Raw genomic sequence first — 40,770 nt, forward strand, 5'->3', positions numbered from 1 at the left:
TCTTCCTGCCCGCGCCGGTCAAGGTGGCCGAAGCCTTCTGGGTGATGCTGACAAAGCAACAACTCGCCAACGACTTCATTTCGAGCGTGTCTATCGTCGGGCAGGCGCTCGTCTATGGCGCGACCGCGGCAATCGTGCTTGGGGTCGCCGCCGGGCTTTCGAAACGGGTCGAGCAGTTTTTCGGGCCGACATTCGACACGCTGCGCCATATACCGGGTATTGCGTGGTTGCCCCTCATCGTTCTTTGGCTCGGCATCGGCGCGCCCGCGAAGGTGCTCGTCATCGCAAAAGCCGTCTTCTTTCCCGTGTTTCTCAATACCCTTCAGGGCATCAGGAACGTCGAGAAAAGCCATATCGAGCTGGCGAACGTGCTGACGCTCAACCGCTGGCAGATGGTGCGAAAAGTCGTCCTGCCTTCGGCCTTCCCGTCGATCATGGTTTCACTGCGCTACGCGGCCGGTCTCGCCTGGGCGATGGTCGTGATCGCGGAAGGGCTGAGCGGCCTCGAAGGGCTCGGCTTCCTTATTTTCCGGGCACAAGGGCTGTTGCTCACCGACCAGCTCGTCGTCTGCATGATCATCATCGGCCTCGTCGGCTTCACCATCGACCGGATCATGTATCTGGCGCAGCGGAGGCTATTGCGCTGGAAGCAGGGCTTCGAAGGCTGATCGCACTCAAATCGGGAAACTGAGATGTCAAAACTGCACGTCAGGTCGGTCAGCAAAAGCTACCAGGGCCACGACGGAGGGCGACTGTCCGTCCTCTCCAATATCGAACTGAGTGTCGAATCCGGCCAGTTCCTCAGTATCGTCGGCCCGTCCGGCTGCGGAAAATCGACACTGCTTCGCCTTATCGCCGGTCTCGATCAGGACTACGAGGGAAGCATTCTTCTCAATGGAAACAAGATCTCGGCGCCAAGCCTCGCGCGGGGCATCGTCTTTCAGGATCACCGGCTGCTGCCCTGGCTGACGCTTGAGCAGAACGTCGCGTTGAGCCTCGAAAACGCTCCCGGATCGTCTAAGGAAAAGGCGAGGCTCGTCCGCGAGCATATCTCGCTCGTGGGGCTGAACGGTTTCGAGAACGCCTATCCCTACCAGTTGTCGGGAGGGATGGCACAACGCGGCGCGATTGCCCGCGCGCTCGTCAACAAGCCGGAAGTGCTCCTCCTCGACGAGCCGCTCGGCGCTCTCGACGCGCTCACCCGTCTTCGCCTTCAGGACGAACTGCTGCGCATCTGGCGCTACGAGAAGACCACCATGATTCTCGTGACGCACGATGTCGGCGAGGCACTCTTTCTCAGCAACGAGATTGCCGTGATGAGCGCCAAGCCCGGCCGCATATCGCGTCGCGTGACCGTGGATCTCGATTATCCGCGCAGTCGTACGAGCCGCGAATTCGTCGCCCTGCAAAGCGAAGTGCTCGCCGAAATGAATGTCTTCGAGGCCGGTCAGGAAGCAGCCTGACGCGCCTCCGCACCTCAAAAATCCAGTTTGCCACCCAGAATTTACCACCCAGAAGGAGTCCGCTTCATGTCCGTGCCGAACGCATTGCCATCGGAGGCACTGCTCGCGCCTTCAATTCCCGGCCTCAGCCCATTCCGCGAGAAAGGAAAGCTGACGAACGCCGCGCAGTCCGCGCGCTGTTCCGAAGCCGCATCGCGCGCGAAGGAATTCCTGCTCGACGCCCCGCAGAAGATCGACACCGAGCGGCTCACCCATCTACTCGACGTGTATCGTGAATATTCGCAGGAGCCGGTCATCGTTCTTCGCGCCCGCGTATTCGAGCGCGTGCTGCAAAAGAAGACGCTGTATATCGACGATAACCCGCTCGTCGGCACGGTGACCAGCAAGCCTGCTGGCGTGTATCCCTATCCCGAATGGGGCGCGGAGTGGATCCTTCGCGAGGCCGATCAGCCGATGGTCAGCCATCTTGGCGAGGTCGAGTTGAGCGACGAAGAACGCGCGACTCTGATCGAAACCGCGAAGTATTTCCAGACCCGCTCCGCCGAGGCGAAGGCGCGCGAGTTGTCGCGTGAGCTTCACGGCTTCGATCCTCGCGACAGTGTTGCCGCGGGCCTCATCACGGAAACGGCGCCATACACCATCGGCTCGGGCACGCTCGACTATGCGACGTTCATCCGGCGCGGGCTCGGCGACATCATCCGCGAAACGGAAGGACGGCTGAAGGCGCTTCCTCTCACTCAGGAAAATGCGTCGAAGGTCGACTTCTATCGCGCGGTGCTGATTTCACTCAACGCGCTGATCCATCTCGCGCACCGCTACGCCGAGCTCGCCGAACAGCTCGCTGGCGTGACGGGCGACGCCGTGCGCCGCGCGGAGCTTCTGGAAATCGCGGAAGTCTGCCGGCACGTGCCGGAGAACCCGCCGCGCAACTTCCGCGAGGCCATCCAGTCGTGGTGGTTCCTGCACCTCGGCAACCAGATCGAGCAGAGCGGTTGCGGCTCTTCGCCGGGACGCATTGGCCAGTATCTCGACCCGTGGTTCCAGGCCGACAAGCTTCAGAACGGGTTCACGCGGGAAGACGCGCAGGCGTGGTTCAAGTGCCTTTTCGTGAAGATCCTCGAATACGGCTACTATCAGGGCCTCATCTCAGCACGCACCAACTCCGGCCACACCGGGCACACGATCAACCTAGGCGGCTTGAACGCGGCCGGTCAGGACGCCACGACCGAGCTGGATTCCGTCCTTCTCGATACGCAGATCGAGCTGCAAAACATCCAGCCGACCATCACCATTCTCTACCACGACGGCCTGAAGGAAGACTTCCTGCTGAAGGCCGTCGAACTGGAGCGCACGGGCCTCGGCCAGCCGCAATGGATGAACACGCGCCTCATCATCGAGCGGACGCTGGCGCGGCATGCGAAGAACGGCATCACCATCGAAGACGCGCGCGCCAGCATCAACATGAGCTGCGTCGGTACGGGCGTTGAGGGGCGGACGGCGTTCGTTCACGAAGGCGGCACGTTCAACCTCGCCAAGTGCATCGAACTGGCGCTGCACGACGGCGTCGATCCGGGAACCGGCCTCGTTGTCGGCGCCCGCACCGGCGACCCGCGCGCATTCAAGAGCTTCGAGGACGTTTACGATGCGTGGCTCCGGCAGGTGGAGCACCTCTTCAAGGTGCAGCGTGCTTTCGGCTCCGTGTCGACAAAGGCGCTCGGCGAGACGATCGCCCCCGCGTTCCGCTCGGCGCTTTACGGCGGTTGCCTCGAACGCGGCAAGCATGTCTTCGACGGCGGCGTGGATTACTACCTCTACTTCGTCATCAGCAACGCGGGCGTGGATGCCGCGAACTCGCTCGCCGCGATCCGGCATCTCGTGTTCGAGACCGGGCGGCTGACGCTCGGGGAACTGCTCGATGCCGTCGATGCCAACTTCGAGGGGCACGACCGCATCCGCACGCTGTGCCTTAACGCGCCGAAGCACGGCAATGGCGATCCCGAGATCGATGCGCTCGTCCGCCGCGTCTATGACGACGCCTTCAAGACGTTCCACGCTGCGGGCTACAGTTACTTCGGCGACCACATCGCGAACATCGAGGCCTACTCGCTCTCAATCCACAACTACTACGGCCTCAAAACCGGCGCGCTGCCAAGCGGGCGGCAGAAGGGGCGCCCCCTTACGGACGGCAGCGTTTCCGCGACGCCCGGCACCGACAAGAAGGGGCCGCTCGCGCTGATCCAGTCCGCGGCTCAGGCAGTGGACGCGGTGAAGTACGGCTCGAACCACTTCAACATGAAGTTCCACCCGACCGCGCTTGCGGGCATCGGCGGCGCGCGGAAGCTGCTATCGCTCATCAAGACCTACATGGACGCGGGCGGCTCGCACATCCAGTTCAACGTGGTGACGTCGGAAACGCTGCGAAAGGCGCAGGCCAATCCGGACGCTTACAAGGGGCTGACGGTGCGCGTGGCGGGCTTCAGCGCTTACTTCACGCGCCTGCACAAGGGCGTGCAGGACGAGATCATCGAACGCACGGAACTGACCTTCGACTGCTGACGAAACATCAGGCGAGCCGCATGGCGGCTCGTCCCGCACCCGCATGGCGGGACCAGGACAGATCTAACATGAAACCGGCGGACAATCCGAGCGGCATCGTTTTCGATATCCAGCATTTCAGCGTGCATGACGGCCCCGGCGTTCGCTCGACGGTCTTCCTCAAGGGCTGCCCGCTGACATGCCGATGGTGCAGCAATCCCGAGTCGCAGAGGCATCAACCCGAACTTCTCCATTTCGGCGAGCTCTGCACCCTGTGCGGCATCTGCGTCGAGGAATGCCCGAACGACGCGCTTGCCATCGCGGGCGACGAATTGCGCCGCGACGAAGCAGCTTGCAAACTGTGCGGGCTCTGCGTTTCCGTCTGCCCGCAGGATGCGCGGCAACTGTCAGGCCACCGCATGACGGTAGAAGAAGTTTCGACCGAGGTGCGCCAGCATTGGCGGATCTTCATGCAAAGCGGCGGCGGCGTTACGTTGAGCGGTGGCGAGGTGTTGGCGCAGCCCGCATTTGCTGGCGCGCTCCTCTCCGCCCTGCATGACGACCTCGGCTTTCACACCTGCGTCGATACCACCGGCTTTTTACCTTGGGAAAACTTCGAGCGGCTTCTTCCCGCGATCGATCTCATCTTGCTCGATCTCAAGCATATGGACGATGCGCGCCATCGCGAGGCGACCGGTATTGGCAACGCCCGCATCCTCGAAAATGCGCGGCGGCTCGGCGAGCGTGGCTTCCCCGTCATCGTGCGTCTGCCACTCATTTCGGCCTACAACGATACGGACGAAAACCTTCATGCGTTGGGGGCTTTCATGAAGAAAGCCAACCTTGGGATGCTCGAAATCCTGCCTTACCATGAGTTCGGTGTGTCGAAATATTCTGCTCTCGGCAAAACTTACACCGTCCTTTCCCGCAAGGTGCCGAGATCCGACACCGCCGCCGATATTCTCGGCAGCTACGGCCTGGACGTCACAGTCGCCCGCCGGTAATGGTGTGAACTGGCGTTTACGCCAGACGTGGCCCGATCAATGGCAGACGCCATACGCGCCAGCCATCTCGGCAAGCGTAGGGGCGAAGTCGAGCTTTATCCTCGCCCCCACGGCGCGCGATGCGGCATCGATCGCGATCAACTCACGGGCGCTCTCGACCGGAAGATAAACCTTCGTCGTCTCCGGTGTCACGACGCCGGGCCCCGCCGTTCCGGAAATGGCGATCCGCCCCGAAGGCGCTAGTTTCTCCATGTCGTAAACGAAGATCGTCTTCGCGCCCGGCACAAAGGCGACCGTGTCGAAATATCCGCTATAGGCTCTGCTGATGGCGGGTTCGGCCTCAAGGTGAACCGCCTCTCCCGGTTCCTCAAGTGGCACAATTTCGATGGTGCCTGATGCTGGGTCGGGGAGCAGCAGCCGCGCGATCATAGGATAGATGGCCCCGCCTCTCGTGGGGGTCTCCTGATAACCGGCTGTTTCCAGGTTGAATCGCGTCAGGAACCGGTCCGGACCGGCAGATAATGCAAACCCGCTCTTCCCCAGCAGTGAGCGCGAAAGTGCTCTGGCGGGCCGGGTGCCGATAATCGACGTCAGCTTGCCCATCAATGCGTCGTAGACCGAGACGCCCTCAATAGAATCGGCGGCTATGAAGATGGTCGCCCCGTCCTTCGCGACCATGAGATCGCGGATATCAGACGGCCCCTTGATGCGGGCTTTTTCTCCCATCACAGACAGATCGATGAGAGCAATTTCGCCTGCCTTGTCATTCGCCGCAATGACGGTGCCCTCATCAGCGGTTATCAGCAGGCGTGTCGGCGCAAAATCGAACGGCAGAACCCTGACGGCACCTGATGCAATTTCGGCGATGGTGACGCCGAAGCTCTTGCCATCGATCGCGACGAGTTTGGCCTGCGCCCCCGACACCCGCAACTGAAGCGGCACGATGCCCAGTTCAATTGTGCCGACGACGCTATCTCGATCGACATCGACAGCCGTCACCGAAGACGCATCGCGCCCCGCCACGAAAACCAGGCGCTGAACATTTGAAGGCATATCCGACGCTCGGGCCAGCGACAAAGGCACGACCAGCAGAGCCAGAAAAACGTAGAAGCGGAAGATCGGATTCATATGTGAGGTGCCATCGATGCCTTACGTTGGTCAATGGGATGCGGCTGGCGATGCCCCGATTCCAAAATCAGCTCGGCACCTTTTTCAGCCGCCGTGCACATCCGTGGAATATGCCAAAGAAGTTTTCAGGCGCCAGGTATAAATGTCCGGCAGGAGGAGGAGCTACGTTCAGGCCACAGCAGCGCACACCGTCTGCAGATCGCCTTCGGCTTGCCGTCGTCTCGGGGTGTTCAGCATGTAAAGTGGATGCGCGAACCCGAGCCACTCGAATGAGTGCGGTGCGCCTGCGTACCGAAATACAGCCAGCACACTGTCTCTACGCCAACGCTAACGCGATGAACGCGTTGCCACAAAATCCCGAGGATCGAACCGATGTCCGAAGCTCCGTTTGTCCTGCGTTCCGATGATGAAGGCGTCGTCACGCTCACACTCAACCGGCCGCAGAATCGTAACGCCCTGTCGTTCGGTATGCTCGAAGCTCTGCGCGATACCCTCGCCCGGATCGAGGAAGACGAAAACGCCCGTGTCGTTATCCTGGCGGGGGCCGGTCCGGGCTTTTGTGCCGGTCACGATCTCAAGGAAATGCGCGCTACCGGTTTCGACGATGCCTTTGTGGAGCGGCTCTTCAGTCTTTGCTCCGAGGTCATGCAGGCAATCGTCCACTTGCCGAAGCCGGTCATTGCCCGCGTCCACGGCATCGCGACAGCCGCAGGTGCCCAACTCGTCGCCAGCGCGGATCTCGCCTTTGCGGCGAAGGATGCCCGGTTCGCGACGCCGGGCGTCAACATCGGCCTGTTCTGCCTCACGCCTGCCGTCGCCCTGTCGCGCAATCTGGCAAACAAGCACATGATGCAAATGCTGCTTTCCGGCGAACTGATCGACGCCGAAACGGCGCTGCGTTTTGGCCTTGTCAACGAGGTTGTCGCGGGCGACTCGCTGACCGAGGTTACAGCAGCATTCGCGCGGAAAGTTGCGTCGAGGTCTCCTCTCACGCTTGCTGTCGGCAAGCGCGCTTTTTCCCGGCTCACGGAATTGCCGCTATCGGAAGCTTATGCCCATGCCAGCAAGCTGATGGCGGACAACCTAAAGGCCCACGACGCCCGCGAAGGGATTGAGGCCTTTCTCGACAAACGCGACCCCGTTTGGCGCGGGCGCTGACGGCGGGACCGTGGCGACATTCGCACAGACCTGGCTCACCTCGATCTCATGGTCAGAACGGTGTCGGTGCAAGCGCCGCCACGACCGCCGCGGCGGTCAGCCTTTCCGGTCTTGCCTTGTGGCAGTCGCTCCACAACGTGTGTCAATCGGCGTTCAATCGTGTGAAGGCAGGCATCAAGCTATCGCGCTGATGGCATCGGTGATTGGTTGGCGCCGTCGCATGAAGAGCGCGACATTGGCTCAGCCATGATTTGAAGGTGGTTCTCCCGCTTATGGGGGGAGCTCAAGGTCTCGAACACTGGAATCGCGCGCCATCAGCTTGCGCCGATCAAACGCTCCGGCGCTCGCGTCGGCCCGATTCGGAGCAAGACGCGAAGCCACAGCGGCGCCAACAGATAGGCAGCGCCAGAAAACAGAAGCACCGGCAGATAGCCCGCACCGCTCGAAAGGATGCGTCCCGTTTGCCAGAGAAGCAGCATGCCGCCGAGATTGCCGCAAAGAGCCGCCACGGCAGTCACTCGTCCGATGCGATCGGGAGAAACGACATCCGTGATGGTCGCAAAGAGATTGACCGAGAAACACTGATGCGCGGCGAGCACGATACCAAGAACGAGCACCATGCCCCAGACGCTATCGAAGAGAAGCGCGAGCGGCATTGTCGCCGCCACGAGAGCAGAGATCGTCAGAAGCCGATTGCGGGCCGACACCAGACTTCCCTTTCCCGCGATAAGTGCGGGAAGCGCGCCGCCTGTGAGAGAGCCTATCGCCGCGGCGACATACACGAAGGCGAGCGGGAAGGCGAGTTCGGCGATTCCCAGCCCCGTGGTGCGATGCAGCAGATCCGGGCCCCAGAACAGGAGCAGCCACCACGCCTGATCCGAAAGCACCTTGGCTCCCGCAATGGCCCAGGTCGTTCTGTCGGCGAGGATCGCGCGCCATGAGAGCGCCTGTGCCGGCTCTGATGCCGCTTCGGGCGCACGCCAACTGACACGGTTCGCGACGAAATACCAGACGACGCACCAGGCTAGCCCCAGCGCACCCGCAAGAAGAAAGCAGGCGCGCCAGCCGAGCGCGAGCCCGAAAAACGGGATGAACAGAGGCGTCACGATAGCTCCCAGACAACTGGCGGCGTTCATTACGCCCAGCGCGACGGAAGGTGAGCGTTTTGATGGCGGTCGGGGTGCCCATCGCCTCGGTGCTGCCGAGCGCGAAGCGGGCTGCCATGAATTGGGGTATCGACCACGCAAGTGCGTGAACAGCCGCCGCGACGCTCCAGGCTCCGACGGCGACAGGATTCGCGAGCTTGGGGCCAAGTCGATCCACCAGCCAGCCTACAAAGGGAAACGCAGCCACCGCGCCAAACTGGAAAATGGCGGAGAGATTGCCATAGTCCGCGTCGGTCCAGCCAAGCTCCTTTTCGAGCAGCGGCTTCAGGATGGCGATCATCTGGCGGTCGACATAATTGAGAACGCCGCCTGTGATGACGAGCAGAAGCAGTAGATTTTGACCGGAGAAAAACACGGCGGATGCCTCGGAGGCTCAGCGCGCCGACCCTCGAGAAGAGCCGGCGCGCTGAGGGTAACTAGAATTCTTTCCGGATGTTGATGCCGAAATACCGGCTATCGTCACGCGGTACCCAGCGATAGATGTAGCCTGCCGTGCCCGGGGCTGCCGTCGCCGCCGAGCTTTGCAGGTAAGAGGCATAGGACTTGTCGAAGAGGTTCTTGCCGATGACAGCGAATTTCCAACCGTCATCTCTGTTGGTGAGCGTGATATCGGCGTCAACGATCCCGAAAGCCTTTTGGATAGTGTCGGGAGACTGCGCGAGGTCGTACTGCACATCGCTCTGCCAGCGCACGCGAGTGCCGAAATCGATGTCGTACTTGTCGTTCAGCGGCAGCAGATAATCCGCCCTGACATTTGCCTTCCATTTCGGCGTGAACGGCACCGTCTGCCCCTCGATTGGCCAGTTTCTGCCGACGATATCCGTGCTTGTTATGCGAGCATCTGTATAGGCGATGCCGCCGCTCAGCGTGACGCGTTCTGTCGGCTTCGCGGTGAAGTCGAGTTCGACGCCCTGGCTCGTCACGGTGCCCGCATTGACGAGGTTCGTCACGACCGTGCCGCCGATCAGGTTCGGAAAGTTGGCCTGGAAATTTTCGAAATCGGTATGGAACGCAGCGGCGTTCAGAACAAGACGGTCGTCGAATAGCTTGGTCTTCACGCCGACCTCGAAGGACTCCGAAGTCTCCGGATCGAGCACCTTGCCCTGCGTGGCTGGCACCATGTTGAAGAAGACGTTATAGGCTGGCCCCTTGTAGCCGTGAGAATAAGTAGCGTACGTTGTAGCCCAGGGCGTCACGTCATATTCGAGCCCCGCTCGTTCAGCATAGCCCCATTTGAACACCTCATCGGATGTATAGGGCGAGGAGACAGCTATTCCGGGAACGGCGGAGGCTGACGTGCTCGTGCGTGTGTGGTGATAGCTGAGATTATCGCCAATAACGCGCCAGCCCGCAACGGCGCGCAGAGACGAGGTCAAGTTTACGGTGTTCTCGTTGAACGCTGCGATGTTATCGCTTGTGATGCCATATGAAGCGAAGCCGCTGTTTACCACGGGGCCAACCTGGGTCGTCGTTCGCCTGTAGGTTTCGCTGTCTGCGGCGTGTAGATAGTAGAGGCCGCCCACATACTCGATGAACTGTCCCTTCTGGGACGCAAGTCTCAGTTCCTGTGAGAACTGATCGAAATTGACCTTGCCGACGTCCGATTGTTGCGGCGTAACGGCGGTCAGGACCGAAGTTCTATCTTGATCCTGATACTGATAGTTGTTCCAGAAGCGATATGCCGTGATCGATGTCACGGTGTGGTTGAGAACTTTCCAGTCGAGTTGAAGCGACGCGCCGCCGTTGTCGTCGTCCGCATGGGTGGGAGTATTTATGTTGACGGAGCGGTTATCGCTCGACGGCACGACCGGTGCGATGATACCTCCGAAGGCCGGATAAGGGGTCTTCACGCCACCGGGATAGGAGACGGTTGAACTAGTGATGACGCCGGTCGGGTTGGTTTCTCGGGAATGCAGATAATCGATCGCGATCAGCGCCTTGAGATTGCTGGAGGGCGTTATTTCGAGCTTCGTGCGGAAGCCCTCATGCGACGAGCCGTTCACCGTATCGCCGTTGAAAACGTTGGTGACGTTGCCGTCGTAGTTGCTGAGGATCACACCGAAAAGACCGTTGACCGTGCCGGGAACGATCGCGCCCGAGGCGGCTGTCTTCAGACGGGTTTCGTTCTTGTCATAATACGATAGGTCCACGTAGCCGTGCAGGTCGGCGGTCGGTTGCGCCGTTGTAACGCTGACCACACCTGCGGAGGAGTTCTTGCCGAAGAGGGTGCCCTGCGGACCGCGCAGCACCTCGATGCGGTCCACGTCGAGCAGGTTGAGAGTGGCCTGCCCCGGACGCGCGAGGACAACACCGTCTACGACCGTCGAAACGGAAGGTTCCGCGCCAGGTGAAGTCGTCACCGTGCCAACGCCGCGAATGAAAAGCCCCTGATCCTTGTTAGACGCGCCATCGCGGAAGTTCAAGCTCGGAACGATGGTCGAAATGTCGTTGATGTTATTGAGGTTTTCCTTCTCGTCCTGCTTCCCGTCAACGACCGTCACCGCGACCGGAACCTTCTGAAGAGACTCCTCGGTGAGCGTCGCCGTCACGACAACGTCCGCGATCGTGGCTGCAGCCTGCCCCTGCGTAGTCTGATTACCTGTCGCGGGCGTAGCGGTGGATGGCTGCGCCTCCTGCGCATTCGCTGTCATTGCGTAGACCAACGGGGAGCCAAATGCGACAGCGCCGACAAGCACCCTCACGCAAATACTCAAATTTCTATTGATTTAGTCAAATATCAATGCTGGGTCTGCATATTCGTCGATGCTATTTGATGTTTGATCGGCTTTCTCTCCAGACGACGTAAAATGCTCACCCTCGACCGGGAACGGGGCCATCGCTTAGCTGCAACTTGCATTAGCGGCAAAGCGTTCTCGCTCTCACCCATTTTGGTGCCGAAACGGGCTTCGCAAATGCGCGCCAGATCCTCGCGGATGAAGGCCGAGCGGCCATCGACCTCGGGATCGGGGCCTCCAGGACAATGCACATCCGCTCGGCCTGCTCGTGCGGCGCAAGGCGGGGTGGGCGCCCGTCGCTCCAGCAATCGTAAAGCCCGTCCGGGCCTTGCGCCTTATGGCGGATGACCCGTCCCTGAGCGTCTGGCGGTCCATCCCGGCCGCTTCCGCAGCCTCTTTTGGACCCATGCCCGAAAGCGCATTGGCGATCGCAAGCAACCGCCGCGCCACGCGCGGATTGACTTCAAGACCTGGCCAGTTTGCTAAGGATCGCCGGAGACCGATCCCTTCGAATCATAAGGGTTGGGAATTACCTTCGACGCAGTGAAATCGCGACACAGCAACACGAGTCAATTTCGATACGGCGGTATAGTTGCAGCGTCGAGAGAAGCTGCTCCGGCGGAACTTCTTCCGTCCCGACGAAGTACTGCCCCGCAGCGTTCACACTGACCGCAAGCGGCGGCTTCTGGTCGTTGAGGGGCTTTGCCTGCGTCTTGGGAAGATCAACCGGCACACCGGCCGTCATCATCGGCGCGGCGACCATGAACACGATGAGGAGCACAAGCATCACGTCGACGAGCGGCGTGACGTTGATCTCGTTCATCGGGGCGTCGTCCGACGCGTCGTCGGAACTACGCAGCGAGGCGCCCATGGGTCTCTCCTTTCGCAAGCTGTCTGGATAGTTCGACGCCATACACTTCAACGAACGTCTTCAGGCTCTTGCCAAACTGCCCGATATTGCCGTTGATGCGATTGTAGAACACCACCGCCGGGATGGCAGCGACGAGGCCGAGCGCGGTGGCGAAAAGCGCCTCCGCGATGCCAGGCGCGACGACCGCGAGGCTGGTATTGTTCGAGGCGGCGATACCCTGAAAACTGTTCATGATGCCCCAGACGGTGCCGAACAGGCCGACAAAAGGAGACACCGCGCCGATGGTGGCAAGGCTCTGCAGGCCGCCTTTCAGCCGATCCAGGGTGTTGCTGCTGGCGAGCTGCCCGACGCGATAAACGCGGTCCAGAAGGCTCTCCTGTTGGGCCGCGCTGTGGCGCAGATCCGCCGAGCGCTTGTTCTCTTCGATCATCGACTGGTAGACGACGCGAAGCGGATCGTCCGGCTTCACCTTGAGGAAGGTTTCGGAGAGATCCGTAAGAGGAACACCGTGGGCGAGGCTCTTCAGCAGAAGCTTTGCGCGCGCATTCAGGATCGCCAGCTGAATCGACTTCGCTGCGATGATGCCCCAACCCCATGCGGAGGCGAGGATGAGGAGCCCCATCACGGCCTTTACGACGATATCGGCCTGCTGGAACAACTCCAGCGGGGTCAGGATATGGGCGGTGCCTGCGGCAGCAAGGCTCGAAGCGGGATCGGCCATTGTATGTCCTTTTGTAGTTTATCAGTTTGCTATTGGAAGCGATAGACGATCGCGCCGGCGATCCGGTAGCTCTTCGCTCCAAGGCTTGGCGGCGCCGGGAACGGAGCCGACCGCGCGAGCGCCTCGGAAACAGCCCGATCGAGCGCCGCATTGCCGGAGTTCACGACCGACTTCGAGACGAGTTCTCCACCCGCACCGATCACGATCACATAGCTGATGCGCACCGACTGCCCTCGCGAGAGCGCCGACTTCGGAAAGCCACTACCGGCGACGCGGTTGATGCGCTGATAGACCTTGTTGGCGTAGTCGCTCGGAACTGCGCCGGGAGTTTGCGCCGTTGCGGGTCTCGGCTTGGGCTTCGGTTGCTGCTTTGGCGGCGGCTCCACGGGCTTCGGCGGCGGTGGCTCTTCCTTCACTGGCTCGGGCTCCGCTGTCGGCTCTGGCGGCGGCGGCTCGGGAGCGACCTCGGGCTCCGGCGGCGCAGGCGGCTGCTCTGGTTCTTCCGGAACAGGGTCTTCGTAAACGACTTCGACGGGGGCCTCGAGAGTAATCGGCGGCGCCTCAAAATTGAACGTAAGCAGAGCGAAGAGCGCCGCAGAATAGATGCCAATCCCCGACAAGATGAGAGCATAGGGCTGTCGGCGCGCATCAAGACCTAACACTGCGCCCGAAATGGGAACCAGTTCACCTTCCTGCCGGACAGGCAGCGAAAATGCTGCATCGGGCGGGACTGAACACCTAGTAAAGCCCAAGCAGATCATTTTGCGCCACAATGCAATCGGTGAACGATATCTGTTGCGACGCCAGAGACTGTTTTTTTCCGATTAGGTGTTCGACCTGCCCGGGACACGATCCAACAAGCCGCCTAAACCCGAGGCGCAGTTCCCCAAATTGTCGTTTGTGATCGCCTGATACCATGCGGTGGCATACACAGCCTCGCGCCGCATCGCGAAGGGCTATAGCAACGACGAACTCAAGGCGATCTCCGCCTAACCTCAGACCAAGAATTGAGACTCGACCACCGTGGCGCTGGATACTTCTCCGGCCCTGAAAGCGGTGAGTTGGCTTTAGAGCACGGTTTCCGGCAGACCGGAAAGATTGCGGATGGCTCCTTGCTTGCGAGTATGCCCGTTGCGGCGAGCGCAGAAGCGCTTCCCCGCCAGAAAACGAAACGCCGGCGTCATCTTAGCCAGTCGAAGTCCCGGGTTCCGATTCTTAACACCCATTGACATCGTTGCCTTCGAGTCAGGTCGCCGCCGGCGTGGCGGCCGAGCGTCTCCGGCGCAAAACTAATTTCCCATAATTCTATCGACTTTTGAACGTGGAAATGTTTTTTGGTTTATGCGCTTCTCGCGCGAATTTATGATCCTTCTCCGGCAAATGGCAGAAAGGGAATACGTTGCTGACCGCGAAAGGAAAATACGGGCTCAAGGCCATGACGCATCTCGCGCGGCTTGCTCCCGGTGAGATCGCTCAGGTTTCGGAAATCGCCGAAGCGAACTCGATTCCGAAAAAGTTCCTCGACCAGATTTTCAGCGAACTGCGCAAGGCGGGGTTCGTCTTTTCCAAGAAGGGCAAGGCAGGCGGTTATGCCCTGGCGAAAGAGGCGTCGAATATTAACATCGGCGACATCGTGCGCGTGCTGGACGGTCCGCTCGCCCCGATCCCTTGCGCGAGCGTCACCGCTTATCGCGCCTGCGACGATTGTGATTGCGACGAATGCGAAGTCCGCGCCATCATGGTGGAGGTGCGCAACGCGATTTCCGTCGTGCTCGACAATCGCACACTCGCCCAATTCGCGGGGTTGAAATCGCCCAGACGGCGCGTCGGCGCAGCGCACGCATCGGTAGCGGCCTGACAGGCGCGACGCGGCGGCTCACACCTCTCTGAGGATTCTCGCTCCCACAGAAGCGACCGCCGGATCGTAGCTGCGCCTCGGGCGAGGGAGATCGATTTCGAGGTCGAGCGCTATGTGCCCGTCGCGCAGAACCAGCACGCGGTCGGCCAACGTGGCGGCCTCGGCTACGTCGTGCGTGATAAGCAAGGTGGTGAAGCCGTGCTCCTGCCAGATGCGCTCGGTCAGTTGATGCATCTCCGCACGGGTCAGCGCGTCGAGAGCGCCGAACGGCTCGTCCAGCAGCAGGATGCCCGGCCTCGACACGAGCGCGCGGGCGAGCGATACGCGCTGACGCTGCCCGCCTGAAAGCACAGTGGGCCAGTCCTTCTCACGGCCCGAAAGCCCGACATCGGCCAGCGCGTCGGCAGCATCTTCGCGCCAGCCCGTCTCGCGGCTTATGCCGACATTTCCGATCACGGTTTCCCACGGCAGAAGCCGCGCATCCTGAAACAGGAGGCGCACGCTTTTCTGAAGCCCGCTCGTCGGCTTGCCATCAATGACGACCTCGCCCGACGTCGGCGCATCGAGGCCGGTGATGAGGCGCATGAGCGTGGTCTTGCCTCCGCCCGAGCGCCCGACGATGGCGACGAATTGCCCGGCGGGGATTTCGAGATCGATTTCCTTCAGAACCTGCCGGTCGCCGAACGACTTGCCGACCGCGCGGAAGGCGAGCGACAGCCCCTCGACCCCCGGCGTCGCCCGTGACTTCGACGCTGCGGGCGCGCCGCCTTCCTTCTCAGGAGCAGTGCCAGCCCGTTCGGAGACGGACCGGCGGGTTGCGAGACGACCGAACGCGCCTTCGGCAAGGGTCATGCGATCACCTTTTGATAGGATGGATGCCACGCGAGGGCCCGCTGTTCGAGCGCGCGCGTCAGCGAGTCGGCCAGTTTGCCGAGCACCGCGTAGATGATGATGCCGAGGAGCACGACATCGGTCTGAAGAAATTCGCGAGCATTCATGGTCATGTAGCCGATGCCCTCCGATGAGGCGATGGTCTCCGCCACGATGAGCGTCAGCCACATGATGCCGAGCGCATAGCGAAGCCCGACCAGCACCGAGGGAAGCGCGCCCGGCAAAATCACGCGCCGGAACAGCGCGAACTGCGACAGGCCGTAGACGCGCGCCATTTCGATCAGGCCCTTGTCGACGGTGCGGATTCCGTGAAACGTGTTGAGATAGATCGGGAAGAACACGCCGATGGCCACGAGGAAAAGCTTCGCCTCCTCGCCGATGCCGAACCACAGGATTACGAGCGGGATGATCGCGAGATGCGGTACATTGCGGATCATCTGCAGGAGCGAATCGAGCAGAGTCTCGGCGCTTTTCGAAAGGCCGTTCAGCACGCCAAGGAAGAAGCCGATTGAGCCGCCGACGAGAAGGCCCGCTAGCGCGCGCTCCGTGCTGATCGCGGCATGATGGAACAGTGCGCCGGTCTTTGCCGTCGCCCAGAAGGCGATTGCCACGTCGCTCGGCGCGGGCAGAACGCGCGCGGGAATGAACCCTGCGCGACACCCTGCTTCCCAGATCGCCAGAAGGAGGAGGGGCAGCGCCCAGGGCGCCAGCGCCGCACCGAGGCGCCAGCCGAATGTCGGCCCGCGCCTCTTCGCAGTCGAAGACGGCGCGGTTCCGGAAGGGCGCGACACCGTTGCCGTCGCGCCTTTTTCGATGGTTTTCCTGTCCGCGTGAATATTCACTGGCTGGCTCGCTTTCCCGGCTGCGCGGCAACGCCGCTTCCCGCGATCTCCCCGTAGGGACTGGGTTTCACGTTCACCGCACAGTGCTGATGTCGATGTGCGAGGGGAAGCAGCGGACGGAGGCTCCGCTCCCTCACGAGCCAGCCTTCCAGACGGCGTCGGACACGATGATCGGCTTCGGGAGAAGGCCGAGCGCGAGGAAAGTGTCGGCGATATTCTGCTGCGCCTTCACCACATCGTCGCTGATCGGCACGATGCCGTAGCCCTGCCGTTCGAGCGCGAGTTCAAGGATCGGAGCGGGAACGCCCGTCGATGCGCTCAGTTGCGCCGCCGCCGCTTTCGGATCGGCCTTGACCCAGGCGTCGACGCTGCGCAGTTCCTCGATCACGGCCTTGACCGCTTCGGGATGTTCAGCCGCGAGCTTCTTCGACGCGAAATAGAACTGGTAGTTGTCGACAATGCCCTTGCCGTCAGCCAACTGCCGCGCTCCGAGCGTGACTTCGGCGGCCGCCTGGAAGGGGTCCCAAATCACCCACGCGTCGACCGCGCCCTTTTCGAAGGCGGCGCGCGCGTCGGCGGGCGTGAGGAACACGGGCGTGATGTCAGAATAGGCCACACCGGCTTTTTCAAGCGCCTTCACGAGCAGGTAATGCACGTTCGAGCCCTTGTTCAGCGCAACCTTCTTGCCTTTCAGTTCGGCGACAGATTTGAGCGGGCTGTCCTTCGGAACGAGAATGGCCTCGCCGCGCTCGGCTGGCGGTTCATGGGCGATGTAGAGGAGCGGCGCGCCGGCAGCCTGCGCGAAGATCGGCGGGGCTTCGCCCGTGTTGGTGATGTCGATTGCACCGACGTTCAGCGCCTCGAGAAGCTGCGGTCCCGCCGGAAACTCGGTCCAGGTGACCTTGTATCCGAGATCGCCGAGCTTCTTTTCGAGCGTGCCTTTGCTCTTCAGAAGGATGAGCTTGCCGTATTTCTGAAAGCCGACGCGGACGGTCTTGTCCTGCGCGTCAGCTGTGCCAGCCGCGAAAACGGACGTCAGCGCGAAGGCGGAAGCGAGAAACGCCTTGCGGAGCGATAAGCGCATGAAAATCCCCAAGTTGACCCACGGAATGATGAGGGCTGATAATGAGGAAAAACGGACGGGCATGTCAAAAACAATGTCAGTATATTTTACTGAGATACTCATCATTATGACTCGCCGCGTAGGATATTTTTGCCGCGCGCTCTCGCGGGGCGCTACCTGTGTTTTGCGAGCGCATGTGGACACGTCACCGCTCTCTCGCCTCGCGCGATGGGCTGAGAACGTCTTTCTTTTTTGCCGGGGCTTGGCAAACGCCGGGAACGTGGCGTGGGGCGCGGACGCAAAAACCGGAGCTTGAGGGCTCCGGTTTTCATCAGTTTCGTTCTGCCGAGGCAGGTAATTTCCACCGGGATCGGATTTACCCGACGAAAGAATTTTGCCCGGACTGGATGCGCTTCAGCGCTGTGACGAGGGCGTCGATATCGCTGAAGGTATTGTAGAGCGCGAAGGACGGCCGCACCGTCGCTTCGAGGCCAAAGCGGCGAAGGATCGGCTGCGCGCAGTGATGTCCTGAGCGCACCGCGATGCCGTGCTGGTTCAGCGCCGCGCCCACGGCCTCGCTTTTCTGGCCCGCGAGGACGAAGGAAACGACGCCCGCCTTCTCAGGCGCGGTGCCGATGATGCGCAGCCCCGGTACGTCCGGCAGAACCTTCGTAGCGTAGGCGATCAAATTGTGCTCGTGCGCGGCGATGGCGTCCATGCCGATGCCGTTCAGGTAGTCGATGGCAGCGCCCAGCCCCACCGCATCCGCGATGCTGCCCGTGCCCGCCTCGAACCGTGTCGGCGCGGCGTTGTATTCCGTCCGCTCGAAGGTCACGTCCTTGATCATGTTGCCGCCGCCCTGCCAGGGCTGTGTCGCGTCGAGCAGGTCTTTCTTGCCGTAGACGACGCCGATGCCCATCGGTGCGAACACCTTGTGGCCCGAGAGCACGAACCAGTCCGCATCGAGCGCACGCACGTTGACGGGCATATGCGAGACGGACTGCGCGCCGTCGAGCAGCACGCGAGCGCCATAGCGATGGGCCATGTCGATCATCGCCTTGGCAGGCGTAACCGTGCCGAGCGCGTTCGACACCTGCGTGAAGGCGACGAGCTTGGTGCGCGGCCCGAGCAGTTTCTCATAGGCGTCGAGGAGCAACTGCCCGTGATCGTCGACCGGCACGACCTTCAGCTTCGCGCCCGTCTCGGTGCACAGTTGCTGCCATGGCACGATGTTGGCGTGATGCTCAAGCCATGTGACGATGATCTCATCGCCCTCGCCGATATTCTGGCGGCCCCAGCTTTTCGCGACGAGGTTGATGCCTTCGGTCGCGCCGCGCACGAAGATGATTTCCTCGGGCGAGTTTGCGCCGATGAAGCCCGCTACCTTCTGGCGCGCGTGCTCGTAAGCATCGGTCGAGCGCGCGGCGAGTTCATGCGCGCCGCGATGCACGTTCGAGTTTTCCCACGCGTAGTAGTGCACGAGGCGGTCGATGACGGCCTGCGGCTTCTGCGTCGTGGCGGCGTTGTCGAGCCACACGAGCGGGCGTCCGTTCACCTGCTGGTGCAGGATGGGGAAGTCGCGGCGCACGGCCAACACATCGTAACCGGTCTGCGGACCCTGCGAGAGCGGCCCGCCCTTCGCATTGGTCGAGTGCGACAGGTGGCTCTCGTCCAGGAAATAGAACTGCGAGCCGGGCCGCCCGTTGTTCGGCGCATTGGTGGGCGTTGAGCGGGAAGCCGGAGCCTGACCGGCAGGCTTTCCGGGCGCGGTCAGCCCGGTGAGGCCGGGGATGTCGGGAAAACCGCGAGCGATTTCCTCAAGACCGGGATAGGTCGAAGTCGGTTTTGAGGCCGTTTCGGTCTGCCCCGGTCCGCCGGTGATCTGAGCTGGAGCGGAAGGCCCCGACAGCGGAAGACCATGCGCGCCACCGAAATACGACGGTGCGTAGGGCGTCGGCTGTGGAACCGCCGCCTGCGGAACGTGCGGGCTTGCGGCCGCTTTCGCATGGATCTCCCCCGGCAGGGGAACTGCCGATGGCGAGGATGCCGGATTGAGCGGGCCGGACAGTGGCGCGCCGTGCGCCTGCGGGTTGAAGCTGGAGCTGCGCCCCGGAGCACCCGCAAGCGGGATGTCCGCCGAGCGGGTCACTTCGATGGGGGCAGGGCTCGCGCTGGCGAGCGGCGCGGCCGACGGCGGCAGACTCCCGCCGGGCGGTGTCGCGAACATTTCGTTCGCGAGCCGCGTCAGCGTGTCCGCGCTCGGCCAACCCGCCGGAGATGGCAAGCCGCCCAGCGCTTCCGCGATGCCACTTCCGATGTCGGCCAACGGGGCCGCCTCGGAGCCGGGTGCATCAGCCATGGTAGGTGTCAGAATAGGCATGATACTTGTCCACCTCAACGTCATCGAGGACCGCGATTGCATCGTCGGTCAGAACCGAGAGCGAGCAGTAAAGCGAGATGAGATACTGCGCGATGGCTTTCGGATTGATGCCCATGAAGCGGACCGACAGGCCCATGCTCTGCTCGCCGGGAAGGCCCGGCTGATAGAGGCCGACGACGCCCTGGCGCGATTCGCCCGTGCGAAGGAGGATGATCTTCGACTTGTTGCCTTCGATGGGCAGCTTGTCGCTCGGGATGATCGGAATGCCGCGCCACGTGAGGAACGGCGAGCCGAACATGGTAATAGTCGCCGGTGGCACCCCGCGCCGCGTGCATTCGCGGCCGAAAGCAGCGATGGCGAGCGGGTGAGCGAGGAAGAAGCCTGGCTCTTTCCAGACCTTGGTGATGAGTTGGTCGAGATCGTCCGGCGTCGGCGCGCCCGTGCGGGTGCTGAGACGCTGAGACGGGATCGCGTTGGCGAGGAGGCCGTATTCCTGATTATTGATGAGTTCGCTTTCCTGCCGCTCCTTCACGATTTCGATCGTGAGGCGAAGCTGTTCGGCGATCTGATTATGCGGGACGCTGTAGAGATCCGAAACGCGCGTGTGTACTTCAAGCACAGTGTTGACGGCGCTCAGAAAGTATTCGCGCGGATGTTCTTCGTAATCGACGAAGGTCTGCGGCAGAATGCGTTCGTCGCGCTGCGAGCAGTCGACCGCCACATCACGCGATTCCTTCACGCGGTTGCGTCGGTAAATGCCCGCTTCCACCGGGACCCATTGCAAGCAATGGACAAGCCACCGCGGTGTAATGCGGGATAGTTGAGGTGATGTCTTGGTAGCATTGGCAAGTTGCCTTGCGGCAACATCGCTGAGCGCAGTATTGACGGGCGTATCGGCCATGGTGGCGTCTCTTTGGCGTCGAAATTATGAAGAAATGACGTGACTCGTCGTACCCAATTTCTTGGGATATCCGCAATTTTCTCTTGCGACCTCGGGTAGATCGATAGGATTGATTGTGGCGTCAGCTTGACACCAATCGCGCGGCTCTTCAATAACAACCAAAAGAGCGTTTCAGTATTTGCCAATATTTTCCAGGAGGACCGCCCCTGACGGGGTAATCTTCTACTTTCGTCGGGATATGAAAGATCAGCGTATCGCGATTTCCAACTTTTCAGTGCCGCGCAATTAATTGCGCGGCACTGTTGGGCATGCGTTATGCCGCAGCCAGACGGCGCGTCGCGAAATGCTCGTTGATCTCGCCATAAAGCTCCTTGAGGCGCGCAGGCGGGATCGCGCAGATGCCGTCATAAGCTTCGGTGAAATGCACGCGGGTGTGTTCGAGCGCGAACGGCTTGATCCGCCCCTCCGCGATCAGTTCGTCGTAAAGCGGTGAGCCGGGCAGGGGCGAGTAGATGCTCCAGCTCCAGCGGTCCAGTTCGAGCGACTTCGCAAGGTCGAACGTCTGGCGCACGTCGTCCTCGTCTTCGCCCGGAATGCCGATCATGAAGAAGCCGAACACGCGCAGGTGCCGCTTCGCGAGTGCGACCTTCTCCTTGATCTGATCGACGGTGATCTTCTTGTTGAGACGCACGAGGCTCTTCGGCGAGCCGGACTCGATGCCAAGGTCGATCTGCGTGAGTCCGGCCTCCTTCATCATGATGAGTTCGTCCTCGTCGAGCAGGTTGATGCGCGTCAGCGCCTGCCACTCGATGCCCGCCTTCCGCTTGATCATCAGGCGGCAGAATTCCTTCGTCCATGCGGGCTTGAGGTTGAAGATGCTGTCCTTGAACCACACGCCTTCGATGCCGTGCTCGTCGCGGAGCCGGATCACCTCGTCCACCACCTTCGCGGGCGATTTGAAGCGCCATTTGCGGCCCATGGTCTGCTGCACGGCGCAGAAGCTGCAATTATATGGGCAGCCGCGCGAGACGATCATCGAGATGCCGCGCACGGTGCGGAGCAGCGAATTGTGCTCGATGTAGCGCTCGACGGGGAACGCGCCGTAATCCGCGCCGGGAATGCTGTCGAGGTTCTCGCCGAGTTGCGCCTTCTCGGAAATGTGCACGCCGCCCCCCGTGCGAAAGCACAGGCCCTGAACCTGGCCCAGCCCTTCGCCGCCGTTCTGAAGCGCGTGCAGAAGCTGCGAGAACGCCTCCTCGCCCTCGCCGCGAATGACGAAATCGACCGACGGGTGGGCGATGACGGTCTCCGGGTCGAGCGTCGGATGCACGCCGCCGAGCACAATGGTCGAGGCGGGCACCTGCGCGCGGGCAATGTCCGCCGCGCGGAGCGCCGACGGCAGCGTCGGCGTCATTGCGGTGATACCGACGACATCGGGCTTCTCGGCCTTGAGGCGTCGGGCCAGTTCTTCCGAGTCCATCATGAGCGCCTGCATGTCGAGCAGCGTCACGTCATGGCCGAGCCGCTTCACATAGGCCGTGAGGTACGCAAGGCCGAGCGGCGGCTCGAACGGCGCGACGTAGAGATTGCCGCCCCTGATCCAGTTCACATAGTCGGCGTAGCGGTTCTTGAAGGCGTCGCCATCGAAAAAGGTGGGATTGATGAAAAGGATCTTCATGAAAGGCTCCTGAGCCTCGAATGTGAATGGACGGGGCGCGCACGACTGGGCCGCCTCCGCCGGAGCGGAAGCGGTTGTGGCTGCGGCATCGGTTGAGGGCGGCGTCTAAACGGCGATGCGGTCGAGGTGGATGAAATCCGGGTGCGCCGCATCCTCGCGGGCGCGCACCTTCTCGAAGCGCTCGTCAATCACCTCGTCAGGCTCGATGACCCAGACGCCCGCGAGATCGACATCGCCGAGCGTTTCGCGGGCGCGCACATAGTGCTGCTGGAACAGCGGGCCGGTGATATGCAGCTTCACCGGACGCCCCTTGATCTGTACGCGGTGGCCGTCCGCCCCGTGCAGCGCGACGGAAATCGAGCCGCCGTACCAGATGGTATGCGTCAGGTTGCGGTTGGCCGCCGAGGTTTCGAGGAATTCAAGCACGTGGATCGTGCCGTCGCCACCGTGATGCAGCGACGGTTTCTCCACGGCATCGGGCGCGCCGTTCGCATCGACGGTGGCGAGCACCTTGACGGTTTCCGCGCTGTCGAGCAGCGCAATCACGTCGGGCGTAAGGGTTGCGGGCATGGGTGGCGTTCCTACTGAAGGCGTGCGAGGTCGGAATCGGGGTGATTGCCGCAGCGGCGATAGTCGTCGAAATCGACCTTCAGGCCGTGGCTTGCGCGGATGTCCTGAAGCCCTTGTGCGAGGCGGATGAAATAGTCGAGCGAAGGCGCTTTCTGGTCGCGGAAGGCCGAGCCGGGGCGCGGCACCCAGACGATGTACACGGTCGTCACGCCGCGCGCCGCGAGCCAGTCGGCCTCGGACAGCGTCGATTGCAGCGCGTCATGCTCGCTCTTGAAGCCCGAGGGCTGCGCGGTCTCGACGCCGCCGACGATACCGGTGCCGACATTGCCGCGCCCGAAGATATCCACCGCGTTCACGAGCCGCTGCTTCCAGCCCTGATAGCCGACCTGCCGCGCCTTGCCGGGGCAGATCCAGCCGAACAGTTCCTCATTCAGCACTTCGAGGTCGGTCGTGTAGCTCGTCAGGCCCGTCTCATTATAGAGTCGCGCGAGCTGCTTCTCGTTGAAGGCCGACGCGATCAACTGGCTCGGGAATTTCTTCGTGCGGAAGTTCTCGCCGATGGCTTGAAGCAGTTCGATGTAAAACTCGACTTCAAGGTCGAAGATTTCCTTTCCCTTGGTCACCGAACCGGCGGTGAGGCAGAGATTGGTGAAGCGGCCCGGCTCCTTCAGCGCCTCGGCGATGGTCTCCTTGACGTCCTCCGGGCGAAGCCTGTTCGGCACGCCGATTTCCTCGCGCTGCTGCTTCGTGTGCGTGACGATATCGCAGAACTGGCAGCCTTCCTTGTCGGCCCAGAAATAGCAGAAGCTCGACTGGAACACGTTCAGCCGCTGCGGGCGCGCGCTCACGATGTGGCTCATCGGCAGGCCGGATGTGGTGAGCTTGTCGTAATAGACGGGCTTCGGCCACAGATCGACCTCTTCAAGCTGTTCGCCGCCGTCCACCAGCACGAAGCGCCCTTCGCGGTAATCGACGACATACGGGTTCTGGTCCAGCGGGGTCGGATCGACGAGAATGGTCGTGCCGTCGCGCAGAAGCAGCGATTCCGGCAGCGGTTTGATCTCGCCGTCGCGTGAGCCGAAGATGTAGGGGCTGCGCAACTGGTGCACGGCCGGATCGACGGCCTTTTCAGCAGCTTCCGTGTAGTGCACGCCACGGCGTTGCACGTCGATCTTTCGCGCGATCAGGCGCGGGAAGCGGGGATGTTTCGCCAGCACTTCGTCGAAGGACGGCTCGGCGCGATAGATTTCCTTGAGCAGGGCGACCACATCAATCTCCAATTTTTAACGTCTACAAAATTGATGGAAACTGAGCTATAAACCAGCAACTAATTGCCCTTTAGCGCACCGAAGAGCTGCTCATATGGAAAAATATTCTACTTTTGCCGGATTGTTGAGTGCGGGCATACCGCCGGGTGCCGACTTCTCGCTACATCTTCGAGCCTTGGAAGAGGAGGAAGGAGCAAACCCGAACTTTTTTCACGGCCTCGATGAAGATGACATCGCGGCGTTGTTCGCCGTGTCGAGCGTCAAGGCGTTTGCACCGGGTGAGGCGGTCTTCCGGCAGGGTGAAGCGCACGAGGGCATCTTCGTGATCCTGTGCGGGAAAATCCGCGTCTATTATCTCGGACCATCCGGGCGCGAACTGACACTTGCCTACTGGTCGGCGGGAAACTTTGTCGGCGGCCCGCACATTTTCGGCGAATGCCAGCATATGTGGTCGGGGCAGGCGGAAGAAGCCGCAGAGGTTCTGGTTGTTCCAGGCACCGGAATGCGCGCTCTGATTGAGCGGCGGCCGCGCCTCGCCGTGGCGCTCGTCGAGGCGATGGCGCACAAGGGCAAGTGTTTCTCAAGCCTCATTCAAATGCTTGGTACGCGTTCCGCCGCCGAACGTCTCGCGCAATTGCTGCTGCTGATGGCCGAGATGGGCGGCCAGCGCATCGGCGACCGCGTAATCATAAACCGCACTTTGACGCAGGACGAACTCGCCCGACTGGTCGGAGCGACCCGTCAGTGGATTTCCGCGACGCTCGAACGGCTTCGCGAGAAGGGCCTGATCGAGGTTGCCCCGGACCGGATCGTGATCCTCGACGAGGCGCGCTTGCGATGCTCGCGCTGAGTTTGGGGAGATCCTTGTGACAATCGTTGCGCCGGGGTCTCAGAGGCCGAGAGGCGAGCTTCGCTTTGTTCGGTGGCGTCGATCGTGCTCTGAATCTGCCCTGAGCGAGACTGGCACAGGGTAATCAGCCAACGCATGCCAACGATCTCGGGTTTCCCACAAAGGCGAAAACCTCAGGACAGGCGTTGACGCATCCGTTTAATTGGATTTTATCCATTGGTATTGTCAAGTTTGGAGGTGCAAATGACGCAATCCGCAGGCCGGGATAACGAGGAACGCATTCCGCATGTCCTCGCGCATAATTCGGCTGACAATGTGGCCGTTACGGTGATCGAGGGGCTGAGCGCGGGCACGACCGCATTCGGCGTCATCACCGAAACCAACGCGCCGTTTGAGGTCCAGGTGAAAGAGGACATTCCGATCGGCCACAAGGTCGCGCTCAAGGAGCTCAAGGCGGGCGACACGGCGATCAAATATGGCCAGGACGTGGGCCGCATCGTGAAGGACGTGGCCAAAGGCGAGCACGTTCACATTCACAATCTCAAGACCAAGCGCTGGTAAGGACGCTAAAATGAGCATAGTGCAAGGCAAGCAAAGCCCGTTCGTCGGCGGCGCACCGGATCAGTTGTTTACGCCAGCGCTTCCGGCGAAGCGCGCTTCACGGGATTACGCGAAGGCCACCTTCACCGGCTGGCGGCGCGAGAATGGCCGCGTCGGCGTGCGCAATCACGTCGTCATTCTGCCACTCGACGATCTCTCAAACGCCGCATCTGAAGCCGTCGCCGCGCAGGTAAAGGGCACGCTGGCGCTTCCCCACGCCTACGGCCGCCTCCAGTTCGGCGAAGACCTCGAACTCTTCTTCCGCACGCTGATCGGCACCGGCTCGAACCCGAACGTCGCCGCCGTCGTCGTGATCGGCATCGAGGACCAGTGGACGAACCGCGTCGTCGAAGGCATCGCGAAGACGGGCAAGCCAGTCGTCGGCTTCGGCATCGAGGGTCACGGCGACATCGCAACCGTTGCGAAGGCGAGCTACGCGGCGAAGAAGTTCGTTCAATGGGCGACCGAGCTTCCGCGCGAGGAAGCCCCGATCTCAGACCTGTGGGTTTCCACGAAGTGCGGCGAGTCCGACACGACCACTGGCCTCTCCTCCTGCCCCGCCGTCGGCAACATGTATGACAAGCTCATACCGCTTGGCATTTATGGCGTCTTCGGCGAAACCACCGAGATCACCGGCGCAGAGCATCTGGCCCGCGAGCGCGCGGCGACGCCCGAGATTGCCGAAAAGTGGTATGCCATGTGGAAGGCATATCAGGAGGACGTGATCGAAGCGCACAAGACGAACGATCTGTCGGACAGCCAGCCGACCAAGGGCAATATCGCGGGCGGCCTTACGACCATCGAGGAGAAGGCGCTCGGCAACCTCGAAAAAATCGGCCACAACTCGAAGTTCCTGGACGCGCTCCAACCGGCCGAAGCGCCCGCGAAAGGCCCCGGCCTCTACTTCATGGACTCGTCCTCGGCGGCTGCCGAATGCGTGACGCTGATGGCGGCGGCGGGCTACGTGGTTCACACCTTCCCGACCGGTCAGGGCAACGTCATCGGCAACCCGATTTTGCCGGTGATCAAGATTTCCGGCAATCCGCGCACCATCCGCACTATGGGCGAACATATCGACGTTGACGTGTCGGGGGTTCTGCGCCGCGAGATGACCATCAGCCAGGCGGGCGACTCGCTCATAGACATGATCGTGCGAACGGCCAACGGACGGCTGACGGCGGCGGAAGCGCTCGGGCACCGCGAGTTCGTCATCACGAAGCTTTATCGCAGCGCTTGAGGCGGTAATGAACACATCCGCCAAGCGCCCGAAGCGAAAGCGGCGCGCGCCCGCTAATCGGGGGAACCCATGAAAGTTGTGGTGACGGAGTTCATGGACGAGGAAATCCTTCGTACCGGTTTGCCCGGTGTGCGGCTCGTCTACGATCCCGACATGGTTGACAAGCCCGACGCGCTTGTCGCCGAGACCGCCGACGCGGACGCGCTCATCGTACGCAACCGCACGCAGGTGAAGGGGGCGCTGCTCGACGCTGCGGGGGGACTGAGATGCGTCGGCCGCCTTGGGGTTGGCCTCGACAACATCGACATGGCGGCCTGCAAGGCGCGCGAGATCGCCGTTTATCCGGCGACCGGGGCGAATGACATTTCCGTCGCGGAATACGTGATCGCGTCGGCGCTGCTGCTTACGCGCGGTGCGTTCGGCGCAAGCGCGGAGCTGGCGCAGGGCCGCTGGCCCCGTCAGGCGCTGATGAATGGCGGCGAGATTTTCGGCAAGCGCTTCGGCCTTGTGGGCTTCGGCGCCATCGCGCGGCAGGTGGCACGACGGGCGGCGGCCCTCGGCATGACGGTCGCCACACACGATCCTTTCATCGCGAAAGACGATGCGGCCTGGGCGCAGGATTTTGGGCGTGTCGAACCGCTGAGCCTCGATGCGCTGCTAGCATCGTCCGACATCGTGTCGCTGCACGTGCCGCTGACCGACGCCACGCGCGGCCTCATCAATGAGCGCGCCCTCAGCCTCATGAAGCCGTCCGCGATCCTCATCAATACCGCGCGCGGCGGCGTGGCCGACGAGCACGCCCTTTCCCGCGCGCTTGTAGAAGGCCGCATCGGTGGCGCGGCGCTGGATGTGTTCGAGGCGGAACCGTTCCCGCAAGGCTATGCCAGCCGCTTCGTGGGCGTCCCAAATCTTCTTCTCACACCGCATATCGCGGGGCTAACGGCGGAAGCGAACCGCCGTGTGTCGGAAATCACGGTCGAAAATGTGCGCCGCCATCTGCTCAGCGCCTAAATCACCCCCTTCTGACCATCAAGGAACTGGCAGCCTTTGGCGCTGCGGCGCTCAGCCCGCTCCCGCTCGATTACCCACTTCCTTGATAGGCGCACGGAATATTTTCGCAGAGCTTGCTAAAGAAAAGGATCTCGTCTCGCAACTGAGCGCGGAGCAACGCCTCAACTGTCCGAGCTGCGTCAGTAGCACAATGTTTTTCGAGCACGACTGAACGGGGCAAGGTTTGCTGGCCCGCTGGTTTGACACTCGTCGACGCTTAAAAGAATAGTCACGCGACGTTTCAACCGAGCGAACCAAACGATGTTTTTTGCAAGACCAAGCGGACCTGACTCCGTTGGGGACCCGGTGAGCGATGTCCGGCGTCCCACCGAAGGGGCGCCGCTCCTTTCTCTCAAAGCGGTCACTCTTCAGTATAAAACGCGCGATAGCCTCGTCACGGCAACTTACCGCGTCGATTTTCAGGTCTTCAAGTCTGATCGTTATATCCTCCTCGGGCCATCGGGCTGCGGGAAATCAACTATATTGAAGGCGGTCGGCGGCTTTATCCGCCCTACCGAAGGGCAAATCTTGCTCAACGGCAAGAGGATCACAAGGCCTGGCCCCGACCGGATGATGGTTTTCCAAGAGTTCGATCAATTGGCGCCCTGGAAAACGGTTCGCGAAAACATTCTCTTTCCAATGCGTGCGACCGGGAAGTTTTCGCGCGCGGAAGCACAGGAACGCACCGATCATTACATAGAAAAGATCCAACTTGAGAAATTCGCGGATGCCTATCCGCATACGCTTTCGGGTGGCATGAAGCAGCGCGTTGCCATCGCGCGCGGCATGGCGATGGAGCCGGATATACTCCTCATGGACGAGCCGTTCGCGGCTCTCGATGCGCTGACGCGCGACCGGATGCAAGATGAACTCCTGCGGCTCTGGGAGGATACGCGCGTCACGCTTTTGTTCGTGACCCATTCCATTAGCGAAGCCATCAAGATCGGTAATCGCATTCTTCTCCTTTCGGCGCTGCCGGGCCAGGTCAAGGCGGAGATCGGCACACGTGACAACAGCTTCCTGGATGCGGGGCTCCAGGCCATGATTCACGATATCCTGTTCTCTGACACCGCTACCGCCGCTGCCGCTCATGCCTGAAACTTTGGCTGACGCCGCGCGACGGCAGGACGTCTTTTTCGAAACACAATCGGCCGAAGCGATCGGTCCGATCGAGAAGCGGGTTTCCTTCGCCTCGCGGGCTTGGGGGAACGGCGCGTTTCGCAAAACGCTCATTCTGATAGCGCTCGCGGTCGTTTGGGAGCTTTATGCTCGCCATCTCAATAACGACCTCCTTTTCCCGACGTTCATCCAGACACTTACAGCCTTCTTCAACGAGATGGCTGATGGGACACTGCCGCGACGCGTGTGGGTCTCGCTGAAGGTGCTGCTCACTGGATATGGCATTGGCATTCTGATCGCGGCTTTCATTACCGTGCTCGCGCTCGTCACGCGCATCGGCGAGGATCTTCTCGAAACCCTCACCGCCATGTTCAACCCGCTGCCTGCAATTGCGCTTCTGCCGCTGGCGCTGATCTGGTTCGGATTGGGCGCGCAAAGCATCGTCTTCGTGCTCGTCCATTCTGTGCTCTGGCCGGTCGCGCTGAATGCAAATTCGGGCTTCAAGTCCGTATCGCCGACGCTGCGGATGGTGGGCCGGAATTACGGTCTGGGCTTGCTGGCCACGGTGCGCCAAATTCTCATTCCCGCCGCACTGCCGAGCCTCATCACCGGCCTCAAGGTGGGCTGGGCCTTCGCCTGGCGCACGCTGATCGCAGCGGAACTGGTGTTCGGCGTCAGTTCGGGAAGCGGCGGCCTCGGCTGGTTCATCTTCGAAAACAAGAACCAGCTTGAGATAGCCAACGTGTTCGCCGGGCTGTTCACAGTGATCCTTATCGGGCTCGCGGTCGAAGGGCTGATCTTCCGCACGCTGGAGGAAAGAACCGTGCGGCGCTGGGGCATGCAGTCTTGAAAACGGGTTCGTCGCGGGGAGTGTAAGCCCCGCGCCTTTTGGCAGCTCCTTCGCTCGGCTGAGCGTAGGTACATGGGCACATAGCGTGAGCCGTCCGCTCACGATTGAGGGAAAAGAGATCATGAACGGCTTGTTTCGAAATTTGGCGGCTGTGGCTGGCGCGTTTCTGCTTTTCGCCACGGCGACGCCACAAGCGAGCGCCGAAACGAACACCCTGCGCATCGCGAAGCAGTTCGGCATTTCCTATCTGCCGCTGGTCCTGCTCGAAGAGCAGAAGCTCATTGAAAAACACGCGAAGGAACTCGGCCTCGATGTGTCGGTCGAATGGCTGCGCTTTACAGGCGGCTCGGGGATGAACGAGGCGATACTGTCCGGTAATCTCGATTTCGCGTCCGGCGGCGTAGGGCCCCTCCTGACGATCTGGGGCAAGACGCAGAGCAATTTCAAGGTGAAGGGGGTCACCTCCTTCAATGCCATGCCGCTGTTCCTCAACACGACGAACCCGAACGTGAAGACGATCAAGGACTTCACCGAAAAGGACAAGATCGCGCTGCCTGCGGTGAAATCCTCGATTCAGGCGGTGACTTTGCAGATCGCGGCCGAGAAGGCGTTCGGCAAGGGACAGGCGAACAAGCTCGATTCGATCACGATCTCACTCGGCCACCCCGATGGGCAGGCGGCCCTTCTAAGCGGCAGGTCCGAGGTCACCGCGCACTTCACCGCCGCCCCCTTCGCCTATGACGAACTTGCCGATCCGCGCGTCCACAAGGTGCTCGACAGCTATGAAGTCCTTGGCGGCCCGCACACATTCAACTCGCTCTGGGCGACGACAAAATTCCACGACGAAAATCCGAAAGTCATCAAGGCGTTCCTCGCCGCGCTTGAGGAAGCAATCGCATTCATCAAGGCCGATCCAGCAAAGGCCGCGGAAATATGGGTGAAGGCCGAGAAATCGAAGCTCACGCCGGAGCAGGCTGCCGCGCTCATCACGAAGCCAGAAAACGAGTGGACGCTCACGCCCAAGAAGATCGTCGACTATGCGGACTTCATGTACTCGACGGGCGCTATATCGGCGAAGCCGACGAGTTGGAAGGACGTCTTCTTCGAAGACATCCACCACTTGCCGGGGAGTTGATCTATTTTGGCTCACGGGTTTGAGATGCTTCAGTTTCTCGGTGATGTTCGATGCCGTTTTCGTGGCAGCTTATGTGCACGGCATGACGCCATGTAAACAGCGTCAGGATGAACTCAAGCGAGGCGTTGATCGCGCGCTATGCCGTATGTTAACGGCGAGAGTAGTTATTCAATAATCTCCAGTAAACGGCACATCATGAGCAATTACGGCAAGGGTACACTCTGTATTCAAGCGGGGTATACACCGAAGGTGGGCGAGCCTCGCATCGCACCCATTGTGCAGAGCACGACCTACAAATACGACGACATCGCGCATGTGAACCGCGTGATGACGCTTCAGGAATTCGGCTACAAATACAGCCGCACCGGGAATCCGACCGTGACCGCCTTCGAGGAGAAGGTGCGCATTCTTGAAGGCGGAGCCGCCGCCGTCGCCACGGCCTCGGGACAGGCCGCGAATGTGCTCGCGCTGACAAATATCCTGAAGGAAGGCGATCACGCGGTCTCCGCCACGACGCTCTACGGCGGCTCGTTCTCGCTCTTCAACAACACGCTGAAAAAATACGGCATCGACACTTCGTTCTTCGAGCCTGAGCAGCCCGAGGAAGAAATCGCGGCGCTTTTCCGCCCGAACACGAAGGTGCTATTCGGCGAGACCATCGGCAATCCCGGTCTCAACATCCTCGATTTCGACAAACTCTCCCGCCTCGCGCGCCGCTTCGACGTGCCCTTCATCGTCGACAACACGCTCGCCACGCCCGTGCTCTGCAACCCGTTCCTTCACGGCGCGAACATCGTCACGCACTCCGCGAGCAAATATATCGACGGGCACGCGACGAGCATCGGCGGCATCGTCATCGACGGCGGCAATTACGACTGGAACAACGGCAAGTTCCCCGACATCACCGAACCGGACCCGACCTATTACGGCGCGCGGTATACAGAAAAGTTCCCGAAAGCGCCGTATCTCGCCAAGGCGCGCGCGCAATTCCTGCGAGACTTCGGCGCTTGCCTCAGCCCGCAGAACGCATTCCTGTTCACGCTCGGGCTTGAGACGCTGCACCTTCGGATGCGCGCGCACAGCGAGAACGCGCTGGCCCTCGCGACATTCCTCACCGATCATCCGCGGGTGACGTTCGTCGGCTATCCGGGCCTCGACGCGCTCGGCCGCGAACGCATTGCGAAATACTTCCTGAAGGACGCGGGCAGCGGCGTGCTGACCTTCGGCCTATCCGGCGGCATCGAAGCTATCGACCGTTTCGTCAAGAAGCTGAAGGTCGCGGCGCTCGTCGTGCATGTCGGCGATGCGCGCACCTCCGTGCTGCATCCGGCGTCGAGCACGCATGCGCAACTCACTGAGGAGCAGCAACGCGCGTCCGGCATCACGCCCGACATGATCCGCGTGTCCGTCGGCATCGAGGACACGAAAGATATCGTCGAGGATTTTGAACAGGCGCTCCAGTAGCGGCCGCAGTGGAGACATCCATGCCCCTGACATCCGCGACCGACGCGCGCGCCGGTCATCCGACTATCGAGGTCGACGCCGCGCGCTATCTCGGCCTAGCGGGCAAGCCCGAACATGTGGCCAGCCGGCTTGCTATCACCTACACCGACCGCAGCTTCGTGCCACTGCCCGACGAACTTGCCGCCGACTGGGTTGCAACCGTTGCGGTGCCTGCGTTCAAACTGATCCGTCAGCGCCAGGGCGTGCAGCAGGCGTTCGCGTCCATCGGCACGGGCGTGGGCCTCGACGCGCTCGCCGCAATCGAAACGCTGGGGGCGACGCGGATCGGCATCACCGATGTGCATGAGGAAGTGGTATCGACGGCCGTGACCAACATCACCCGCAACCTGCGCGATCCGTTCGGCATCGCGCTCGATGCGAGTGCGGGCGACCTGCTGTCACCGCTCCGCCCCGTCGCGCTGCGCTACGATCTCATCTACGAGAACCTGCCGAACATCCAGATCGACGACGCAGAGCGCATCGCTGCCGAGCGTACGAGTTCCGGCCATTTCTCTCCGCGCACGGAACCGGTGCCGGACATTCTGCAAAAGAACTTTCTCGCGCTGCACTATCTGGCCTTGCAGCAAGCACCTGACTTTTTGAAGCCAGGCGGCGCGGTGCTATCGATGCTCGGCGGGCGCGTGCCGTTGTCGCTGTTTCAGGAGATGGCGACGCTCGCGGGACTGAAGTCCGAAATCTACACCTATGGCTGGAAAATTCAGGCGATGCCTGAAGAAATCATTCGAGGCCATGCGGAGCGGCAGCGCGACGGCTATGGGCCGTTCCATTTTTATCTTGCTGCGCGGCTCGCGGATGCGTTCGACGGCGTCGATCTGGAAAGTTCTGGCGCGCGAGCGCTGGAGATCGAAGACAGCATCGCGTCCGATCGGCTCGCCCCGTCAGAAGCTTACGAGGCATGGAAACGCGGCGAGGTTATCGGCCACACCTTCGCGGCGCTGCGCTCGTGGGTCGGCTGACGCGATGACCGACGCAACTGTCACACCCGAAACGCTGAACCGCGTCCTCGCCGCCATCGAGCTGTTGCGCTCTCATTACGCGCGGCTCCGCGAGACCCACGCGGGCGAGGTTGAGCGCGAACTTTCGGCCGTTCTCGCGCTTCTCGACGAGGTCGATTTTGCCAAGTCCGATCCCACCCATCTCGCGCCCAGCGGCCACGGCGTGACGCGCCATCTGTCCGGCGACCTTCCCTCGCGGAACGGGACGGTGGCGGACCTTCTGGCCGCGTTCCGACCGCTGTTCCCAGCCCTTCCGTGGCGCTACAGCTACGAGCCGCGCCCCGACGCTCCCGGCCTCGAAAACAGCATGGCGTGGGCGGAACTCATCGGCCCCATCGCGCCGTTCCGAAGCGAAAAGGTGTGCCTGGGCATCACCGCTATCGGCCCGCGCGTCCGCTATCCGGAGCATCGCCACCCGGCCATCGAAACCTATTATGTGCTGAGCGGTACGGCGCGCTGGACGGCGGAGGGCGTTACACACGAGCGCGCGCCGGGCTCGTTCATTCTTCATCCGTCGAACATCGTTCATGTGATGGAAACGGGCGACGAGCCGCTCATTGCCGCCTACACTTGGACGGGCGACGTAGAGACGCTTTCGAGCTTTACCAGTTCGGCAGCCTGACCGTTGCCGTGTTGGCTACGACAACATTAAACAACAAAGCTTGGGCGCTTCGAGCGCTCAGGCGCGCTGCGCCTCATATCACGGTGCGGTCGCGGCATCTGTGGAGCGTTTCGCAACATGGAGCGGCAACGAACCGCGCGCGTCGACCCTTACGAGAAGATGCCGAGCGTGCGCCACTCACCGCCAGAAACCTATTCGGCAACGACCCGATGGGCGGCGCTTCGCTCTTGTTATTAGATCAGCCTGCGTCGAATCGAGCGCGATTTGACGCAGACAGATGCTGTATGCGCGCTCAGCTCAGCACGTCAGCATAGATGCGCTCGACATATTTGCCGATGTCGGTTGAAGGCTTCAGTACGTTGACGAGCCTCAGTTCCTCAGCGTAAAGCGTAAGCTCCTTCTTGAGGTCGGCACCGTTCGGGTGATGGCCGTGGGTGTGATATTTCGCCAGCGTCGTCACGTCTTCGACCGTGACCTTGCCAGCCGTGTACGGCACATAGGTCGCGGCGGCTTCTTCCGGATTATGGTGCGCATAGGTCGCGCCTTCCACGAGCGCACGCACTATCGCGGAAGCTGTGGATTTGTCCTCGCGCAACGTGGTGCCCCGCACGCCGATGAGGCAGCACACGCGGTTCGCATATTCGTCGGTGAGGTTCGACGAGATTTCAACGAACTGACCGTCCTTCAGCCAGAGATATGGCATCGGGTCGTTTTCGGCCAGGGCGTGCGCCTCGCCTTTCTCGACGGCAGTGCGTAGGAGCGGCAGCGGGAACGGCCGGAAATCGACATCCCTCTCTGGATCGAGCCCGGCTTTCTTGAGCCGCACCGAGAAGAAGTTTTTCGACGGCGAGTTCATGTCGCTCACCGCAACCGTCTTGCCCTTCAGGTCTTCGAGCTTCTTGATGTCGCTCGTCGCGGGCACGAGGAGCCGCAGGCATCCGCCATGGGTGCTACCCACGATCTTCACGTCAAAACCGCCTTCGAGCGGCTTCAGCCAGCGAAGCGCCATGCCAACGGCGGCATCGGCCTTGCCGGTGGCGATGGTTTCCAGAAGCTGATCGGTCGAGCCTGAAAAGTTGACGAGTTCCACGTCGAGCCCGTGCTTCGCGAAGATGCCCTTCTCTTTCGTGGTCGTGATGCCGACGAGGCAGGCGGCCCCTGCGTTCCAGGCGAGGCTCACCTTCTTCAGCGGCCCCGTGGCGGCTACGCTGTCCGCAACACGGCACACGGCCGAGTCTGGCAGGCCGGTTGGAAATGCCGAAATGGGACCGGCAACGCTGCCTCGTGCCGAGAGCACAAACGGCGCGGCGAGGGCGACAGCGCCCGCGCCTGTCAGGATCGCGCGGCGACTGATGGCGGGCTGCTTGTCCGCCGGCACTTCCTTAACCGCGTCTTCCGCATCTGATGTGTCATGCGTCATGATGATGTCCCCTGCAATTCGGCGCGCCCAGAACGCGCCCGGTAGGTGGTCGAATTCGGTCGCCATCCTGACGATGCCTATCGTTTTGGTCAATTTGAAACGAAAAGGGTGCCTCTCAAACCAAGACATCGGGGGCATAATTAAAAGCAAATCATCGCCAATTCCAGCCGGAGCAGCGACTTCTCTTACTAACGCATGAAGCTGCGGCGCAATGCGATCCCATCCCATTTGCGAGTTCGACAGGTTTTTGGCTATTTCGCTGACGCGATGGCGGCACAGCCCGATGGGGCATGAACATCACTCGAGCTGAGTCCATATTTCCTGACAGGACAGCGCAAAACTCATCGCGCGCGGCTCTCGCGTAGAAAACTATTCTATCCTGCTTTCACGGGAGAACAATCATCCTCGTTATGCTCACTGTATGCGCCGGAAACGAAAAATATCAGTTGATGATCAGGTCGCGCCACCTTTAAAATTGCCTCGTTCGCGCGGCCCGCCGCTGCGAACCGCGATGTGTTTGCGGCGCGTTGTTGCGCCTGCCGCTTCTCGGGAGTTCCATGACCCTAATCACGACAATACTGGATGGCCAGGAAAGCGAAGCCTCAAGCCTTTCCCGGTCGAATCCGGCGATCAAGATACCCGCGGTGCTTCTTGCGTTAGCGGCGAGCGCCTCGTGGCTCGCGACGGCGGCTGTCACATATTACATGCCTGACGTGATCGATTTCGGCCGCGTGCCCGAATTCGCGGCGCTCAGCATTCTCATTGCCGCCGCGCTGATTGCAGGCGTTATCGCGGGCATCCGGCAGCCCGCGCTTGGCGCGAAGGTGCGCCGCCTGCTGCCTTGGTCGCTGGCGCTCGGCATTTTCACGCTGATCTGGCAGTTGCTCGCTGGCAAGCTCGGCGTGCTGCCCCAACCTTTCTTTCCGCCGCCGCACGGCCTTCTGGAAGTCTTCACCGACGATTACCCGAAACTCATCGAAGGCGTGCTCGCCTCTCTCAGGCTTGAATTCCTGGGCTTCGCCTTTGGCGCGATCATCGGCTTCTGGGTGGGCGTCGCGCTCGGCTGGTCGAGAACCTTCGGCTACTGGGTGCATCCGATCATGCGGTTCATAGGCCCTGTGCCGTCCATCGCATGGCTTCCCATCGCCTTTTTCGCCTTCCCGTCGAGCTTCAGCGCCAGCATTTTCCTCATAGCGCTGACGACCGGGTTTCCGGTGGCGGTGCTGACATGGTCCGGCGTGGCGAGCGTGAACCCCGCCTATTATGATGTGGCGCGCACGCTCGGCGCGAACGAACGCTTCCTCATCTTCAAGGTGGCGATCCCGGCCGCGCTGCCGCATGTGTTCGTCGGGTTGTTCATGGGGCTTGGCGCGTCCTTCGCCGTGCTCGTCACCGCCGAAATGATGGGCGTCAAGGCGGGCCTTGGCTTCTATCTTCAATGGGCGCAGGGCTGGGCGGCCTACGCGAACATGTATGCAGCGCTGATCGTGATGGCGGTGATGTGCACGGGCCTTGTTTCCTTGCTGTTCAAGATCCGCGACCGGGTGCTCTCCTATCAGAAAGGCGATGTGAAATGGTAGGCGCAACAGCCTATGCGCACGAGCCGGTCGCCGCTGCCACGCGGGCGCTCGACGTCCACAGCGTCAGCCATGCCTATACGCTCGAAGGCAATCCGCTGCCCGTGCTGGACAATGTCGGCTTCCGTGTCGAGCCGGGTGGGTTCGTGGCTCTGCTCGGGCCGTCCGGCTGCGGAAAATCCACGTTGCTGCGGCTCGTCGCGGGCCTCGAACAGCCGGTGCGCGGCGAAATCCGCGTGGATGACAAGGCGATTGCCGGGCCAGACCCCTCACGCGTCGTGGTCTTTCAGGATCCAACGCTCTACCCGTGGCGCAGCGTGTACGACAACGTGGCGCTCGGCCTCGAAGCGCAGGGCCTCCTGAAGACGCGCCGCCACCGCGTGGATGAAGCGCTGGCGCTCGTGGGCCTGACGCCGTTCAAGAAGGCCTATCCGCATCAGCTTTCGGGCGGCATGGCGCAGCGCGTGGCGTTGGCTCGCGCGCTCGTCAACGACCCGGAGTTCCTCATCCTCGACGAGCCGCTGGGCAAGCTCGACTCGCTCACTCGGATCTCGATGCAGGGCGAAATCGTGCGGCTCTGGCAGCAGAAGGGTTTCACGGCGCTCCTTGTCACGCACGACGTGGAGGAGGCGCTTGTGATGGCGACGCGCATCATCGTATTCAGCGACCGCCCCGCCACCATCAAGGCGGACATCCCTGTAGATCGCGATTATCCGCGCCACCGCGACGATCCCGGTCTTGTCGAGCTTCGCCGCAAAATCCTCGGCCTTCTCGGCCTCGAAGCGACGTGGTAAGCGGCGATGACATACAAAGATCCAACCTGCGCGCTGTGCCCATCCACGGTGCAGGCTTGCAAACACGGTGAAGCAGAGGCGCGCGGGCCGGGCTTCTGCCCGAGCAAGGTCGATCCCGCGACCATCGCCGACGGCTGGTCCTTCTATGACGATGCGGAGACGCTGAAGATCGCGCAAGTTTCGGCGCGCGTCGAGGCGGAGGGCTACTGCAAGTGGACGCGCGTCGAGGAAATCGTCGAGTTCTCGAAGCGCATGGGTTTCAAGAAGCTCGGCATCGCGAATTGCATCGGACTGATTGAACAGGCGAATGTGCTTTCGCGCATCCTCGAAAGCCACGGCTTCGAGGTGGTTTCGGTTTCGTGCAAGGCCGGGAACATTCCGAAGGAAGACATTGGCCTGAAGGACGGCGAGAAAATCAAGCCCGGCGCCTTCGAGCCGATGTGCAATCCCGTCACGCAGGCCGAGATGCTGAACCGGCACGGCAGCGAGTTCAATATCGTGCTCGGGCTATGCCTCGGCCACGACAGCCTGTTCTTCAAATATGCGAACGGGCTTTCGACTGTGCTCGTCGCGAAGGACCGCGTGCTCGGCCATAACCCGATCGCCGCGCTTCAACTGGTCGATACGTACTACAGCCGCGTCTGGGGACCGCTGAAACCTGAGACCAAGGCGAAGAAGAAGCCGGCCAAAACTCGCGAGCGCGCCTGACGCGCCTGAGCCAAGCGTCCTCCTCGCACCATGATGGCGACGCGTTCGCGAAATCGGAGCTGCCCGCCTGCTGCACACGTGCGTGATCTGATGGCGATACGCTCGATTGCGGATCACGTTTGACGCTCTTCCAAATATGCACATCCAACCGGCAAAAACGTACGTCGACCACCCGCTTCGAAAAACGTCGTAACGGCAAAGTCCTCGAACGGAGAAATTACTTCCCCATATCATGCCGCTTTCGCCTTTTTCGCAAAAATTATTCTTGATAAAATCGAGGGAAAAAGTCAGCATACCACGAGGTTGTCGCCCGTCGCGGGTGCTCTCTGGGGCCGCTGAAGCTGGTTCGGAAACGCTCGCCGTTCGGCAAGGGAAGCGCAGGGGCGGCGCCGCCAACACACCATGGGCATCAGATATCCGGGAAAGCGTATGAAAGTCGCAATCGGAACGAGCGACGGCATAGCCGTTACCGAGCATTTCGGGTACGCGCTGCAATTCCAGATTTGGGATTTCGCGGATGGACGGTTCCGGCTTCTGGAAACGCGGCGCAACCTTCCTGCCTGCGGTGCAGCGCGCGACGAGCGGACCGTCCGCGATCCGATGGACGTATCCGTTGACCTCGTCAGCGATTGCCGCGCGGTCCTCGTGACCCGCATTGGCGAATGCGCCGTGAACAAGTTCGACGCGCTCGGCATCCTCGCCTTCGAAACCGAAGACGCGATCGGGCAGGCGCTCGGCGAACTCGCCGAAAGCGGCCTTCTGACGGAGAGGGAAGCGGCGTGAACGAGCAGTTCAGTACGCCCGCGCTTTCCTGTGCGATCCGGGAAGAGACAGGCGCGCCCGCCTTTCCTGCACTCGAAGGCCGTCATCCCTGCTTCAGCACCACGGCCGAGGGCCACAACGCAGCCGCGCGTCTGCATCTGCCGGTCGCGCCCACCTGCAATATCGCATGCGCCTTCTGCCGCCGCGACTTCAACCGCAGCGAAAAGCGCCCCGGCGTCGCCGCGCGGCTCCTTTCGCCCGACGAAGCCGTCAACATCGTGGAGCGCGCGCTTGCGTTATTGCCGAATCTCGCCGTCGTCGGCATCGCCGGGCCGGGCGATCCGCTGGCCACGCCGCACGCGCTCGAAACCTTCGCCCGCGTGCATGAGCGCTGGCCGCATCTCGTGCTGTGCCTGTCGACCAACGGTCTCGCGCTGCCGCAGCATGTCGATGCGCTCGCGGCGGCGGGCGTCGAAACCATGACGGTGACAGTCAACGCCGTCGATCCGGAACTTCAGGCACAGATCACGCCGAAGATCGCGTGGCAGCGAAAGCGCGTGGACGGGATCGCCGCCGCCGAACGGCTCATCGCGCAACAGTTGGAAGGCATCGAGAAGGCGGCGAAGCTCGGTCTCACGATCAAGATCAACACGGTGCTGATCCCCGGCGTAAACAACCACCACATCGGCGAGGTCGCGGCCCGCGTTGCCGCGCTCGGCGCGCATCTCATCAACATCATCCCGCTGATCCCGCAGCACAATCTCGCGCATCTCAAGGAGCCGGGAATGATCGAGCGCCAGCGCGCCCGTGCCGAGGCTGCGAAACACATGCGCGTCTTCACGCACTGCCAGCGCTGCCGCGCCGACGCTTGTGGCATCCCCGGCGTCAGCGACTACACGAACGAGCTTTACGGCGACGGCCTTAAGGTCGAGCCCACCTTTTCGCACGGCTGAGCAAGCCCTCAACCTGGTCAGGAGAGAAAATGTCGAAGAAACTCAAGCAGATCGCCATCTACGGCAAGGGCGGTATCGGCAAGTCGACGACCACATCGAACATCAGCGCGGCGCTCGTCGAAGCGGGCTACAAGGTGATGCAGTTCGGCGCGGACCCGAAGGCTGACTCGACCAACACGCTGCGCGGCGGCGAATACATTCCCTCCGTGCTCGACCTTCTGGCGGAGCGCCGCCGCGTCGACGCCTATGAGGCGATCTTTCAGGGCTTCGGCGGCATCTACTGTGTGGAAGCGGGCGGCCCCCAGCCGGGCGTCGGCTGCGCGGGGCGCGGCATCATCACCG

37 protein-coding genes and 1 pseudogene are annotated in these 40,770 nt (G+C 61.7%); 22 read left to right on the forward strand and 16 right to left on the reverse strand.

Features of this window, described 5'->3' with window-relative positions:
• From T281_RS04635 to T281_RS04650, 4 genes are all read left to right on the forward strand, one after another.
• A partial coding sequence (locus T281_RS04635; RefSeq protein WP_037234992.1) for an ABC transporter permease occupies window positions 1–668 on the forward strand: 668 nt, incomplete at its 5' end.
• 24 nt (window positions 669–692) lie between these two features.
• Entirely contained in the window at window positions 693–1,463 is a 771-nt protein-coding gene (locus T281_RS04640) for an ABC transporter ATP-binding protein (protein ID WP_037234995.1), read from the forward strand.
• Between the two features lie 66 nt (window positions 1,464–1,529).
• A complete protein-coding gene (locus T281_RS04645; protein ID WP_037234998.1) occupies window positions 1,530–4,019 on the forward strand; it encodes a glycyl radical protein in 2,490 nt (829 codons plus the stop codon).
• A gap of 68 nt (window positions 4,020–4,087) precedes the next feature.
• Window positions 4,088–5,002 carry a glycyl-radical enzyme activating protein gene (locus tag T281_RS04650; protein WP_037235001.1) on the forward strand — a complete coding sequence of 305 codons (915 nt, stop codon included), beginning with the start codon at window positions 4,088–4,090 and terminating at the stop codon, window positions 5,000–5,002.
• Window positions 5,003–5,038: 36 nt separating this feature from the next.
• Here T281_RS04650 and T281_RS04655 read toward each other — a convergent pair whose 3' ends face one another.
• The gene (locus T281_RS04655; protein ID WP_037235004.1) at window positions 5,039–6,130 is read right to left on the reverse strand and encodes a YncE family protein; all 1,092 of its coding nucleotides are present in this window, start codon (window positions 6,128–6,130) and stop codon (window positions 5,039–5,041) included.
• A 372-nt stretch (window positions 6,131–6,502) separates the two neighbouring features.
• Between T281_RS04655 and T281_RS04660 the strand changes: the two genes are divergently transcribed.
• The gene (locus T281_RS04660) at window positions 6,503–7,288 is read left to right on the forward strand and encodes an enoyl-CoA hydratase (protein WP_037235009.1); all 786 of its coding nucleotides are present in this window, start codon (window positions 6,503–6,505) and stop codon (window positions 7,286–7,288) included.
• Between the two features lie 314 nt (window positions 7,289–7,602).
• Here the strand turns inward: T281_RS04660 and T281_RS04665 are convergent, their stop codons facing one another.
• The 6 genes and pseudogenes from T281_RS04665 to T281_RS04685 all read right to left on the reverse strand — a co-directional run bounded on the left by T281_RS04665 (window position 7,603) and on the right by T281_RS04685 (window position 13,401).
• Window positions 7,603–8,394 (reverse strand): MFS transporter, encoded by a 792-nt coding sequence (locus T281_RS04665; protein WP_276324618.1) that lies wholly within the window; start codon window positions 8,392–8,394, stop codon window positions 7,603–7,605.
• A 115-nt stretch (window positions 8,395–8,509) separates the two neighbouring features.
• A pseudogene (locus tag T281_RS19845) lies at window positions 8,510–8,734 on the reverse strand (MFS transporter); the annotation flags it as partial.
• A gap of 136 nt (window positions 8,735–8,870) precedes the next feature.
• Window positions 8,871–11,105 carry a TonB-dependent receptor gene (locus T281_RS04670; protein WP_052037040.1) on the reverse strand — a complete coding sequence of 745 codons (2,235 nt, stop codon included), beginning with the start codon at window positions 11,103–11,105 and terminating at the stop codon, window positions 8,871–8,873.
• 613 nt (window positions 11,106–11,718) lie between these two features.
• Entirely contained in the window at window positions 11,719–12,060 is a 342-nt protein-coding gene (locus T281_RS04675) for a biopolymer transporter ExbD (RefSeq protein ID WP_081796597.1), read from the reverse strand.
• Window positions 12,041–12,781, reverse strand: a complete 741-nt coding sequence (locus T281_RS04680; RefSeq protein ID WP_037235020.1) for a MotA/TolQ/ExbB proton channel family protein — start codon at window positions 12,779–12,781, stop codon at window positions 12,041–12,043. Before T281_RS04680 ends, T281_RS04675 begins: the two co-directional genes overlap by 20 nt.
• A gap of 29 nt (window positions 12,782–12,810) precedes the next feature.
• Window positions 12,811–13,401 (reverse strand): TonB family protein, encoded by a 591-nt coding sequence (locus tag T281_RS04685; protein WP_245269155.1) that lies wholly within the window; start codon window positions 13,399–13,401, stop codon window positions 12,811–12,813.
• A gap of 779 nt (window positions 13,402–14,180) precedes the next feature.
• Between T281_RS04685 and T281_RS04690 the strand changes: the two genes are divergently transcribed.
• A complete protein-coding gene (locus T281_RS04690) occupies window positions 14,181–14,639 on the forward strand; it encodes an RrF2 family transcriptional regulator (RefSeq protein WP_037235022.1) in 459 nt (152 codons plus the stop codon).
• 18 nt (window positions 14,640–14,657) lie between these two features.
• Here the strand turns inward: T281_RS04690 and T281_RS04695 are convergent, their stop codons facing one another.
• The 8 genes from T281_RS04695 to T281_RS04730 all read right to left on the reverse strand — a co-directional run bounded on the left by T281_RS04695 (window position 14,658) and on the right by T281_RS04730 (window position 24,232).
• Window positions 14,658–15,491 (reverse strand): ATP-binding cassette domain-containing protein, encoded by an 834-nt coding sequence (locus tag T281_RS04695; RefSeq protein ID WP_037235025.1) that lies wholly within the window; start codon window positions 15,489–15,491, stop codon window positions 14,658–14,660.
• The gene (ssuC, locus tag T281_RS04700; RefSeq protein ID WP_199502303.1) at window positions 15,488–16,372 is read right to left on the reverse strand and encodes an aliphatic sulfonate ABC transporter permease SsuC; all 885 of its coding nucleotides are present in this window, start codon (window positions 16,370–16,372) and stop codon (window positions 15,488–15,490) included. Before ssuC ends, T281_RS04695 begins: the two co-directional genes overlap by 4 nt.
• A 133-nt stretch (window positions 16,373–16,505) precedes the next feature.
• Entirely contained in the window at window positions 16,506–17,456 is a 951-nt protein-coding gene (locus T281_RS04705) for a sulfonate ABC transporter substrate-binding protein (protein WP_037235027.1), read from the reverse strand.
• 355 nt (window positions 17,457–17,811) lie between these two features.
• A complete protein-coding gene (locus T281_RS04710) occupies window positions 17,812–19,815 on the reverse strand; it encodes a family 2A encapsulin nanocompartment cargo protein cysteine desulfurase (protein WP_037235029.1) in 2,004 nt (667 codons plus the stop codon).
• The gene (locus T281_RS04715; RefSeq protein WP_037235030.1) at window positions 19,787–20,716 is read right to left on the reverse strand and encodes a family 2A encapsulin nanocompartment shell protein; all 930 of its coding nucleotides are present in this window, start codon (window positions 20,714–20,716) and stop codon (window positions 19,787–19,789) included. Before T281_RS04715 ends, T281_RS04710 begins: the two co-directional genes overlap by 29 nt.
• Window positions 20,717–21,029: 313 nt before the next feature.
• On the reverse strand, window positions 21,030–22,394 hold the full coding sequence (locus T281_RS04720; RefSeq protein ID WP_037235031.1) for a B12-binding domain-containing radical SAM protein: 1,365 nt from the start codon (window positions 22,392–22,394) through the stop codon (window positions 21,030–21,032).
• A gap of 105 nt (window positions 22,395–22,499) precedes the next feature.
• On the reverse strand, window positions 22,500–22,964 hold the full coding sequence (locus tag T281_RS04725) for a hypothetical protein (RefSeq protein WP_037235032.1): 465 nt from the start codon (window positions 22,962–22,964) through the stop codon (window positions 22,500–22,502).
• Window positions 22,965–22,975: 11 nt separating this feature from the next.
• Window positions 22,976–24,232 carry a radical SAM protein gene (locus T281_RS04730; protein WP_052037050.1) on the reverse strand — a complete coding sequence of 419 codons (1,257 nt, stop codon included), beginning with the start codon at window positions 24,230–24,232 and terminating at the stop codon, window positions 22,976–22,978.
• Window positions 24,233–24,326: 94 nt separating this feature from the next.
• Here T281_RS04730 and T281_RS04735 point away from each other — a divergent pair, with 94 nt between their 5' ends.
• The 10 genes from T281_RS04735 (at window position 24,327) to T281_RS04780 (ending at window position 34,214) form a co-directional block, all read left to right on the forward strand.
• A complete protein-coding gene (locus T281_RS04735; RefSeq protein WP_037235033.1) occupies window positions 24,327–25,082 on the forward strand; it encodes a Crp/Fnr family transcriptional regulator in 756 nt (251 codons plus the stop codon).
• Window positions 25,083–25,325: 243 nt separating this feature from the next.
• A complete protein-coding gene (locus T281_RS04740; protein ID WP_052037044.1) occupies window positions 25,326–25,643 on the forward strand; it encodes a UxaA family hydrolase in 318 nt (105 codons plus the stop codon).
• A 10-nt stretch (window positions 25,644–25,653) separates the two neighbouring features.
• The gene (locus tag T281_RS04745; RefSeq protein WP_037235034.1) at window positions 25,654–26,919 is read left to right on the forward strand and encodes a UxaA family hydrolase; all 1,266 of its coding nucleotides are present in this window, start codon (window positions 25,654–25,656) and stop codon (window positions 26,917–26,919) included.
• Window positions 26,920–26,988: 69 nt separating this feature from the next.
• Entirely contained in the window at window positions 26,989–27,930 is a 942-nt protein-coding gene (locus tag T281_RS04750; RefSeq protein ID WP_037235035.1) for a hydroxyacid dehydrogenase, read from the forward strand.
• 300 nt (window positions 27,931–28,230) lie between these two features.
• Window positions 28,231–29,067: an ABC transporter ATP-binding protein gene (locus tag T281_RS04755; RefSeq protein WP_210336116.1), complete on the forward strand. Its 837-nt coding sequence runs from the start codon at window positions 28,231–28,233 to the stop codon at window positions 29,065–29,067.
• Window positions 29,060–29,938 (forward strand): ABC transporter permease, encoded by an 879-nt coding sequence (locus T281_RS04760; RefSeq protein WP_037235037.1) that lies wholly within the window; start codon window positions 29,060–29,062, stop codon window positions 29,936–29,938. The genes T281_RS04755 and T281_RS04760 overlap by 8 nt, the downstream gene beginning before the upstream one ends.
• Before the next feature lie 121 nt (window positions 29,939–30,059).
• Window positions 30,060–31,073, forward strand: a complete 1,014-nt coding sequence (locus tag T281_RS04765; protein WP_037235054.1) for an ABC transporter substrate-binding protein — start codon at window positions 30,060–30,062, stop codon at window positions 31,071–31,073.
• Between the two features lie 195 nt (window positions 31,074–31,268).
• Entirely contained in the window at window positions 31,269–32,537 is a 1,269-nt protein-coding gene (locus T281_RS04770; protein ID WP_081796599.1) for an O-acetylhomoserine aminocarboxypropyltransferase/cysteine synthase family protein, read from the forward strand.
• A 20-nt stretch (window positions 32,538–32,557) separates the two neighbouring features.
• On the forward strand, window positions 32,558–33,553 hold the full coding sequence (locus tag T281_RS19050) for a hypothetical protein (RefSeq protein WP_162173113.1): 996 nt from the start codon (window positions 32,558–32,560) through the stop codon (window positions 33,551–33,553).
• Between the two features lie 4 nt (window positions 33,554–33,557).
• On the forward strand, window positions 33,558–34,214 hold the full coding sequence (locus T281_RS04780) for a dimethylsulfonioproprionate lyase family protein (RefSeq protein ID WP_052037048.1): 657 nt from the start codon (window positions 33,558–33,560) through the stop codon (window positions 34,212–34,214).
• 292 nt (window positions 34,215–34,506) lie between these two features.
• Here the strand turns inward: T281_RS04780 and T281_RS04785 are convergent, their stop codons facing one another.
• Complete coding sequence (locus T281_RS04785; protein WP_052037051.1) at window positions 34,507–35,634, reverse strand: ABC transporter substrate-binding protein; 1,128 nt, start codon at window positions 35,632–35,634, stop codon at window positions 34,507–34,509.
• A 557-nt stretch (window positions 35,635–36,191) separates the two neighbouring features.
• On the opposite strand from T281_RS04785, the gene T281_RS04790 reads away from it, so the two are divergent.
• The 6 genes from T281_RS04790 to T281_RS04815 form a co-directional block, all read left to right on the forward strand.
• Window positions 36,192–37,214, forward strand: coding sequence for an ABC transporter permease (locus T281_RS04790; protein WP_037235039.1), 1,023 nt, complete (start codon window positions 36,192–36,194; stop codon window positions 37,212–37,214).
• Complete coding sequence (locus T281_RS04795; protein ID WP_037235041.1) at window positions 37,208–38,005, forward strand: ABC transporter ATP-binding protein; 798 nt, start codon at window positions 37,208–37,210, stop codon at window positions 38,003–38,005. Before T281_RS04790 ends, T281_RS04795 begins: the two co-directional genes overlap by 7 nt.
• A gap of 6 nt (window positions 38,006–38,011) precedes the next feature.
• Window positions 38,012–38,713 carry a DUF1847 domain-containing protein gene (locus T281_RS04800; RefSeq protein ID WP_037235043.1) on the forward strand — a complete coding sequence of 234 codons (702 nt, stop codon included), beginning with the start codon at window positions 38,012–38,014 and terminating at the stop codon, window positions 38,711–38,713.
• A gap of 429 nt (window positions 38,714–39,142) precedes the next feature.
• Window positions 39,143–39,496 (forward strand): NifB/NifX family molybdenum-iron cluster-binding protein, encoded by a 354-nt coding sequence (locus tag T281_RS04805; protein ID WP_037235045.1) that lies wholly within the window; start codon window positions 39,143–39,145, stop codon window positions 39,494–39,496.
• The gene (locus T281_RS04810; protein WP_245269156.1) at window positions 39,493–40,428 is read left to right on the forward strand and encodes a radical SAM protein; all 936 of its coding nucleotides are present in this window, start codon (window positions 39,493–39,495) and stop codon (window positions 40,426–40,428) included. Before T281_RS04805 ends, T281_RS04810 begins: the two co-directional genes overlap by 4 nt.
• A 29-nt stretch (window positions 40,429–40,457) precedes the next feature.
• On the forward strand, window positions 40,458–40,770 hold a 313-nt coding region (locus tag T281_RS04815), incomplete at its 3' end, for an AAA family ATPase (RefSeq protein ID WP_037235047.1).

Origin of the sequence: Rhodomicrobium udaipurense JA643 (genome assembly GCF_000636015.1) — a bacterium.
Classification (GTDB): Bacteria; Pseudomonadota; Alphaproteobacteria; order Rhizobiales; family Rhodomicrobiaceae; genus Rhodomicrobium; species Rhodomicrobium udaipurense.

Bases quoted from the DNA above. Each gene is read 5' to 3' on its own strand.
- T281_RS04640 (WP_037234995.1), top strand. From the start codon at position 693: ATGTCAAAACTGCACGTCAGGTCGGTCAGCAAAAGCTACCAGGGCCAC.
- T281_RS04645 (WP_037234998.1), top strand. From the start codon at position 1,530: ATGTCCGTGCCGAACGCATTGCCATCGGAGGCACTGCTCGCGCCTTCA.
- T281_RS04650 (WP_037235001.1), top strand. From the start codon at position 4,088: ATGAAACCGGCGGACAATCCGAGCGGCATCGTTTTCGATATCCAGCAT.
- T281_RS04655 (WP_037235004.1), bottom strand. From the start codon at position 6,130: ATGAATCCGATCTTCCGCTTCTACGTTTTTCTGGCTCTGCTGGTCGTG.
- T281_RS04660 (WP_037235009.1), top strand. From the start codon at position 6,503: ATGTCCGAAGCTCCGTTTGTCCTGCGTTCCGATGATGAAGGCGTCGTC.
- T281_RS04670 (WP_052037040.1), bottom strand. From the start codon at position 11,105: ATGACAGCGAATGCGCAGGAGGCGCAGCCATCCACCGCTACGCCCGCG.
- T281_RS04675 (WP_081796597.1), bottom strand. From the start codon at position 12,060: ATGGGCGCCTCGCTGCGTAGTTCCGACGACGCGTCGGACGACGCCCCG.
- T281_RS04680 (WP_037235020.1), bottom strand. From the start codon at position 12,781: ATGGCCGATCCCGCTTCGAGCCTTGCTGCCGCAGGCACCGCCCATATC.
- T281_RS04695 (WP_037235025.1), bottom strand. From the start codon at position 15,491: ATGACCCTTGCCGAAGGCGCGTTCGGTCGTCTCGCAACCCGCCGGTCC.
- T281_RS04705 (WP_037235027.1), bottom strand. From the start codon at position 17,456: ATGCGCTTATCGCTCCGCAAGGCGTTTCTCGCTTCCGCCTTCGCGCTG.
- T281_RS04710 (WP_037235029.1), bottom strand. From the start codon at position 19,815: ATGCCTATTCTGACACCTACCATGGCTGATGCACCCGGCTCCGAGGCG.
- T281_RS04715 (WP_037235030.1), bottom strand. From the start codon at position 20,716: ATGGCCGATACGCCCGTCAATACTGCGCTCAGCGATGTTGCCGCAAGG.
- T281_RS04720 (WP_037235031.1), bottom strand. From the start codon at position 22,394: ATGAAGATCCTTTTCATCAATCCCACCTTTTTCGATGGCGACGCCTTC.
- T281_RS04725 (WP_037235032.1), bottom strand. From the start codon at position 22,964: ATGCCCGCAACCCTTACGCCCGACGTGATTGCGCTGCTCGACAGCGCG.
- T281_RS04735 (WP_037235033.1), top strand. From the start codon at position 24,327: ATGGAAAAATATTCTACTTTTGCCGGATTGTTGAGTGCGGGCATACCG.
- T281_RS04740 (WP_052037044.1), top strand. From the start codon at position 25,326: ATGACGCAATCCGCAGGCCGGGATAACGAGGAACGCATTCCGCATGTC.
- T281_RS04745 (WP_037235034.1), top strand. From the start codon at position 25,654: ATGAGCATAGTGCAAGGCAAGCAAAGCCCGTTCGTCGGCGGCGCACCG.
- T281_RS04750 (WP_037235035.1), top strand. From the start codon at position 26,989: ATGAAAGTTGTGGTGACGGAGTTCATGGACGAGGAAATCCTTCGTACC.
- T281_RS04755 (WP_210336116.1), top strand. From the start codon at position 28,231: ATGTTTTTTGCAAGACCAAGCGGACCTGACTCCGTTGGGGACCCGGTG.
- T281_RS04760 (WP_037235037.1), top strand. From the start codon at position 29,060: ATGCCTGAAACTTTGGCTGACGCCGCGCGACGGCAGGACGTCTTTTTC.
- T281_RS04765 (WP_037235054.1), top strand. From the start codon at position 30,060: ATGAACGGCTTGTTTCGAAATTTGGCGGCTGTGGCTGGCGCGTTTCTG.
- T281_RS04770 (WP_081796599.1), top strand. From the start codon at position 31,269: ATGAGCAATTACGGCAAGGGTACACTCTGTATTCAAGCGGGGTATACA.
- T281_RS19050 (WP_162173113.1), top strand. From the start codon at position 32,558: ATGCCCCTGACATCCGCGACCGACGCGCGCGCCGGTCATCCGACTATC.
- T281_RS04780 (WP_052037048.1), top strand. From the start codon at position 33,558: ATGACCGACGCAACTGTCACACCCGAAACGCTGAACCGCGTCCTCGCC.
- T281_RS04785 (WP_052037051.1), bottom strand. From the start codon at position 35,634: ATGACGCATGACACATCAGATGCGGAAGACGCGGTTAAGGAAGTGCCG.
- T281_RS04790 (WP_037235039.1), top strand. From the start codon at position 36,192: ATGACCCTAATCACGACAATACTGGATGGCCAGGAAAGCGAAGCCTCA.
- T281_RS04795 (WP_037235041.1), top strand. From the start codon at position 37,208: ATGGTAGGCGCAACAGCCTATGCGCACGAGCCGGTCGCCGCTGCCACG.
- T281_RS04800 (WP_037235043.1), top strand. From the start codon at position 38,012: ATGACATACAAAGATCCAACCTGCGCGCTGTGCCCATCCACGGTGCAG.
- T281_RS04805 (WP_037235045.1), top strand. From the start codon at position 39,143: ATGAAAGTCGCAATCGGAACGAGCGACGGCATAGCCGTTACCGAGCAT.